Consider the following 57,671-nt stretch of genomic DNA (forward strand, 5'->3'; position numbering starts at 1 on the left):
AGGCGGGCCTGATCCATTGCCGGCCGACGATCAATATAAAGCTCGGCGATTGCCGTTGGCCGACCATCAGCGGCCAAGATCGGAACATAGCTCGACACCAGATCGATGTCGGTCAAGGTTCCCGTCATGCCGGTGAAGGAAGAACGAAACTCCAGATTGCCCGAAACAATCCCGTCCAAGGCTTGACGGAACGCGGCATTATCCTTGTAGATCTTGCCCATATCGGCTGGGTCCGAGGAATAAGCCACGGCCCCCGACAGAGCCAGGATTTTCACTTTGACGATATCGCTGCCGGCGGTGAAATCACGGACCCGCCGATCAACGTCGGGTAAATCCGCCGATGGGGCCTGATTCCGCTCAAGCAAGGGGGCAATCCGTGGCCAGACTTCGTTGCCGAACACCCGGGTCAAGGTATGATTGGCGGCCAAGGTGGAGTGAATGATGCTGTCTTGCACCAGCAAACGAACAAACCACAAAGAGCCAACATAAACCAATGCCGCCAAAAAAAGAGCGGCAAGGGTAAAAGTTGCGGTGAAGTTAGGGCGCTTCATGACCTGATGGTCCTTCACGCAATGGCTTGCTCGACATTTTCCCCATGGTCAGGAAAATCATCGATAAAGCGGGCCTTGATGGCCATGGCCTCGTCCCAGGCGTTGATAAAGGCATCGACGCAAGCCGGATCGAAATGGCTGCCCCGCCCCTCGATCAGGAAAGCCCGTGCCCGCTCCACCTCCCACGCCACCTTATAGGGGCGTTCGCTGGTCAGGGCGTCGAAGACATCGGCAACGGCGACAATCCGGCCCGTCAACGGAATATCCTCGCCCGCCAATCCATTGGGATAACCGCTGCCATCGAATTTCTCGTGGTGGGTCAAGGCAATCTCGGCTCCCAGGGCGATCAGCTGCGAGGCGCTGCCGTCCAAGATGGCGTGACCAATGCCGGGATGGCGCTTCATCACCTCGAATTCATTGCTGTCCAGACGCCCCGGCTTCAGCAAGATGCCATCGGGAATCCCCAGCTTGCCGACATCGTGCATGGGCGACGCCCGCAGGATCAAATCGCACAGATCGGGGGCGAGTCCCATGCCGCGGGCAATCAGCGCGGAATAATGAGCCATGCGCTGAATGTGCCCGCCGGTTTCCGGATCACGGAATTCCGCCGCCTTGGACAACCGAACCACCAATTCGTGCTCGCGGGCGCTGATGGCCTGGGTGGCCTTGCGTACTTCCTCGGCCAGCCAGCGATTGCGGTCGTGCAAGCGCAGATGGCTCCGACGCAGGGCCAGCAGATTGGCCAGACGCACCCGAACCTCGGTGGGATCAACCGGCTTGGTCAAAAAATCGGTAGCGCCCAATTCCAGGGCTTTTTGCCGCACGGAACGTTCGCCGGCGGCGGTGATCATCAAGATCGGCACATCGCGGCCGCCCGGCAGCTTGCGGATTTCCACCAAAAACTGATGGCCATCCATCACCGGCATCATGTAATCGACCAGAACCAGATCGGGCAGCGATGCGCGCGCGTCTTCCAGCGCCTTGACCGGATCGGCGAAGCATTCCACCGTCACATCCTCGGCCACCCGCAGGGCGATCTGTTCAAACAACATCAGATTGGTTTCGTTGTCGTCAACAATCTGGATCCGCATGGATCGCCCCTTACGTCTTGGGATTGGCTTGACTTAAATAGTCGATGGCCGCCTTGACGGCGCCGACGACCAGTTCTTCTTGTCGCGAGATAAGATCACCGTCACCGTTTTTGCCGATTTGCTCCAAACGCCCTGCGCTGGCGGCCAAATGCAAGAACCCCAGATTCGACGCCGCCCCTTTCAAGGAATGAGCGGCGGCGGCGGCGGCGACAAGATCGTTGCCATCGACGGCAGCCCGGATTTCCCCCAACCGGACAGGAAGACTGCCGCGAAACGACGACAACAGCGCCAAGAACGAATCCCGCCCCAAAGCCTCTTCCAGATCGGCTTGGACATCGGCATCGACCACCGGGCTTTCAACCATGGCAGGAGGTTGAACGACAGGTTCATCGACGAAATTATCCGGGCCGGCAACGCACGGCGCCCGCCCGCCCCGCAATTCGATGATTTGGGAGATCCAGCGATCCAGTATGGCGGCCAAGCGGTGGCGGTCGATGGGTTTGGCCAGATAATCGTTCATGCCGGCAGCCAGACAAGCGTCGCGGTCGCCCTCCATGGCATTGGCGGTCATGGCGATGATGGTGACCTCGGCCTTGGCCGAATTCAGTCCGCGGATGATCCGGGTGGCGGTCAGACCGTCCATGCGCGGCATCTGCATGTCCATCAAGATCAGATCGTATTCGCCGCGTTCGACCAAAGCCACCGCTTCGGAACCGTCATCGGCCACATCGGCCCGGTGTCCCAATTTGGCCAGCAATCCCACCGCCACCTGCTGGTTAATGGGATTATCTTCGACCACCAGGACGCGCAAGGCCAAAATTGGCTCGGGCATATCGCCCAGACTGGCCAGGCTGGCCTGTTCGGGCAAGGGCTGCCCCCGCCCCAAACGGGTCATCAGACAATCAAGCAAGGCGCTTTGCCGCACCGGCTTGGACAAGACGTCATCCAGGCGCAGGCCGGCGTGCATCTGGCGGAAATCCGATGGGTTGGCCGATGACGCCAGCACCAGTTTCAGCTCTGCCATCAACGGATCGGCGCGCAGGACGGCGGCCAGATCCAGCCCGCTCATGCCCGGCATGTGATGGTCGAGCAAGACCAGCTGATAGGGGCGCCCCCCCTGTTGCGCTTGACGGATGGCCAGCAGGCCGGCGGCGGCGCTGTCAACCTGATCAACCAGAGCCCCCCAATGTTCCAATTGATGCTGGAACACCTCGCGGTTGGTGGCGTTGTCATCGACCACCAGCAGGCGAGCGCCTTCCAATGGGTTGATGATTTCGATTTCGCTGGATTTTTCGTCGCTGCGACGCAGCGAAACTTCGAACCAAAAAACCGATCCCTGGCCTTCGACACTGTCAAAGCCAATCTGTCCGTCCATCAGATCGATGATGCGCTTGGAGATAGCCAAGCCCAGGCCGGTACCGCCAAAGCGGCGGGCGGTCGAGGAATCCGCCTGGGTGAACATGGTGAACAGGCGTGACTTGGCGCTGTCGGAAATCCCGATGCCGGTATCGACCACTTCGACGCGAAGCCGCATCATGTCGCCAAAGCCCGGTTCCGCCTGGATGCCGATATGAACGGAACCGGTCTCGGTGAACTTGATGGCGTTGCCGGCCAGATTAAGCAAGACCTGACGCAAGCGGCCGGCATCGCCATAGAACACGCCACGGGCCGCATTGGGCACGACATAGGTCAGCTCGACATTGCGGCCCTTGACCCGAGGGGCCAGGATATCGACCACCCCTTCGACCAATGGCCGGATCTCGAACGGTCCGTACTCGAATTCCAGCCGTCCGGCCTCCATCTTCGAGAAGTCCAAGATATCATTTATGATGCTCAGCAGCGCCTCGGCCGAAGTGCGCACGGTATTGGCGAAATGCTGCTGTTCCCGCGTCATCTGGGTATCCAGCAACAGCCCGGTCATGCCGATAATGCCGTTCATCGGCGTCCGGATTTCATGGCTCATGGTCGCCAGGAACTCGCTTTTCGCCCGATTGGCGGCCTCGGCCTTTTCCACCGCCTCTTTCAGCATGTCCTCGACCTGCTTGCGGTCGGTGATTTCCTTGTGCACGCCGGCGATGCGGATGGCCCGACCATCGGCGTCACGATCGATGACCCGGCCCGACGCCAGCATCCATCGCCACGATCCGTCCTTGTGATGCAGACGGAACTCGCTTTCATAGACCGGGCTGTGGCCCTCGAGATGCCGGTTCAACGCGGCAAAGGTGGCGTCTTGGTCATCGGGATGCATCAAGGCCTTCCAGGTGTCGCCACAGGCGGCCAATTCCTCGGCGCCGTACCCTAGCATGGCCATCCATTGATCGCTGAAAAACGCCTCGTCGGTGCGGGTGTTCCACGACCACAAACCGATGCGACCGGCATCAAGGGCAATCTGCAAGCGGCGTTCGCTTTCCCGCAAGGCGGCTTCCATGGTCTTGCGGGTGGTAATGTCGGTGCGGATGGCGATGTACTGGCGCGGCCGGTTGGCGGCGTCGAGAATGGGAACGATGGTGGCGTCGACCCAATACAGCGAACCATCCTTCTTGCTATTGCAAATCTCGCCGCGCCAGACCTGGCCATTGCCGATGGTCCGCCACATATCGGTGAAGATTTCGCGCGGATGCAGCCCGGAATTGACGACGCGGTGATTGGCCCCCAGCAATTCCTCGACACTGTAGCCGCTGATTTCGCAGAACTTTTCGTTGGCGTAGATAATCGTGCCGGTGTGATCGGTGATGCTGACGATGGCATGCTGATCAAGGGCGAATTTCTGGCGTTCCAGATTGTGCTGAAACTCGGCGCGTTCGCGCACCAGATCGGACATCAGGGCACTTAGTCCCTCAAGCCCGGTCGCATCCTCGGCCAGCGGCGGCTTGCCGCTGGTTTCCAGAATTTCATTGGCGGTTTGCCGCAACGAGGTGATGGCGCGGGCGTGGGCGGCGGTTTCTTCGCGCAGCTTGGCGTTAGCCTTGGTCAGTTCGCCGGAACTGAGTTCCAGCGACCGATTGCGCAAGGTCAAATCACGGTCATGCTGGTCATAGGTCTCGCCCACGCGGCGCAGTAAATCGGGCAGCCCGCCGAGCAGCCGGGCCACCGGCGCCGGCAAGACCGAGGCATCACCCTCGGCCAAGGCGCCCAGCAGCGCCTCGGCCTCGGCATCATCGGCCGCCCCCAGGGCGCGGCGCAACTGACGAACCAACAAACGGTGCACCTCAAGCCTCCGACAAGAAGGTCACGGTCATCGTCTGATTATGCAGTTTACACTCGGTGGTCGAGGAAAACGGCGCGATCTCTCCATAGGAATAAAAGCCGGCAAGCGGCAAGTGCCGCCCCAGGATATGGGAAACCGCCTCAACCTCCTCGTCGACGGCGTCACCCATCACCAGTTTGCGCCCGACACAACTGACTAGCAGGCCAAGCCCCTGGGAACACTCTCCGGCGGCATCGCGAACCCGGCGGGCGGCGATCTCGGCGCCATCGACCAGCCCTTCATTATTGGCGTGCATCAGTCGCAAATAGCCGCTGCTATCGATATCGCCGGCCAGGATCAAGGCCCCGGCTTCTTCATCGACACCCAAGATGGTTCGGATCAAACCGATGGAACGGTGATCGGCATCCAACATCTCGAACGGAAACAGTAACCCGGAAGCCGGCAGATCCTTGGAATATTCGCCCAGGTAATCCTTATACAAAGCCAAGGCCGACCGGCCATCAAGTTCATAAAGGATGTTGCCCGCCGCTCGGGTCACCTTGCGTGGCGGACCAAAAGGTTGCCAGCCGCCAAAGCTGCCATGGCTGATACGCAGGGCATCGCCGTAAAGCCCCAGCGCGATGACCCCATCGGCATCAAGGCCATCAGGGGTCAGGGTCAGGGTTTCGGCGAAAGCGCCGCCGTCACCAGCCAGGCCGCCGGAAACCGGGACATCGCCCCCGATTGCCGCCGTCATCCCGGAAATCAGGGCGCTGCCATTGATCCCCACCCCCTTGCCGAACAGCAAAACCGCCCGCAGATCAGGGGCTTTCAAGGCCAGGCCCAAGCTGGCGCCGCTCTCTTCGGATTCCTCCATGGTGGTGACGCGGCCGGTGGCGGCCTGAACCCGCACCTGGTTAAACTTCATCGCCGTGACCACGCAGCTATGGTCAGACATGCCGCGCGCGGTGATTTCACCGGCGGTGGAGCACCCGGCCAAGACGGCGTTGGGAAACGCGTCGCGCAAGACGGCATGGGCATCGGGCTGGCGCAATTGGGCGATGGCGGCGAAGACCAGCACCAGATCGGGACGCAAAGACGACAGATCCGACAAAGCCGAAGCGTCAAGTTGTGAAAGCTGAACTTGCCGGACGTCCATTTTCGTCATCACCCCAATAGCCCAATGGCTGGAGCATATAGGTTCCAGTCCATGCGGACCATACTTTAGCGATGCAAAGACAATGGGATACAAGGGAGATGTAAACGCCTTTCAAACAAGGCGATTTTAACCTGCGGGCAAAAACCGCATGACCAGCGTCCGGCCGCCGCGCCCGCCCTCGATATGGGTGCTGACCTTGCGGATCAAAGCAAGGCCACGGCCGCTTTTCGCGCCCACCTCCAACGGCTTTCCCAGCTCGTGTTCCACGTCGAAACCATCGCCATCATCACTGACCTGGATTTCCACCCCGTTATCGCCATAAGGCAGGGCGGTCATCTGCACCCGGCGCGCCGCCAGGGTCGGATCACGCAATTGCTCGGCAATGCGGCCGTTGAATTCGACCAATCCGGCCAAACTGTGACGCAAATCACTTTTAAGCCCCAAATTACCGTGGATGACGGCATTGCCGACGGCTTCGGCCAGCGCCAATTCGACCATCATGGCGTCAATGGACGGGGCCAAACGCAACACCGTCGCACAAAACACCTGAACCGGATCACAGGCCAGCAAGCTGGCGGTGCAGGCTGACAGACACAAACCGCCAGCGGCCACGGCATCGACCATGACTTGGGTCAGGGGACAGCCCTGATCCGTCGCGCGATATTCGATGAAACCGTGAAAGTCCGGGGCAAATCCGGCCCCCAGACAACTGATGGGCGCCATCAATATGCGCGGCCCGGCAACGTCAAGGAACTCGACATTGGGATAGGCCTCGGCTCCCAATTTTCCCGCCCGATAGGCCAGTGAATCGGGGACGTCGCCGCCTTCGAACAAGATCACCGGGAAAGACGCCATGATTATCCCCTCATGCCTCCAGCATGAATTCCAGGGCCGACAGGGACAGCAATTGGGCAACCGCTCCCTTGGGATTGCGCAACACCAACGCGATCTGTTTGGCCTCGGCCTCTTCGTGGGCAATCATGATCATGGACAGACCGGCGGAATCCATGAATTCCAATTCCGACAGATCCAAAACCACCCGGGGGCCGCCATTGGCGATCAGGTTCTCGACGATTTCCTGAAAATGACCGTGCTCGGCGAACACCAGCCGCCCGGAAAAACCAACACAGGGCGACCCATCCTCGGCCTTGCCGAGATGGCGGTAATCAATGCCGATCCGACGCGGCGGAGCCGAATTGCGCGCCGTCGCCCCAGTTGCCGGCATCGTCTGTTTCAGACTAAGGATGGCATCAAGGTTGGCCAGATCGAAGATGCGGGAAACGTCACCCTGCGGATTGAGCAAATGCAGGCTGGAGCCGACACCAACCGCTTGTTCATTGGCCAGCAAAAACAGACCGATGCCAAACGAATCCACGTGCTCCAACGCAGTTAGATCGACCGTGACCTTGGCCCCGGCACGCTGGTTAACCGCATCCAGAATGACGGAAAACGCATCCCTGTCACGAAAGGACATCACCCCCTTCAGGGTGAAGCGAGTACCGTCACTGTGTGAATCGGTAAAAATATCCATCCTCAAGCTCCGGCAGATCAGGACCAGGCCAAATGGATAACGGTCAGGTCATCCTCGATTGGCGGCCGGGCCCAGGAATAGAATTCATCAAGCATCGGCTCGATCGCCAAATGGCCCTGACGGTCCATGCATTGCCCGATGATATCGAGCAACCCCTCGCTGCCCAGCATTTTATCGTCAAAGCCCTGCGCCTCGACCAAGGCGTCGCTATAGACCAACAAGCTGGAACCAGGGGGAAAGGTGGTGCGGCGGTTTTCATGCGACGGTTTGGCCGATAACCCCAGCGGCACACCACGGGTATCCAGGAATTCAGCCCGCCCGCCCCGAAACAGCACCGGCGGCGGCGTCCCCGCCCCTGACCAGATGATTTCCTCCGCCGTGCAATCGATCACGGCGGCGAACATGGTGGCGAACTGCCCCCGCCCCAGCAATTGCCGCAGCGACAGCCCCAAGACATTGAGCAACATGGCCGGATCGCCAAGATAGCCGCGATGTTCATCAATCAGCGTATGCAAGCGAAAGACATTCAGGGCCGCACCGATGCCATGGCCCGAAAAATCAAAGGCGATCAGCGAAATACGGCCATCGCCCAGGTCCTGGCACCCCCACAAATCGCCGCCAATGCCCGAGCAAGGCTCGAAATAGGAATGCAGGGAAAAGCCCAAACGCTCGAGGGCCGGATTCAAGCGGTCCGGCCGCGGCAGCAAATCGAATTGCATGGTGCGGGCCACCACCATCTCTTCTTGCACCCGCTGCTGCTCCTTGGCCAATTGATCGGCCAATTGCTCGCGTTCGATCTGTGAATTCATCCGGGTGACGGCGTACAAGATGGCCCGCTCGACGGCGCGACCGGGATCATCGCTCTTGACCAGATAATCTTGGGCGCCGACCTCCAGCGCCCGCGAGGCCAGCGACGGATCATCAAGGCCGGTCATCACCACCACCGGCATGCGCGGCGCCACGTCCAGCACCTTGGTCACGGTGTCCAGACCACTGGAATCCGGCAAGGAAAGGTCCAGCAGCACCACATCCATGGCTTCTTGTTCCAGGCAGCGGCGCGCATCCGCCAAGGTTCCCACATGGGTGACCTGAAACCGGGTGGCGACGCATTCGCGCAAGGCGATCATCACCAGCATGGCGTCGCCAGGCTGGTCCTCGACCAACAAGACCCGCAACGTCTTGCCCGGAGAGGTGGCGTTGCCCGCCTCGGACTTGGCCGGGGCGGCCACCTCCGCCGCCTTCCCCCAAGACGGTCGCGGCGTCAATTTCACTAAACCGAAAATGTTCTCAGCCCCCTCAGGCATTCGCGTGACAACCTCAGCCATGGCGATCTCACCAAACAGCACCCATATACTTTAGCATATGGCCGTGAACAAACTATAGGGTAACAATAAACCAATTGTAAACAATCTGGGGCAGATGTAGCCCCAGTATCCACGCGGTGCAAACCCTTATTGCGGCAAGCGGACGATGCTGAACCAATAATCACCCAGCGCCTTGATGGAATCGATGAATTGGTCGATATCCACCGGCTTGGTGATGAAGCTGTTGGCCCCCAGTTCATACGAGGTTTCGATATCGGCCTCGATATCCGAGGTGGTCAGCACCACCACCGGAATCTTGTGCAAGTTTTCATCGGCGCGCATGGCCGCCAACACGTCGCGGCCGCCCATGCGCGGCATGTTCAGATCCAGCAAGACCAGATGCGGCGTCGGCACGGCCCCGTACCCGCCCTGTTTCCGCAAAAAAGCCAAGGCTTCGACGCCATCGGTGACGTGATGCAACTTGCACAAGATACGTGCCTGCGCCAAAGCGGCCCGCGTCAATCCGGCGTCGCCGGGGTCATCCTCGACCAGCAAAATATCAAATGTCTGATCGTGTGACACAGTCTCACTCCGTCGCTTCAGGCAAGGTGAAGAGGATGGTGGTTCCGCTGTTTCCATCGGATTGGGCCTGGATGGAACCGCCCAGAGTTTCCACCAATTTGCGGGCAATAGCTAGCCCGACACCGTTGCCGGGATATTGTTCGCGACCATTCAGACGTTCGAACACCCCGAACACCTTATCGAGAAATTCCGGCGGAATCCCCATGCCGTTATCGGCGAACCGGAAGCGATAAAAGCCATTATGCGGGGGTTCGGCCGTAATGCTGACCCGCAGTGGCCGGCCCGGATGACGAAACAAGATGGCGTTATCGATCAAAATGGCGAACAAATCGGCCAGACGCCGGGGCGGCACCTGGACCCGCGGCAAGGCTCCCGACATCAGATCGGCATCGGTGATTGCCTGCGAGCGAGCCACCCATTCCTTGTCCAGCACCGCTTCGGTCTCGGCCCAGCCCCCGGCCATGGCCAAACGGTCCATGGCCAGATAAAGCTGAACGTCACGCAGCAATTCCTTCAACCGTCCGCCGGCCTTGGTCAGATAGCCCAGATTGGTCCGCAGTTCCGTATCCTCGTGCCCTTCGAGGCTACGGCCGATGATCTGCGCATAAAGGGCGATATGCCGCGCCGGCTCTTGCAGATGATGGGCCAAGATAAAGGAAAAGCGTTCAAGCTCGGCGCTATAGCGTTCAATCCGGGCATAGGCTTCGCGCAACGAGACCCGATTGCGTTCCTGCTCGGTGATATCGCGCTGGATGGCGACGAAATGGGTCAGGTGGCCGGAAACAGCATGAACCGCCGATATGGTCATGTCGTTCCAATAAGGCGTGCCGTCGGCCCGGTAATTCTTCAGCACCGCGTCGACGGAATGGCCGGCTTTCAATGCCTTGCGAACCTCGACCAGCCCGATCTGTTCCCGATCATCGCCATGGAGAAAGCGCGGGTTCCGCCCCAAGACCTCGGCGGCGCTGTAGCCCGTCATGCTTTCAAAGGCCGGGTTGACATAAACCAGCGGAAAATCCGGCCGGGTGGCATCGGAAATGGCGACGCCGTTGGAAACGGTTTCCAGCACCCGCTCGCTCAACGTCAGCATGGCCTGAGCCCGCGCATGCGCGATCAGCGCCCGGGTCAGCACCACGGTCAACACCAGCAAGCCCAGCGCCAATCCCCCCACCGGCCACAGCAAAGGGAAAGAGCTTTGATTCCAGCGGGCCAGCACATCGTCTTGAGAAAGGCCAACCGAAATCACCAATGGCCAGTTCAACGTCGCCCGATAGCTGGTGATGCGCTCGACACCATCATCCTCGGTTTGCCGGAAAGTGCCGAATTCGGCGTGCTTGAGCCGATCGGTGAACAAAACATCGTCGGCATGATCCCGCCCGCCATAACCGGCATCGCCATCATCGCCCACCAGCAATGTCCCGTCATAACGCCACAGCCGCAGGCGGGAACTGCCCTGCAACTCCAGACCGCTGAAAATATCTTTGAAATACAAAGGATTGACCGCAGCAACCAGCAGCGCCGACCGCGCCCCGCCGGCTATCTTGATCCGGCGGAAAAACGGAATGAAAGAGTGCAGCGAATCGGGATTGGCCGGCCCCAGAAACCGCCCTTGCTGGCGGCTGCCGATGAGCATGGGCCGTTGGGTCGCCTGCGCTTCGGCGAACAGCGCCGAGGTGTCCCAACGGACGGTCAGCTCGCGGTTGCCGCTATCGCCCAGAACTTCGCCATTATCGGCGATGACCGCCAATTGCCGGATATGGGGCGTGAACGTCAGCAAACGCCGCAATTGTTCGTCGGCATCCTTGGCTTGCGGCAATTCGTCGCCATCCTCCCACTGGGCGGCGGTGGCCATCAGCAAGACGTCCACCGACTGCACCGTGCGGGCGACCGACCCGGTGACCGCCACCGCCAGATTGCGCGATGATTGTTCCGCCGCGTCCAGGGCCAAAAGGCGCGAATGGCGCAACGAGCCGAACACCACCGCCGACAGGCCGGCGATGGCCGCAACCCCCAGCACCGCCACCAGGATAATCAGACGGTTGGAATAAAGCCTGACCACGGCCCCCAGGGGACGACGGAGCAGCCGGCTTGCATCGGAAGCCATATGCGGACTCAAGCCAGCCCCCCAAAAGTGATATAAGCCGAAACCGGATTATCGGTGGGAGGACGCGATGCGTAAAGTGGCCCTGTTGACGTGTGCGCTATTGGCCGCGTTTTTTTCCAGCGGCGCACAAGCGCAATCCCGCATCGACCGGGTGAAAGCCGCCGGATTCGTGCGGATTTGCATCTGGCCCGATTATTACGCCATCACCTATCGCAATACCCGCACCGGCACGCTGGAAGGCATCGATATTGATCTGGCGCGGGAATTCGCCGCCGATCTGGGGGTCGCGCCGCAATTTATCGATTCTTCATTCAAGACGTTGATCGCCGACCTGACCCAAGACAAATGCGACGTCAGCATGCATGGTATCGGCATCACCCCCGCCCGCCAGGAAAAACTGGATTTCACCCGCCCCCACCTGCACAGCGGAATTTACGCCATCACCACCAAGACCAACCCGGCGGTAGGTGATTGGGCCGATATCGACAAGCCCGGCGTCATCGTCGCCGCCCAGGCCGGGACCTATATGGTTGATGTGATGAAGGCCCATTTGAAACAGGCAACCCTGACGGTGGTCGCCACGCCGGAAGCACGCGAACAGGAAGTGATGAGCGGTCGGGCCGACCTGTTCATGACCGATTATCCCTATAGCCGCAAGATGTTGGCCCGCCATGATTGGGCCAAATTGCTGGCGCCGCCGGTTCCCCTGGCCCCCACCCCCTATGCCTATGCGGTGGCCAAGGGTGATCCGCAATGGCTGGCCGTGGTTGATGGATTCGTCGAACGGGCGAAAAAAGACGGCCGCGTGCTGAAAGCGGCCGTTAAAAATGGCCTTGAGCCCATCGTCAACGACGATTAACCGAACCAGCCATAGCTATCCATGGCAATCACTCCATGTTCCACCGACCGGTGCAACACGGTACCCGCCCCTTCTCCGGCGCCGGCGGCGACGAATAACGGCAACAAATGTTCGTCGGTCGGGTGATTGTCGATGGCATGGGGGGCTTGGGCGCGGTAATCAACCAGATCGGCAACCCGCCCGGTGCCGATGACCTGCCCCAACCAATCGGTGAAGGCCGTCACCCACGGCAAGGCCGGGCTTTGCCGGGGCAGGCCAGTATAGGCGGCCAGATTGTGGGTCGCCGCCCCGGTGGCCAGGATCAACACTCCATCGGCCGTCAACGGCCGCAAGCGGCGACCAAAATCCAGATGCGCCGCCGGATTGTCCCGACGCGATACCGACACCGGAACCACCGGCACCTCGGCGTCGGGCCACAACAGCGAGGCCACGCTCCATACGCCGTGGTCCAGACCGCGGCGGGGATGCAGCTGCGCCCCGGTCAATTCCGCCACCCGCGCCGCCAAGGCCGGATCACCGGGGGCCGGATAGGTCATGGCGTAAAGCGCGGGGGGAAAGCCGAAAAAGTCATGAATGGTTTCCGGCTGGCTGGCGCCGCCGACGGCAAAGCCGTCAGCCAGCCAATGGGCGGAAACCGCGACGATTGCCTGCGGCCGGGGCATGGAGCGCCCCAAATCGGCCAGAAACATACTGGCCGAAGACGCCTCAAGCGCGATCATGGGCGAACCATGGGAAACGAACAGCGTCTTCGGCCCGGTCATGATCAGATTTCCTTGCCAATCAAGGCGTCGATGGAATAACGGCCGCCGCCACGGATCGCATAGGCCAAGGTGACGATGCCCCACAGCAACGGGTATTCGAAGCCGCCAGAGGTCCAAAAGAAGCCGGCGCCCAGATGGACCTGGATCGCCGCCACCAGCAACAGTCCGGTGGCCAGGGCCGCCGCCGGACGGGTGAACAGGCCAAGCGCCAGGGCCAGACCGCCGAAAAACTCGATCAGACCCGCCGCCAAAGCGACACCGGCCGGCAGGCCAAGCTTGGTCTGGAAGAACTGATCGGTGGCGCCCAGGCCATAACCGCCGAACCAGCCGAACAGCTTTTGCGCCCCATGCGGCACCAGGAACAGACCGGCGGCGACGCGCAGCAGCGGATCGGTCAAGGGCGACAAGGCGGCATAGACCGGGGCCAAAAACGGCAAAACGGGGGAAGCGGCACGCGAGGACAAAGTGTTCATGAGGGGATCTCCGAGGGAAGCAATGAAGCTGTCACGAAGATGCCGCTTTGCCGCTGGATCAACAATCATCTATATTCATGACATACTGTTGCAAAAAATAGGACAATCATGGACCAGTTCGCCGCCTTGACCGCCTTTGTCCACACGGTCGAAAGTGGCGGTTTCACCCAGGCGGCCCGCCGTCTCGGCCAATCAAAATCCTTGATCAGCCGCCAGGTTGCTCAGCTCGAAGCCCAATTGGGGGCGCGCTTGCTGCAACGGACCACCCGTAAATTGGCCCCGACCGAGGCCGGTCAGGCTTATTTCCTGCGGGCACAGCGGATTTTGGCCGATTTGGCCGAGGCTTCGGCCGAGATCGGCCATTTGCAGATCGCCCCCCGAGGAAAATTGCGCATCAGCGCCCCGATGTCGTTCGGGGTGCTGCACCTGACCCCGGCCCTGCCCCGCTTTCTTGAAGCGTGCCCGGAACTGGAAGTGGATCTGGCGTTGACCGACCGCTTCGTCGATCTGGTGGAAGAAGGCTTCGATGTCGCCGTCCGCATCGGCCGGCTGGCCGATTCCAGCCTGATCGTCCGCCGCATCACCCCCATTCGCCGGGTGCTCTGCGCCAGCCCGGCCTATCTGGCCCGCTGCGGCATTCCGGCCCGACCGGCCGACCTGCCCCGTCATGCCTGCCTCAGCCATCTGGACATGGGACCGGCGGAATGGCGGTTCCTGAGCGGCGGCGTCTTGGAAACCATCAAGGTGGCCAGCCGCTTTCGCGCCGGCAATGGCGAAGCCCTGCGCTGCATGGCCCTGGCCGGACTGGGACTGGTCTATCTGCCCACCTTTTTCGTCGGCGCCGATCTGCGGGCCGGCACCCTGACATCGGTTCTGGAAGATTTCGTCCCGCAAGACAGCGCCCTGTACGGCGCCTATCCCAACAGCCGCCACCTGTCGGCCAAGGTCCGCGCCTTCATGGATTTCCTGCAAGATGCCTTTGGCCCGGTGCCGCCATGGGACCAAGCCGGCAGCTAAAGCGCTGAAAAATCAGCGAAAAACGTGTTTTTCCAAACGTTCGTTGACGCGGGGCAGCCATAAATTCTGCAACAGAGTGACCACCTCGGCCCGCGCCGCGTCGTTGGATTTACTGGCCCCCATGTCGATGCCCGATTGTTCCATGTCCAGCACCGTCAGCCCCCACAGGAACAAATAGCGATAGATCACCCGCTCGCCAAAGCCATCGGACAGGCGAAACCCCAAAACCTTGCTCATGCGCGGCAGGATTTCCGCCATTTTCTGCTTATTGCGGTCGGTCAGCGCCGACAGCCGCGACCGCGTCACCACCCAATCAATGCCGGAACGATGGGATTTGCGCCGTTCACGCCGTAAATCCCAGACCAGATTGGCGTAAACGCCGCCGGCCACCAATTCCCACGATACCGGGTCCAGCCGTCCCAGCAGGTCCAAATCCAGCAGGCTATCGTTGATCGGGGTAATCAGGGTATCGGCGTGGATATGGGCATGACGGGCCAAGGCCACGTCCGAGCCCGGACAATCGATGACGACGAAATCGCATTGCTGCGACAAATGCCCCAACAACGCATCCAGGCCGGCCCGTTCCTGCGCCACCGCCTGCGCCTTCAATTCGGCGGCCGAGGGCTGCATCACCACCATCACCGGCGTCGGCAAGTCGATCTTGCTGCGATCCATCCAGGCCCGACGATTGGCGAAATAGCGACCCAGCGATTGTTGGCGGTGATCCAGGTCGATGCAACCGACCTTGAAGCCCAAACGCAGCAATCCCACCGCCAGATGCATGGAAACCGTGGTCTTGCCGCACCCGCCTTTTTCATTGCCGACCACGATCACATGGGCCGCGCGCCCTGACATGGCTTGATCCCGTTGTTGTTGCCGGGGCATGCTACACGAACAAGCCGTACACTCCACCGCTCATTCACCAAAGGTCAGTCTCATGAGTTTGCAACCGGCGCCCGCCACCTTCCCGGCGCCTTTGGTCGATCTGATGGCGGATCTGGCCTGCGTATTGTTCCGTCGCCACATGTGCGCCGACGGCAGCCTTAGCTATGTCTGGTTTTCGCCCAACGTGGAAACGGTGTTCGGCTTCGCCCCGGCCGAGATGAGCGTCGCCCATACCGGGGCGCTCAACGCCCTGCATTGGGCCGACCGCGACGACCATGTGCGCGAAATCCGCCGTTCCGCCGCGACGTTGCAGCCCTGCCACGAATTGTTCCGCATCATCTCCGACGATGGCCAAACCCATTGGCTGCGCGGTTCGGCCCGCCCACAGCGTCACGATGACGGCAGCATCATCTGGGATGGCGCCTGGCTGGACATCACCCAGTGGATGCGGGCCGAACATCACTTCCAGACGGTGATGGACCATGCCGAGGATTGCATCTTGACGGTGGATTGCAACAGCGGCATCGAATGGGCCAACGCCGCCACCGAACGGCTGTTCGACTGCCACGAGGGCGGATTGCGCGGCCAATGCCTGATGGAACGGATCCAAAAATCCTGCCCGCCGGGACGGCCGTCCTGCCACGGCGACGACATGCTGTCATGCTTCCAACGCGGCACCAGCGAGGTGACGGCGATCCACAGCGATGGCTCGTTGTTTCCGTTTGAAATGACCGTATCCGAGGTCCGCACCGATGGCAGATTGTCGTTGATCGTCATCGGCCGCGACATCAGCCGACGCAAGCAGACGGAAAGCGTTCTGGCCGAAACCGAACAGCGGCTGCGCCTGATGTTCGAAGCCGCCCCGGTCGGCATTTTGGTCGCCGATTCGACCGGACGCATCCGCCAAAGCAACCCTGCCTTTCATATCATGTGCGGCCAAGACACCGATGCCATCGACGGCGCCGCATTGTCCGACTTTATTCCCGTCGCCAATCTGCCCGATCTTGAAAACTCGGTGGAAGGCGTGTTCTGTCGCGAAATCAGCATTGCCAATGCGCAAAACACACTCAAGCGCTGGCGCATGAGCGGCAGTCACTTCCATGCCGCCAAGGACGATCCCCATCCATCGATCCTGCTGCTGATCGAAGACATCACCGATTACTATCGTTCCGCCGAGGAACGCCGCCAACTGGAACGCGTGCTGACCGAAGGGCAAAAGCTTGAGGCCTTGGGCCGATTGGCCGGCGGCGTCGCCCATGAACTCAATAATATGCTCGGCCCGATCCTGATGGGGGCCGAAATGCTGATCCGGTCGGCGGCGCTTGACGACAAGAACCGCGGCCGCTGCGACCGCATCATCGAAGCCGCCAAGCATGGCCGCGACATCGTCCGCGGCGTGCTGGCCTATTGCCGGCAGGAACGCCAGGACCTCAGCGCCATCGATCTGGTCCCGGTGGTCGGCCAATTCAGCGAATTGGTCCGGTCCGTACTGCCGCCAACCACCCGGCTGGATCTGTCGATCACGTGCGGTCAGGCCATGGTCATGGGCAATGCCGGCCAAATCACCCAAATCCTGCTTAATCTCGCCAATAACGGCCGCGACGCCATGGACGGCAAGGGCACGCTTCAGGTTCACCTTGGCTGTTCCGACACCGCCACGCCGCAAGCCATCATCACCATCAGCGACACCGGGTGCGGCATGAGCGAGGAAGTCGCCGCCCGCATCTTCGATCCGTTCTTCACCACCAAACCCGTCGGCCAAGGCACCGGCCTGGGCCTGTCGGTGGTGCACGGGCTGGTCACCGCCATGGGCGGCGCCATCGCCGTCACCAGCGCCATCGGCCACGGCTCGACCTTCACCATCACCTTGCCCGTGGCCGACATGGCTTGCCCGACACCCTGATTCCGACTATCAAACAGTAACAACGCCAAAGCCCCCGGAGAACACCATGAGCCGCATCCTGATCGTCGAAGATACCCGATTGATGCGTGATTCCCTGGTCGATGTCCTGACCGAACTTGGCCATCAGGCCATCACCGCCGAAAATGGGGCCGAGGGGGTCAACATGATCGCCAGCGGCGAAACCTTCGACCTGATCATCACCGACATCATCATGCCGGAAATGGACGGGATCGAGGCCATTTTGGAAATCCAGACCATGTGCCCGCAAACCCCGATCATCGCCATTTCGGGCGGCAGCGCCCGGCTGGAGAAAACCGCCGGCCTGGACACCGCCAAGCGTCTGGGCGCCGTCGCCGTCTTGGAAAAACCGTTCGAAATCGATGCTCTGCTGGCCGCCATCGCGGTGGCGACCAAGGCTTAATCCAGCTTCATCCCCCGGCGGCGGCGTTGGTCGGCCAAGGCGCGGGCCAAGGCCTCGCCAGCGGCGATGGTTTCCGTCACATAGCGCCAATAGCCCTGGGCCAGTTCCAACGACTGGCGTAATCCGTCATCGCTGACCGCCGCATCCGACTGGGTGAAATGCATGGCGGTGGCGGCGTTGTTGCCGCCGAAAGCCTGCCACGGGGCGCCGCCTTCGTAATCCGAGGGCGCCACCAGACGCACCGCCACCCCCTCGCCCGTGGGTTCAGCCGCCACCTCTGCCGGGCGCAAGATCTCGCTCAGGCCCAAATCCTCCCACGAGCACCAGCGCGAATAAATCCATTCGCACATGGTTCGGCTCCAGGCGATAAAGTCGTCGCGCTCGGCCGAATTGGGGAATTCAACCACGTGCTGGGCGAATTTATAGGTTATCTGGGCAAAGGCGCGACCATCGGCCGCCAAATTGCGTTCGGCCAACCGCCGCAAGGTCCGGGCCTTATCGAAATGGCGATTGGCTTCCAGCACGCTGCGCGTCACTTGGCGGGCCAGCAAATCGCGTTGCTCCGCCGACGCGTCCAGGGCGTAAGACCGCGCCGCCATGCGTCCCATTTGATCACGGAAAACCCCGACCAAGGGACGATTGAGATGAGCGGCCAAGGCGTCGAGGAAATGATCGATCTCCGCCGCGCTGCGTGGCTCACGCAGCAGGATATACAGATAGATCGGCGGAAGATCGGTGTGATCTTCGGCGACCAGGGCGTCAATCACCGTTTCGGGAATATCTTCGGCCACCGAATACAACGCGCCATCGGCGAAGCCGATATAAACGCCGTCGATGCCCTCAAGGGTCGGATCGACATAGGTGTATTCCACCAGTCGAAAGGGCGCCAGTTCGCGATAAATCGCCCGGTTGGCGGGATTGGCCGGGGCCATGGTCTCGCCTTTTGCCGCCTGCTCGGCCAGCAACGTCATGAACTCAGCCACCGCGCCGGTCGTATCGACCCTGATACGGATCACGTCATCCGAGAATTTCGCCACCACCGCGATTACCCCTTCCCGCTCGCCCCATGCGCCGCATTTTAGCAGAGCAACCCCCTTGCGGTATCGTGAATTCCCCGTCACACGGCCATTGGCCGTTGACAGAAGCGTTCCAACGAGTAGTTTTTATCGTCCCGACATACAAAGCGGGCCATTCAAGGTGGGCGGATGGAATATTTTATACAGCAGCTTATCAATGGGCTGACATTGGGGGCCATCTATGGCCTGATCGCCATCGGTTACACCATGGTATATGGCATCATCCGCATGATCAATTTCGCCCATGGCGAGATTTACATGCTGGGGGCCTTTATATCCCTGATAGCTTTTCTGGTTGCGACGACTCTTGGCGGCGCCTCTGTCGCCTTCGGTCTGCTGATCGCCCTGGTCTCCACCATGATCCTGACGGCGCTATGGGGGTGGGCGGTGGAGCGGCTGGCCTATCGGCCGCTGCGCAACGCCCCCAAACTGGCGCCGTTGATTTCGGCCATCGGCATGTCGATCGTGCTGCAAAACTTCTCTCAGCTCAGCCAAGGGGCGCGGGTCAAGCCGCTGCCGCCGCTGTTCAAGGGCGGCATCGAGCTGATGCATGGCAATGGCTTTTCCGTCAACCTGTCCTATCTGCAAATGGTCATCATGGCGCTGACCGTGGTGTTGATGGCGGTGTTCACCTGGGTCATCACCCGCACGTCTTTGGGCCGGGCGCAGCGCGCCACCGAGCAGGACATGAAGATGGCGGCGCTGTTGGGGGTCAACACCGACCGGATCATTTCCGCCACCTTCATCATGGGCGCCACCCTGGCCGCCGTCGCCGGGCTGATGGTGACCCTGTATTACGGCGTCATTGATTTCTATATCGGCTTCCTGGCCGGCATCAAAGCCTTCACCGCCGCCGTTTTGGGCGGGATCGGCTCGCTGCCCGGGGCCATGCTGGGGGGATTGCTGATCGGCCTGATCGAAGCCTTCTGGTCGGGCTATTTCTCGATCGAATACAAGGATGTGGCCGTTTTCGCCATCCTGGTCCTGGTGCTGCTGTTCCGCCCCACCGGGTTATTGGGACGGCCCGAAGTGGAGAAGATCTGAATGGCCGGCGTGAATATGACCGCCGCCTTGCGCGATGGCGTCATTGGCGCCGTGGTCGCCGCCGCCCTGGCCTTGCCCATGCTCGGTTTTCGCCTGGTCGATTCGTCCCAGGCGCTGACCCTGAGCACGCGGTTCGATTGGGTGGCCTGGGCGGCGCTGGCGGTCGGCCTTGGTCGTTTCGCCCTGGCGCTGCTGCGCGACACCCTCCCCGGCCGTCTGCCGGCGCTGCCCGATTGGGGCGCCCGCTTCCCCAAGATGCGCTTGTATGTGGGCTGGGGCATGGCCGGCTTCGCTTTTGTCCTGCCCTTTTTGCCCATCGCCGACCGCGCGCTGGTCGATAAGGCGACCATGGTGCTGATCTACGTCATGCTGGGCTGGGGGCTGAACATCGTTGTCGGTCTGGCCGGATTGCTGGATTTGGGCTTTGTCGCCTTTTACGCCGTCGGCGCCTATTCCTATGCCTTGCTGGCGACCAAGCTGGATTTGTCGTTCTGGGTCAGCCTGCCGCTCGCCGGCGTTTTTGCCGCCGGTTTCGGCATCATGCTGGGCTTTCCGGTCCTGCGGCTGCGCGGCGATTATCTGGCCATCGTCACCTTGGGTTTTGGCGAAATCATCCGCGTCATCTTGCAGAACTGGCAGGATTTCACCAACGGCCCCGCCGGCATCGGCGCCATTCCGCGCCCCAGCCTGTTCGGTCTGGTGTTCACCGCCAACGCCCCCGAAGGCAAAACCACCTTCGCCGATTATTTCGGCCTGGATTTTTCCGGTAACCACCGGGTGATCTTTTTATATTTCATCATCCTGGTCCTGGCGCTGCTGACCAACCTGTTCACCTTGCGCATCCGCCGCCTGCCCATCGGCCGGGCCTGGGAAGCCCTGCGCGAGGACGAGATCGCCTGCCGCTCCCTTGGGCTTAACCCGACCACCATCAAGCTGTCAGCCTTTGCCACCGGCGCCATGTTCGCCGGTTTCGCCGGCTCGTTCTTTGCCACCCGTCAAGGCTTCATCAGCCCGGAAAGCTTCACCTTCATCGAATCGGCGGTGATTTTGGCCATTGTCGTTCTGGGCGGCATGGGCAGTCAGATCGGCGTGGTCCTGGCCGCGCTGCTGCTGGTCGGCCTGCCCGAATGGTTCCGCGAATTGCAGCAATACCGCATGCTGGCCTTTGGCGGCGCCATGGTGCTGATCATGCTGTGGAAGCCGTCTGGTTTGCTGGCGCACCGCTCGCCCACCATCCGTCTGAACCAGGAGGCCGGATGATGCGGAGCAAATTGCTGGAGGTCGAACACGTCACCATGCGCTTTGGCGGTCTGTTCGCCGTCAACGACCTGTCGTTTTCCGCCGCCAACCGGTCAATCACCGCCATCATCGGCCCCAACGGCGCCGGCAAGACGACATTATTCAACTGCATCACCGGCTTTTACAAACCCCAGATCGGCCGCTTGACCCTGCATCACGATGACGGACCGGTGCTGCTGGAACGACTGGACGATTACGACATCGCCAAAAAGGCCCGCGTCGGCCGCACCTTCCAAAATATCCGCCTGTTCGCCCGCATGAGCGTGCTGGAAAACCTGATCGTCGCCCAGCACAACACGCTGATGCGGGCCAGCGCCCTTTCCCTGGCCGGCCTGTTGGGGCTGGCGCGCTATGGCAAGGCGGAAAAGCTGGCGGTGGACAAGGCCCGCTATTGGCTCAACAAGGTGGATTTGCTTGATCACGCCGACGCCGACGCCGGTTCCCTGCCCTATGGCTCGCAACGCCGGCTGGAAATCGCGCGGGCCATGTGCACCGATCCGCTGTTGTTGTGCCTGGACGAGCCGGCGGCGGGTCTGAACCCACGCGAATCGCTGGAACTCAATACCCTGCTGACCGGAATACGCGACGAGCATGGCATCGGCCTGCTGCTGATCGAGCATGACATGAGCGTGGTCATGGGCATTTCCGATTGGGTGGTGGTGCTGGATTACGGCCGAAAGATCGCCGAGGGCACCCCGGTTGAAATCCGCAACGACCCGGCAGTGATCCGCGCCTATCTGGGCGAAGCCGACGACGAAGACGAGGATCGCTGACATGCTGGCGGTGGAAAACCTGCATTCCGGCTATGGCCGCATCCAAGCCCTGCACGGCATCGACCTTGAGGTCAAACAAGGCGAGATCGTCACCCTGATCGGCGCCAACGGCGCCGGCAAGACGACGCTGCTGATGACCATTTGCGGCGCCCCGCGCGCCAGCAAGGGCCGGGTCTTGCTGGATGGCCAAGACATCACCCAGATGCCCATGCACAAAATCGCCCATCTGGGGCTGGCCCACAGCCCCGAGGGCCGCCGCATCTTCGCCCGCATGAGCGTGCTGGAAAATCTGCAAATGGGCGGGGTCGCCGGCGACCCCGCCCATTACGCCGAGGATCTGGCCAAGGTTCTGGCCCTGTTCCCGCGCTTGCAGGAACGCCTGAACCAGCGCGGCGGCACCCTTTCGGGGGGCGAACAGCAAATGCTGGCCATCGGCCGCGCCCTGATGAGCCGGCCGCGGGTGTTGCTGCTGGACGAGCCGTCATTGGGACTGGCGCCGCTGGTGGTCCGCCACATCTTCGACCTGATCCGCCAGATCAACCGCGACCAGGGCATGACCGTGTTCCTGGTCGAACAAAACGCCCATCACGCGTTGAAGCTGGCCCATCGCGGCTATGTGCTGGTCAACGGCCGCGTCACCCTGGCCGGAACCGGGGCCGAATTGCTGGCCAACCCGGAAATCCGCGCCCATTATCTTGAAGGCGGCGCCCACGGAGAGACGGCATGATCCATTCCATCCCCGTCTTCATCGGCGTCACCGTGCTGTTCATGGGCGGCTGCGCCTTCATGACCGGGCATTCGGTCGCCAATACCTGGCGGCCGCTGGCGCAGGTTCTGGCCTATTGCCTGCTGCTGGGCGCGGTCGATCGCTTCTTGGTCTTCGCCCTGTTCGGCGGCCCTTTGCTCAGTCTTTCCGCCTATGTGCTTGACACCGCCTTGCTGGCGCTGATCGCCAGCGCCGCCTGGCGGGCGACGCGGGCGCGGCGGATGACCCTGCAATATCCTTGGCTTTATGAACGTGTCGGCCTGTTCGGCTGGCGGGAACACCGACCGCATCAAGCATAGGTGGTGCAAACCCGCGCCCCGGTGTTAGTGTTTTTTCATAACGGTTCGATCAACCAGACGGAGGGTTACGGGAGATGAGAACTTTGAAGACTTTGGGCGTGGCCACCATTGCCATGACCGCCCTTGCCGCTGCCGCCCATGCTGAAATTCTGGTCGGCTTGGCCGGCCCGATGACCGGCCCCGAGGCTCAGTTCGGCGAACAGTTCAAGCAAGGCGCCGACAAGGCCGCCGCCGACATCAACGCCAAGGGCGGCGTGCTGGGGCAGCAGATCAAGATCGTCGTCGGCGACGATGCGTGCGACCCCAAGCAGGCCCGTTCGGTGGCCGAGGAATTGTCGTCGAAGAAAGTGGCGGCGGTGGTCGGCCATTTCTGCTCTGGCTCGTCGATCCCGGCTTCGGAAGTCTATCAGGAAAACGGCATTCCGCAGATTTCCCCCGGCTCAACCAACCCGACCTATACCGAGCGCGGCATGAACAACGTGTTCCGCGTTTGCGGCCGCGATGATCAGCAAGGCCCCACCGCCGCCAATTACATCGCCAAGAAGTTCCCCGGTAAGAAGGTCGCCATCATTCAAGACAAGTCGGCCTATGGCAAAGGCTTGGCCGATGAATTCAAGAAGGCGCTGAACGCCGCCGGCGTGCAGGAAGTGTTCTATGAAGCCATCACCGCCGGCGAAAAGGACTATTCCGCCCTGGTGACCAAACTCAAGGCGGCCGGCGCCGATTTCGTCTTCCTGGGCGGCTACAAGACCGAAGGCGGCCTGATCGTGCGGCAGATGCGCGACCAGGGCCTCAAGACCACCCTGGTGGGTGGCGACGCCCTGCTGGTGGAAGAATTCTGGGCCATCACCGGCGCCGCCGGCGAAGGCACCTTGGTGACCTTCAGCCCCGACCCGCGCTTGCTGCCGCAAAACGCCGCCCTGGTGAAGTACTATCGCGACAAGAAGTACGAGCCGGAAACCTATACGCTGTATTCCTTCGGCGCGCTCCAGGCCTGGGCCATGGCCGCCGAAAAGGCCGGCAGCATCGATGGCAAGAAGGTCATTGCCCAGCTCAAGGCCGATAAGTTCGATACCGTCATCGGCAATATCGGCTTTGACGCCAAGGGTGACGTCGTCGGCCCCAATTACGTCATGTATGTGTGGAAGAACGGCAAGTACGTTTACGCCGATTAACAAGCCTTTTCCTGCTGTTACCGACTGGCCCGGCGCGCAATCGCCGGGCCTTTCGCATTGACGGCCCCACAGTTTGGGCTCACCCTTTCAACCCAGAGGAATAACCACGGAAGGGTTGAAGCCATGCCGATGATGAAAGATTGCATCAACGCTTGTGACCTCGCCCATCGCGCCGCCACCGAAGCCGCCATCCACGCCATGCAACAAGGTGGCAAACTGGCCGATTGGGAATTGGTGCAACTTCTGCTTGATACCGCTGACATCTGCGAAACCGCCGCCGATTTCCTGTTGCGCTCGTCGCGCCAGTACACCCCGGTGCTGCGGGTCGCCTCGGAAATCGCCGACAAATGCGCCGATGCCTGCGAAAAACTGGCGCCCAGCGATCTGCGGATGAAGGAATGCGCTCAATCCTGTCGCCGCGCCGCCACCCAATGCCGCAAGCTTTTATGAGGTTTCACCGCATGGGATGATGCGCGAACCCGGGAGTGACAGGGGCTTTTTCATGGAACCATCATGGCGGTTCGTGGCACCTTGCCCGCATCAGGCCATAACGGGAGCGCCCCATGGAACAGACCACGATCACCGGCAACCTGCCCAACATGACCATCGAGATCAATCACCGCAGCGATCCCGATGGCGGGGCCGAGCTGATGACCATTCATCTGCGCGCCACCCCTGATTTCCAATCGGCCCTGCCGCTGCTTGGCGGCTTGGGGCAGATGACGCCGCTGCTTGGCGGCTTGGGGCAGATGACGCCGCTGTTCGCGCCAATGACGTTGTGGACACAAATGCTGGAAGCCTGGGCTGCGCCATGGCGGCAAATGGCCACGGCCAATCCGCTGTTGCAGCTTATGAGAGAAAACGACACGGGCAAATAATGCCGCCATGCGAACGACGCATGCCCAAGGTTCCGCACAATTCATTGCATAACGTGGCGTCATTGATTATCTCAATGGGATTGATCATGCCGAAAGTGTCGTCGCATCATGGCCTTCATTCAGTGGGACAAATCCTTTAGCGTCGGAACCACCGCCTTGGACGCCGACCATCGTCGATTGCTCGAGATTCTCAATCGTATCTACGATGCCTGGAAAAATGATCCGTCCAAGGTGGAACTGGACCGATTGTTCGACGAGTTGCTGGATTACACCGACGGCCACTTCAACCGCGAGGAAAGCAAGCTGGCCGCCCGTGACTATGCCGGTCTCGCCGGTCATCAGGCCCAGCACGAACGCCTGCGCGAAACCGTGCTGGCCTTCCGCACCCGTCACCTTGCCGGCAACACCCCCGACGCCCTGACCGAGGATATGGCCAAATTCCTGAAGTCGTGGCTGATGGATCATATCCTGGTCGAGGACATGAAATATAAGCCGCTATTCGCCCCCCAGCCGTAGCTGAGCGCACTTCCGCCGCTAACGCCGCCGCATGGAATCGGCCAGTTGCGAGGCCAGCCACGTACATTCCAGCCGATCGCTGCATCGCACCAACTTGTCGCAGGCCAGAACGTCGTCAATGACCTGCCGCATAGCCCCGGAATCTTGGTTTGCGGTCAGCCCCCCCAAACCCAGAAGGGCGGTAAAGCAGCTGTTCTTCCCATGCGTCACCATGATCTGCCACCATTTTTAGCTGCGATGGCTCATTGTTGATCAGAACAGCGTTAAGGGGAAGTGACAGCTTGTCGCGTCAAAAAACGATCATACCCGCATTAACCGGAAATTGACGAAGAGCCGGGGCGAAAAGCCTTGGTAGCGCGGGCACGCCAAAGACGGGACGGGGTGGTCCCGCAAGGCTTTTCGCGACGCCCATCATATGCATGAAAACTAAAGCACACCACTGCCCCACGGGGCAGGATGCCGCCCTACCTGTTGCGCCAGGACCGCCCCACCAGCGGCCCCATCCAGACCATGGCGGCAGCGGTCAACACCACCGGCACCCACAGGGCGATTTCATAGGCTTGCGCCGGCCAGCCGCCGCCCGCCTGCGCCGGCCACAGATTGATGATCGCCCCCAACCCCCATTGCATGGTGAAGGCGACGGCAAAAATAATCAGGTTCAAGGTGGTGGTGGCCCGCCCCGACATATGGGGGGGAACCAACTGCGCCACCACCACATAGCACAAAGACACCGACGCCCCGGCAAAGCCGAAACAGGCCGATAACAGCAGCGGCGCCCCACCCCACCCCAAGGCCATGGACAGCACGCAAAGCCAGTACCACAGCATGCCGAACCCGGCCACGGCCACAATGGGAACCCGCCAGCGTCCCAACGCATCGCTGAGCGATCCCCAGGCCAGATAACCGGCCGCCATGCCGGAAGCCATCACCAGCAATGCCTGGGCGCTGTCCGCCCCATTCAAACCGGCGACATCGCGCAGCCAAGGTCCGGCCCACAAGCCTTGAATGGCCATGAACGACCCCAAGGCAATGGCGGCAAGCGGCATCACCCGCAAAAAGGCGGGATCACGGCAAATGGTCGCCACGTCGCCCATCTGTTGCAGAAAAGAACTGCTTCCCGCTCGACCCGGCTTGTCCGGTACGGTGACAAAAAGGACCAGGGCCATGGCTAAGGTCAGCGCCGCCAATATCCAGAAAATACCGCGCCAATCGGTGATTGCCAAAGCCGCCTGGACCGGTTGCGTCGCCGCCACCGCCCCCAAGCCACCGGCAAACAAAATGATGCCGTTAACCAAAGCCAATTTGCCCGGTGGGAAGAATTGCACATTGGCCTTGATCGCCGCCATCAGGCAGGCAGCCACCCCCAGCCCGACCAAGGCGCGGCCAAGGATCAATGTCACCGGCTGTTCGGCCACGGCGAACAAGCCAGCCCCGGCAGCGGCAAACACCAACAACCCCGCCTCCACCCGGCGCGGTCCATAGCGGTCAAGCAAGATGCCCAGCGGGATTTGCACCGAGCCAAAGGCCAGCAGATACATACCGGTCATCAACCCCAGCGCCCCGGCATCCAAAACGATGTCGGCGGCGATCGACGGGGCCAGCACGGCATTGACCGTGCGGTACAGGTAAGACAGGAAATAACCGCCGGCAAACGGCAGCAGAACCCGCAGAGCCAGCGTTCTGGCGGAAGGCGTTACACTCTTCATAACCATGACCTTGCCCCGCCGGCCCGGCGCGGTCAACCTGACGATTGAACCGGTTTAAATCACACCCGGACCAGATGCACGGTGGTGATCGGACGGTGATTGAGCATGGCCTTGAGTTCCCGCCGCACCGCTCGGCGCACCGCTTCGGCGGCGGTCGCGTCATCTTGACGCGCTTTTTGCGGCAATTCCTCAAACGCTTCGCGGGCGGCTTCGACCACGTTGTCGTGTTCTTCGGCGAAATGCTCGGCATCAAGCAATCCCAGCGCCGTCACCTGGGGCTCGCCCAACAGCTTGCCCTTGCGGTCGACGACGATGGTGCACACGCACGAGCCGTTGAACACCATGCGGCGGCGGTCCCGCAAAACCGCCGAGTCAAGACGGACCAGACGTGGCCCCCCCTCCAGCGCCTCGCCATCCACCGCCAGCCGTCCAACCGAAACATGATCGACCACTTCCGGCTTGCCGGGCGCCAGACGCAGCATGGCGCCATTTTCAATGGCCATGGTTTCGGCCACACCGCAGGCCTTGGCCAGGGCGCAATGCTCCTTGATGTGACGGGCCTCGCCATGCACCGGCACGGCGATGCGCGGGCGGACATACTGATAGATCGCTTCCATCTCGTCACGGGCCGGATGACCGGAAACATGGATCGGCTCGTCCCGGTCGGTCACCACATCGACCCCCATGCGCACCAGATCGTTTTGCAGCCGGAAAATGGACTTTTCGTTGCCTGGAATAATACGCGAGGAAAAGATCACCACATCGCCCTTGCTGAGACGAACATTGGGATGATCATTGGCGGCGATGCGGGCCAGGGCCGCGCGCGGCTCGCCCTGGCTGCCGGTGCACAGATATACCACCTTGTCGGCCGGCAAATGCACGGCGTCGCGGTCATTGAGGAACGGGGCGATATCGCGCAGATAGCCAAGGTCACGGGCCGCTTTCTCGATCCGCCACAATGACCGCCCAACCAGGGCGACGGAACGGCCATTGGCCTCGGCCGCCAAGGCGACACTTTCCAGCCGCGCCACGTTGGTGGCAAAGCAGGAAATGGCAATGCGGCGGTCATAGCGCGACAACAGGCCGATCAGATTGGCCCGGACCTCGGCTTCCGAACCGGAATGGCCGCGGGTGAAGATATTGGTCGAATCGCCGACCATGGCCAGCACCCCTTCGTTACCGATGCGGCGCAGCGCCTCGGTATCGGCCGGGTTGCCGATCAGCGGATCGGGGTCGAACTTCCAGTCGCCGGTATGCAACACGGTCCCGGCCTTGGTGCGAATGGCCAGGGAATTGGGCTCGGGGATGGAATGGGTCATCGACACCATTTCCACATTGAACGGACCAACATCGAAACGCGAGCCCAGGGCGACCACATGCATCGGCACCTGCCGTTGCAACCCCACTTCGTTCAGCTTGCCAGCCAAGATGGCGGCGGCGAACGGGCTGGCATAGACCGGGCATTTCAGCCGCGACCACAGGTAATGCACGGCGCCGACATGATCTTCATGGCCATGGGTGATAACGATGCCGACCAATTGATCGCGACGTTCCTCGATCCAGGCCGGATCAGCCATGACCACATCGGTCATCGGCATGGAATCGTCGCCGAAGGTCACCCCGAGATCAACAATCAACCACTTGCCGTCATGGCCATAGAGGTTGAAATTCATCCCGATTTCGCCAGTCCCACCCAGCGGCAGAAAAAACAGCTCGTCCGAACCCGGCTTCATGCCTTCACCGTCTTGGCATTGCGACGGTGGATTTCCAACAGACCGCGCAAGGTCAGGTCCGAGGCCAATTCATTGATCACCGGCGTCGATTCGGCGAATAACGGGGCCAACCCGCCCGTGGCGACCACCAACATCTTGGCGCCGAATTCTTCTTCCATTCGCTTTACCAATCCTTCGATCAGGCCGACATAGCCCCAGAAAATTCCCGACCGCATGGCCGGCACCGTCGCCTTGCCGATCACCTGCTTGGGCCGGCCGATGGCGACGCGCGGCAGCTTGGCGGCGGCCATGTGCAAGGCTTCAAGCGACAGATTGATCCCCGGCGCAATGGCCCCGCCGCAATAATTGCCATCGCCATCGACGACGTCGAAGGTGGTGGCGGTGCCGAAATCAATGACGATCAACGGCGCCTTATAGAATTTGTGTGCCGCCACGGCGTTGACAAGACGGTCGGCGCCAACTTCCTCGGGCCGGTCCAGCAACACCTCGATGCCCAGTTGCACCCCCTCGTCGCCAACCACCACCGGTTCGCAGCCGAAATAGCGGCGGCACAGGGTTTTCAGGTTAAAGACGATGGCCGGCACCACACTGGCGATAATCACCGCCGAGATGTCCTCGCGGTTCAAATTCTCGGTGGTCAGCAATTGCATCAGCCACACCCCCAATTCGTCGGCGGTGCGGTCGGTCTGGGTCGATGCGCGCCATTCGCCGCGCACCTGTTCCCCATCGAACACGGCAAAGACAATGTTGGTATTGCCGGCATCAATGGCCAGAAGCATGGAGGGCCTCCAGGTTAATGGGCATCGGGGAAAAAAACATCCCCAGCGAGAATACGGCGGGAACCCGACGCGCCCTGATCCAAAAGCAGCGCGCCCTCTTCGTCAAGTCCGGCGAAAATACCGGTTTGCGTGTCAGTTTCCAGTCGGACGATTGTCGGCTGGCCCAAACCACGGGCGCAAGACAGCCAAGCCTGGCGAATCGGAGAAAACCCCTGCTGCCGCCACGCCACCAATAACGGGGCGAAAGCAGCGCAAAAGGCTTCTAAAACCTGGGCGGCGTCGCCGGCATAATCAAGATCGGCCAAAGCACAGGCCGGGTGATTAAGCCCTTGCGGCGGCGGCGCCGCCACCACGTTAACGCCGATGCCCAGCACCAACCAGTCGGACCCGGCTGATTCCAGCAGCATGCCGGCGCATTTGCGCCCCTCGACCAACACGTCGTTGGGCCATTTTGCCTGGAATGTGTGCGGCGGCAGCAAGGTCGACAACGCCTGCACCAAAGCGGCGGCGGCGGCAAAGCCCAATTGCGCCGCGTGATGCAGCGACTGAATGCGGATGAGCATGGAAAAATGCAGATTACCGGCTGGGCTGACCCATGCGCGGCCACGACGCCCCCGCCCGGCGCTTTGGCTTTGAGCCGAGACCACAAGCAAATCGGCGGCGGCACCTGATTGAGCCAACCGCCGTGCTTCATCATTGGTGCTGCCGACGCTGTCCAGACTGATAAGCTGGAACGGCGTCGGCAGACTTGCTGGCATCATCAGCCGGCGGCCGGGAACAGCACCGCAGCGGCAGCCTTGGCACTGGTCAACAACGGACCGGGAACGGCGATGAAAGCAATATTGACCAAGGTCGCCACCGCCATGACCAGCCCCAGCGCCTTGCTGCCGCTCCGTTCAAAGCTTTCCAGCGCTTCGTCGAAATACATCACCTTAATGATCCGCAGATAGTAATAAGCGCTGACCACGCTGGTCACCACGCCGATGATCGCCAGGGTATACAGCCCGGCATCAACCGCAGCCTTGAACACATAGAATTTGCCGATAAATCCGGCCAGCGGCGGAATGCCGGCCATGGAGAACATCAGCACCGCCATGGCGGCGGCCATGGCCGGGTTGGATTTCCCCAGACCGGCCAGATCATTGATGCCTTCGACCAGACGGCCCTTCTGACGCATGGACAAGATGACGGCGAAGACGCCGACATTCATGGACAGATAAATGGCCAGATAGATCAACACGCCCTGGACGCCATCGGCCGAGCCGGCGGCGACGCCAACCAGCATGAAGCCGACATGACCGATGGAGGAATAAGCCATCAGACGCTTGATGTTGTTCTGGGCGATGGCGGCGAAGGCGCCGATGAACATCGAGGCCAAGGCGATGAACGCCACCACCTGACGCCATTGGTCGGACAATTCGCCGAACGGTCCGGTCATCACCCGGACCAACAGGGCCATGGCGGCGATCTTCGGCGCCACGGCGAAGAACGAGGTCACCGGAGTCGGCGCCCCTTCATAGACGTCGGGAGCCCACATGTGGAACGGCGCCGCCGAGATCTTGAAGGCCAGACCGGCAAGCACGAACACCAGACCGGCGATGAACCCAAGATGCGGGTGAACCGGATGTTCGCCGCCAAACAGCTTGGCCAGGCCATCGAACGAGGTCGTGCCAGAGAAGCCGTAAACCAGCGAAATGCCGTACAGCAACATGCCCGAGGCCAGCGAGCCCAGAACATAGTACTTAAGGCCCGATTCGGTCGCCTTGGCGCTTTCGCGATGATAGGCGGCCAGCACGTACAGCGACAAAGACTGCATTTCCAGGCCCATATACAAGGCCAGGAAGTCGTTCGCCGACACCATGATCATCATGCCGGTGGTGGCCAGCATGATCAGGACCGGATATTCGAAGCGGCCCAGCTTTTCCTTATCCAGGAAGTTCAGCGACATGGAAGCGGTGATCGCCGAAGCCGCCAGGATCAACACCTTGACGAACACGGCGAAAGGATCAAGCACCAACAGGCCGCCGAAAGAAACCAGCCGGTCGGAACCGCCCACGGCCCAGGTCAGCAGCATGGCGCCGATCATCGCCGCCACCGCCAAGGTGGTGGCGGCGGCCGTGTTGTCGCCCTTGCGGAACACACCCATCATCAGCAGAGCCATCGCCGCCAGGACGACGAGAAGCTCCGGCAGGACCGGAATGAGGTCGAGAGATTCGGTCATGTCCAGTTCCCCTTAACGAGCCGCGACGGAAAGAGATTCGGCGGCGGCGCGCGCCAGTTCGTAATTGTCGATCAACTTGGCCACCGAAGCATGCATCGGATCGAGGAAGGTGATCGGATAAACCCCCATCCAGATGACGATGACGATCAGCGGCGCGAACATCAGCACTTCCCGCGGACTCAGATCCAAGATGGACTTGAGGTCATCGCGCGTCATGCGGCCGAACACCATCCGGCGATAGAGGTACAGCATATAGCAGGCCCCCAGCACCAGACCGCTGGCGGCGAAGAATGCCACCCAGGTGTTGACTTGGAACACGCCCAACAGCACCAGGAACTCGCCGACGAAGCCACCGGTGCCCGGCAGACCGACCGACGCCATGGTCATGAACATGAACACCAGCGCGTATTTCGGCATGCGTTCCGACAAGCCGCCGTAACGCGAGATTTCGCGGGTGTGCATGCGGTCGTAAACCACGCCGACACACAAGAACAAGGCGCCCGAGACAATGCCGTGCGACAGCATCTGATAAAGCGCGCCCTCAACCCCTTGGGTGGTCATCGAAAAGACGCCGATGGTCACGTACCCCATGTGGGCGATGGATGAATAGGCGATCAGCTTCTTCATGTCTTCCTGCACCAGGGCCACCAGCGAGGTGTAGATCACCGCGACGATGGACAGGGTGTAGACCAGGGGCGTGAAGTATTCGCTGGCCAACGGGAACATCGGCACCGAGAAGCGGATGAAACCATAAGCGCCCATCTTCAACAGCACGCCGGCCAGGATCACCGAACCGGCGGTCGGCGCCTCGACGTGGGCGTCAGGCAACCAGGTATGCACCGGCCACATGGGGACCTTGACCGCGAACGAGGCGAAGAAGGCCAACCACAGCCACAATTGCATGCCCTGCGGGAAGCCATGCGCCATCAGCGTCGGGATGTCGGTGGTGTGGGCGTCGAAATACATGGCCAGCATGGCCACCAGCATCAACACCGACCCCAACAAGGTGTAGAGAAACAATTTATAGGCGGCATAGACCCGCCGCGCCCCGCCCCACACGCCGATGATGATGAACATGGGCAGCAACACGCCTTCAAAGAAGACGTAGAACAAAACCATGTCGAGCGCGCAGAACATACCGACCATCATGGTTTCGAGAACCAGGAAGGCGACCATGTATTCCTTCACCCGCTTCTCCACCGCGCCGATGGACGACAAGATGCAGATGGGGGTCAAGAAGGTGGACAGCAGGACGAACCACACCGAGATGCCGTCAACACCCATGGAATAGGTAATGGCGGTCCCAGGCAGCCAGACGGCGGTTTCCTTCAGCTGAAACTCAGCCGAGGCGGCGTCGAAATACCCCAAGATGAACAGCGAGACGACGAACGTCGCCACCGAGGTGAGCAGCGCCACGTTGCGGGCATTGCGCGCCACCACCTGGGCTTCGCCGCGGATCGCCAGGATGAACAACGCCCCCAACAGCGGCAGGAACGTCGTCAACGAGAGCAGAGGCCAGTCGGTCATTGTCTTCCCCAGACTTAGCGCGCGTTGAACATGTACCAGGTGACGAATACCGCCACACCGATCAGCATCGCGAAGGCGTAGTGGTACAGGTACCCGGATTGCAACTTGCCCACCTTTTGGGCGATCACCTTGGTGGCGGCGGCGACGCCGTCGGGACCGACACCGTCGATCAGAGCGCCGTCACCCCCTTGCCAGAAGCCCCGTCCCAGCTTGAAAGCGGGCTTGACGAACAAGAAGTCGTACAATTCGTCGAAGTACCACTTGTTCAGCAAGAACAGGTAGATGCCACGGAAGCTGTTGGCCAGCATCGCCGGCACCGCCGGCACGAACATATAAAGCAGATAGGCCAGGGCAATGCCCGAAGCGGCGACGATGGTCGGCGTCAGCGCCACCCACTGTTCCACATGGTGCAGGTTTTCCATGGCCCCGTGGCTTTCCACCACCTTGACCGCGCCGCGCCAGAAATCGTGCTGAACGTGACCCACGAACATTTCGTAGCCCAGCCAGCCCGAGAACACGGCGCCAACGGCCAAAACCACCAACGGCAAGATCATCACCGCCGGGCTTTCATGCACATGCGCCATCACGTGTTCGTCGGCGCGCGGCTTGCCATGGAAGGTCAGGATCAACAGACGCCAGGAGTAAAAGGCGGTCAGGAAGGCCGCGGCCACGCCCATGACATAGGCGATCTGACCGGACCAGGAATGCGAAGCCCAGGCCGCTTCCAAGATGGTGTCCTTGGAATAATAGCCGGCGAAGAACGGCACGCCCGCCAGGGCAAGCGACCCAATCCACATCAACGCCCAGGTGATCTTCACGTTCTTCCAGATTCCGCCCATCCGGCGGATGTCTTGCTCGTCGCTCATGGCGTGGATCACCGAACCGGCGCCCAAGAACAGCAAGGCCTTGAAGAAAGCGTGGGTCATCAGGTGGAAAATAGCCGCCTGATAAGCCGACACGCCGATGGCGAAGAACATGTAGCCCAATTGCGAGCAGGTGGAATAGGCGATCACCCGCTTGATGTCGTTTTGGACACAGCCGACAGTGGCGGCGAAGAAGGCGGTGGCGGCGCCAACCAAGGTCACCACGGTCAGCGCGGTGTTCGAATATTCGAACAGCGGGCTCATGCGGGCGACCATGAAGACGCCGGCGGTGACCATGGTGGCGGCGTGAATCAGCGCCGAAACCGGAGTCGGGCCTTCCATGGCGTCAGGCAGCCAGGTGTGCAGGCCGAGCTGAGCCGACTTGCCCATGGCGCCGACGAACAGCAGCAGGCAGCAGATGGTGACGGCGTTCATGTCCATGCCGAAGAAGTGCACCACCGTGCCCGCCTTGTCCGGCGCCGCGGCGAAGATGGCGTCGAACGTCACCGAATCGAACAGGAAGTAGATGCCGAAGATCCCCAGGGCAAAGCCGAAATCACCAACGCGATTGACGACAAAGGCCTTGATGGCGGCGGCACAGGCCGAAGGCTTCTGATACCAAAAACCAATCAACAGATAGGACGCGACACCCACGCCTTCCCAGCCGAAGAACAGCTGAACCAGATTATCGGCGGTCACCAGCATCAGCATGGCGAAGGTGAACAGCGACAGATAGGACATGAAGCGCGGGATCGACGGGTCGTGGCTCATATAGCCAACCGAGTAGACGTGCACCATGAACGACACCCAGGTGACGACGATCATCATGACCGCGGTCAGGGTATCGAATTTCAGCGCCCACGACACATCCATGGTGCCGGACTGAATCCAGTGCAGCAATTGGATGGTGACGAAATTACCGTCAATCGCCACTTCCTTGAAGATCAAGGCCGAGGAAAAGGCCGACACGCCCAACAGCGTGCAGGTGACGATTTGCGCACCACGGTCACCGATGAAGCGGCCAAACAGGCCAGCGACGATCGAGCCCAGCAGCGGCAGGAAGATTGCGGCGACGTACATCATCGCTGGATTACCCCTTCAGCTGGCTGATTTCCTCGACCGCGATCGTGCCGCGGTTGCGGAAGAAGACGACAAGGATGGCCAGACCGATGGCCGCCTCGGCGGCGGCGACGGTCAGGATGAACATGGCGAAAACCTGTCCGACCAGATCATTGAGGAAGGACGAGAACGCCACGAAATTCAAATTCACCGCCAACAGCATCAATTCGACGCTCATCATGATGATGATGACGTTCTTGCGGTTGAGGAAAATACCGAAGACGCCAAGCGTGAACAAAATGCCCGCGACGATCAGGTAATGAGAGAGACCGATCTCGAACATCAGATGCCTCCCCCGGTGCTGACTTTGCGGATTTCAACGGAATTGGCGGCGGTCCGTCCGACCTGATCATAGATCTTCTGCTTGCGCACGCCGGTCCGGGTCCGGTGGGTCAGCAAGATGGCGCCGATCATGGCGACCAGCAGGATCACACCCGAGGCCTGGAACAAGAACACATAATTGGTATAGATCAGCCGGCCCAAAGCCTCGGTATTGGTCATCTGATCGGTCGGCGGGATCGGCGCGGCCAGCAAGGCTTCGACGTCGGGGGCGAAAGCCCAGCCGCCAAACACCACCGCCAGTTCGACCAGCAACACCAGACCGATGACCGCACCGGTCGGCAGATACTGGGCGACGCCTTCGCGCAGCTTGAGGAAGTTGATGTCCAGCATCATGACGACGAACAAGAACATCACCGCCACGGCGCCGACATAGACGACCACCAGGACCATGGCCAGGAATTCCGCGCCCAGCAGCAGGAACAGACCGGCCGCGTTGAAGAAGCACAGAATGAGGAACAGCACCGAATGGACCGGGTTGCGGGCCGAGATCACCATGACCCCGCTCGCTACCGCCAAACCGGCGAACATGTAGAAGATCAATGCCGCGATCATGCCATCCCCCTCAATCAACGGTACGGCGCGTCGGCGGCGATACGCATGGCCAGTTCGGCCTCCCAGCGATCACCGTTCGCGAGCAGTTTTTGCTTGTTGTACATCAGCTCGGCCCGGGTTTCCGTGGCGAACTCGAAATTCGGCCCCTCGACGATGGCATCCACCGGGCAGGCTTCCTGGCACAGACCGCAATAGATGCACTTGGTCATGTCCAGGTCATAGCGGCGGGCGCGACGCGAACCGTCGGCGCGGACCTCACCCTCGATGGTGATGGCCTGAGCCGGGCAGATCGCCTCGCACAATTTGCACGAGATGCAGCGCTCTTCACCGTTGGGATAACGGCGCAGGGCGTGCTCGCCGCGAAAACGCGGCGACATCGGGATTTTTTCGTACGGGTAATTGGTGGTCACCGAGGGTTTGAACATATAGCGGAAGGTCAGCGCCAAGCCTTGAACCAGCTCGGTCAGCAAGAACGCCCGCGCGGTGCGGTCGAGAAAAGCCATCACACTCTCTCCTTAACCCTGACCCGGAAGCCAACCGAAGGCGACGAGAACGCCCGAGGTCAACACCACCCAGAACAGCGAGAACGGCAAGAAAATCTTCCATCCCAAACGCATCAGCTGGTCATAGCGATAACGGGGGAAGGTGGCGCGCACCCACAGGAAGATAAACAAAACAGCGCAGATCTTAAGCACGAACCAAATGATGCCGGGGATCCAGTTGAACGGCGCGATATCCATCGGCGGCAACCAGCCGCCCAGGAACAACACCGTGGCCATGGCGCTCATCAAGATCATGTTGGCGTATTCACCCAGGAAGAACAGGGCGAAGGTCATGGCCGAATATTCGACGTTATAGCCGGCGACCAGTTCGGATTCCGATTCCGCCATATCGAACGGCGCACGGTTGGTTTCCGCCAGGATCGACACCACGAAGATGATGAACATCGGGAAATGCGGCAGGATGAACCACACCGTTTCCTTCTGCTTCAAGACGATGTCCGACAGGTTGAGCGATCCCACGGTAACCAGCACCGAAATGATCACCAGCCCCATGGAGACTTCGTAGGACACCATCTGCGCCGCCGAGCGAAGACCGCCGAGGAAGGCGTATTTGGAGTTCGACGCCCAACCCGACATGATGATGCCGTAGACGCCCAAGCTGGAAATGGCGAACAGATACAGCACGCCGACATTGATATCGGCGACCACCCATCCTTCATCGAAGGGAATGACCGCCCAGGCGATCAAGGCCAGGATAAAGGTCAGCATCGGCGCGATGACGAAAACCACCTTGTTGGCCCCGGACGGGAAGATGGTTTCCTTCAAGAACAGCTTGGCGCCATCGGCCAAGGGTTGCAGCAGGCCAAAGGGGCCGACCACGTTGGGACCCTTGCGCAACTGGATGGCGCCGATGACCTTGCGCTCGGCATAGGTCAGATAGGCGACCGCCAGCAGCAGCGGCAGGACGATGGCGACGATCTGAAGAACGATGACGATCAGGCGCCACAGTTCCGGGGGCAGCAGCCCAGAGAGCATATCAACCATGGGTCCCCGTCTTCTTCTTGCTGTTGCAGCCACAGCCGCCGCCGAATTCCGCCGTGCATTCCGCCATGGTCTTGGAGGCGCGGCTGATCGGGTCGACCATATAGAAGTTGTCGATGGCCGAGGCCAACGGCTTGTCGCTCAAAGCGCCTTCAGCGCCGGCGCCGGCCCAGGTGGCGGCGGCAACCACGCCTTCAGTGGCGAACACCGCATTGCTGGCGACCATGCGCTGGCGCAGCTGCTTGACGGTGTCAAAGGCCAGCGGCTTGCCCAAGGCGTCGGACAATGCACGCACCACCTTCCAGTCTTCCTTGGCCTCGCCCGGCGGGAAGATGGCCAGACGAGTCCGCTGGACCCGGCCTTCGGTATTGACGAAGGTCGCGCTTTTTTCCGTATAGGCGGCGGTGGGCAGGACGACATCGGCGCGATGCGCCCCGGCATCGCCATGACTGCCCAGATAGACGACAAAGGCATTGCCCAGCGACTTCATGTCGATTTCGTCGGCGCCAGCCAGGAACACCACCGAGATTTCCCCCGATTGTGCCCCGGCGATGATGCCGGCGGTATCCTTGCCACCGGCCTGCGGCACAAAGCCGACATCCAGGCCGCCGACACGGGCGGCGGCGGTGTGCAAGACGTTGAAGCCGTTCCAGCCATCGGCGATCACCCCGGTATCCTGGGCCAGCTTGGCGGCCAGGGCCAGGATGGCGGCGCCGTCTTCGCCGGTCAAAGCGCCCTGGCCGATGATGATCGCCGGCTTGGCGGCATTCTTCAGCACATCGGCGAACGGATGGTTCCCCGCGGCGATGGCCGCCAGCACCTGGGCGCTGTCGCCCAGCCAATCATGCTGGAAGGTCAGATCGGTCTTCGGACCGATGATCGCCGCCTTGAACCCACCCTTGAGCCAGCGCTTGCGGATGCGAGCGTTGAGCACCGGGGCTTCGATGCGCGGGTTGGAGCCGATGATCAGCAGCGCGTCGGCCTGTTCGATGCCGGCGATGGTGCTGTTGAACAGATAGGCGGCGCGGTTGCCGGCCGCCAGCTTGGCGCCGTCTTGGCGGCAATCCATGTTGCCCGAGCCCAAGGCCGCCAGCAGATCCTTGAACGCCTGCATGGTTTCGACATCGGTCTGGTCGCCGGCGATGGCGGCGATCTTGGATCCGGCCAGACCGTTCACCTTGGCGGTGATGGCGGCGAAGGCGTCGCTCCACGACGTGGCGGCCAGCGTGCCGTCCTTGCGCACATAGCAGCGGTCAAGGCGCTGACGCTTAAGGCCGTCGCAGGCAAAGCGCGAACGATCCGACAGCCATTCCTCGTTGATGTCGTCATTGACGCGGGGAAGGATGCGGATGACCTCGTTGCCACGGGTATCGAGGCGGATGGCCGAGCCCAGCGCGTCCATGGCGTCGACGCTTTCGGTCTTCTTCAATTCCCAGGCGCGATAGGTATAGCTGGCCGGCTTGTTGGTCAGCGCGCCGACCGGGCACAAATCGATCAGATTGCCCGACAGTTCCGACGACACGGCGGCGCCGACATAGCGGCCGACTTCCAGGTGTTCCGACCGGCCCAGGCCGCCCAGCACCGGGGTCCCGGCGATTTCGGAAATGAAGCGGATGCAACGGGTGCACTGAATACACCGGGTCATCCAGGTCTGGATCAGCGGGCCGTAGGACTTGTCCTCAACCGCCCGCTTTTCTTCCTGATAGCGGCTGCGATCGCCGCCATAGGCCACGGCCTGATCCTGCAAATCGCATTCGCCGCCCTGATCGCAGATCGGGCAATCCAGCGGATGGTTGATCAGCAGGAATTCCATCACCCCTTGGCGGGCCTTGCGCACATTGGCGTTGTTGGTGTGCACCACCATCCCCTCGCCCACCGGCATGGCGCAGGAGGCAACGGGCTTGGGCATCTTTTCCACTTCGACCAGGCACATGCGGCAATTGCCGGCCACGGCCAGACGTTCGTGATAGCAAAAACGCGGGATCTCGATGCCGATGGTTTCGGCCGCCTGGAGGATGGTCACCCCGGCTTCGACTTCGATCTCGGTTCCGTCGATCGTCAGTTTGGGCATGTTGTCTCTAACCTCCTCAGGCCGCGCTGGAATTGCGGGCCCGGATCTTCTTTTCGATCTCGGGGCGGAAATTGCGGATCAGACCCTGGATCGGCCAAGCGGCGGCGTCGCCCAGAGCGCAGATGGTGTGACCTTCGACCTGCTTGGTCACTTGCTGCAACAGATCGATTTCCTCGATGGTGGCGTCGCCCTTGTCCATGCGTTCCATCATCCGCCACATCCAGCCGGTGCCTTCGCGGCACGGCGTGCACTGGCCGCAGCTTTCATGCTTGTAAAAGCGCGACAGCCGGGTGATGGCGCGGACGATGTCGGTGGATTTGTCCATGACGATGACGGCGGCGGTGCCCAGACCGGAGCCGGCCTCGCGCAGACCGTCGAAATCCATCGGGCAATTCTCGATCACCTCGCGGGTCAGCACCGGAGTGGACGAACCGCCGGGGATCACCCCCATCAGATTGTCCCAACCGCCACGAATGCCGCCGCAATGCTTGTCGATCAGCTCGCGGAAGCTGATGCCCATTTCCTCTTCCACATTGCACGGCTTGTTCACATGGCCGGAAATGCAGAACAGCTTGGTGCCGGAATTCTTCGCCCGGCCCAGGCCGGCGAACCACGCGCCGGAACGGCGCAGGATGGCCGGAACCACGGCGATGGATTCGACGTTGTTGACGGTGGTCGGGCAACCGTACAGACCGACGCCGGCGGGGAACGGCGGCTTCAGGCGGGGCTGGCCCTTCTTGCCTTCCAGGCTTTCGATCAGCGCCGATTCCTCGCCGCAGATGTAAGCGCCGGCGCCGCGATGGACGTAGAGATCGAAATCCCAACCAGAGCCGCAGGCGTTCTTGCCGATCAGACCGGCGGCATAAGCCTCGTCGATGGCCACTTGCAGATGTTCGGCCTCGCGGATGAATTCACCGCGAATGTAAATATACGAGGCGTGGGCGCCGATGGCGAACGCGGCCAGCAACGCGCCTTCGACCAGCTTGTGCGGGTCAAAGCGCATGATCTCGCGGTCCTTGCAGGTCCCCGGCTCGCCTTCATCGGCGTTGATGACCAGGTAATGCGGACGCGCCCCTTCGGTTTTCGGCATGAACGACCATTTCATGCCGGTGCCGAAACCGGCGCCGCCACGGCCGCGCAGGCCCGAGGTCTTGACTTCCTCGATGATGGCGTCGCGGCCCTTGGCCAACAGCGCCTTGGTGTTATCCCAATCGCCGCGCGACTGCGCGCCCTTGAGGCGCCAGTCGTGGATGCCGTAGAGATTGGTGAAGATTCTGTCCTGATCGCGCAGCATCACGCCTTCTCCGATCCGAAGGTAAGGTCGCCAAGGGTGGTCGGGCCACCCTCGGGGGCCGAGAACTGACGACCGCCCTGGGGACCAGGATTCGGCGTCTCGCCCCGCTTCAACGCTTCCAACACCGCCTTGGTGCTTTCCGGCGTCAGGTCTTCGTAATAATCGTCGTTGATCTGCATCATCGGCGCGTTGACACAAGCGCCCAGGCATTCCACTTCGACCAAGGTAAACTTGCCGTCTTCGGTGGTATCGCCCCAGTTGACGCCCAGAACCTCGCGCGCGGTCTCGCCGACACCGTCGGAGCCGCGCAGCAGGCAACAGATGTTGGTACACACCTGGACGTGGAACTGACCAACCGGTTTTTGGTTGTACATGGTGTAGAAGGTCACCACTTCCTGCACCCGGATCGGGGCCATTTCCAGCATCTCGGCGATATATTCAATCACCGGAATGCCGGTCCAGCCGACCTGGCGCTGGGCCAGGTCCAGCAACGGCATCACCGCCGATTGCTGACGGCCGGCCGGATACTTGGCGATGATTTTCTTCGCCTGTTCCAGGTTTTCCGCGGTAAAGGCGAAGCTGGTCATGTCTTGCTCTGTGCTCATCGGTCGATCTCGCCGAAAACGATGTCGATGGAGCCGATATTGGCCACCACGTCGGCCAGCATGTGTCCCTTGGACATCATGTCCAGCGCCTGAAGGTGGACGTATCCCGGCGGGCGGATCTTGCAGCGATAGGGCTTGTTGGTGCCATCGGCGATCAGATAGACGGCGAATTCGCCCTTGGGCGCCTCGACCGCCGCATAGACCTCGCCTTCCGGCACATGGAAACCTTCGGTGAACAGCTTGAAGTGATGGATCAACGCTTCCATCGACTTCTTCATTTCGGCCCGGGGCGGCGGCGATATCTTGCGGTCGTCGGTCTTGACCGGACCTGCCGGCATTTCGCGGATGCATTGCTTCATGATCTTGATCGATTCGCGCATTTCGATCATGCGGATCAGATAGCGGTCATAGCAATCGCCGACCTTGCCGACCGGCACGTCGAATTCCATGCGGTCATAGACTTCGTAGGGCTGGCTTTTGCGCAGATCCCAAGCGATGCCCGAGGCGCGCAAATTGGGACCGGTGAAGCCCCAATCCAGCGCCTGTTCGGCTGTCACCGTGCCGATATCGACGGTGCGTTGCTTGAAGATGCGATTTTCGGTCACCAGGGTTTCGATATCATCGACCACCTGGGGGAACTGATCGCACCAGACGTCAATATCTTCCAGCAGACCGGCCGGCAAATCCTGGGCGACACCGCCGACGCGGAAGTAATTGGCGTGCAAACGGGCGCCACAAGCGCGCTCGTAGAACTCCATCAGCTTCTCGCGTTCCTCGAATCCCCACAGCATCGGCGTCATGCCGCCGACGTCGAAGACGAAGGCGCAGATGTTGAGCAAGTGGTTGAGGATGCGACCCATCTCGCAATACAGCACACGAATGTACTGGCCGCGCAGCGGCACGGTGACGCCCAGCAGCTTTTCCGCCGCCAGCACGAAAGCGTGCTCCTGGTTCATGGTGCCGACATAGTCCAGACGGTCGAAATATGGCGTCGCCTGGGTGTAAATCTTGTGTTCGATCAGCTTTTCGGTGCCGCGATGCAGCAGGCCGATATGCGGATCGGCGCGGTCAACCACTTCACCCGACATTTCCAGGATCAGACGCAGCACGCCATGGGCGGCCGGATGCTGGGGACCGAAATTGATGTTGTAGCTCTTGATCTGGGATTCGGCCATGTCAGCGGCTCCCCTCCGCCTTTTCGTCACCGGGCAAGGTCTGGCCTTCCCACGGCGACAGGAAATCGAAGCTGCGGAAATCTTGGACCAGCTTGACCGGCTCGTAGACGCAGCGCTTTTGCTCGTCGTCATAGCGCAGTTCGACGTGACCGGTCAGCGGGAAATCCTTGCGCAGCGGGTGCCCCTCGAAACCGTAATCGGTGAGAAGACGGCGCAGATCGGGGTTATCGGAGAAGATAATCCCGAACATATCCCAAGCTTCGCGTTCGAACCAGCCGGCAGCGCTGAACACGCCGACCACGGACGGCACCGGGGTTTCTTCGTCGGTGGCGACCTTGACCCGCACGCGCTGATTATGCTTGAGCGACAGCAGGTGATAGACGACGTCGAAGCGATCTTCGCGGCTCGGCCAATCGACGCCGCACAGATCGACCAATTGCTTGAACAAGCACCCCGAATCGTCGCGCAGGAAGGTCAGCATCTTGACGATCGAAGGCGTGCGCACCACCAGCGTCAACTCGCCGACGCGATTGACTTCGCTACTGAGCACGTCGTTAGGCAGGGCGGCGGCGATATAGTCGCCCAGGTCTTTGAGCACTTGCGTCATGGTGTCTGACCGTCCCTGTCGTTTCTAGCGGAGGATGGTGCCGGTACGGCGGATTTTCTTCTGTAGCTGCAAGATGCCGTACAGAAGCGCTTCTGCCGTCGGCGGGCAACCGGGGACATAGATGTCCACCGGAACCACGCGATCGCAACCGCGCACCACCGAATAGGAATAGTGATAATAGCCGCCGCCATTGGCGCACGACCCCATGGAGATAACCCAGCGCGGCTCGGCCATCTGGTCATAGACGCGGCGCAGCGCCGGGGCCATCTTGTTGGTCAGCGTGCCGGCGACGATCATCACGTCGGACTGACGCGGGCTGGGACGAAAGACGACGCCGAAGCGGTCCATGTCATAGCGCGAACAGCCGGCGTGCATCATTTCCACGGCGCAGCAAGCCAGACCAAAGGTCATCGGCCACATGGACCCGGTCCGGGCCCAATTGACCAACTTATCGACATTGGCGAGAACGAAGCCCTTGTCTTGAATTTCGTCGGTAACCAGCTTCAGGATGCTGTCCTGAGCCGCGCCTTGAGGCAGCGGCGCGGCGTGCGCAGGCGTCACCAGACCGGAATTGGTCACTCCCATTCCAAGGCTCCCTTTCGCCATTCATAGATGAAGCCGATGGTCAGCACCCCCAAGAACACCATCATCGACCAAAAGCCGAACATGCCGATCTTGCCGAGCGTCACCGCCCACGGGAACAAGAAGGCCACTTCCAGATCGAAAATGATAAAGAGGATGGCGACAAGATAGAACCGCACGTCGAACTTGGAGCGCGCGTCGCCGAAGGCGTCGAAGCCGCATTCATAGGCGGCGTTCTTGTCGGGATCAGGCTTTTGATGACCGACCAGCCACGAAGCGCCAATCGCAATGACGGATATGGCGACGGCAATTCCGATGAAGATCAGGATCGGCAGATATTCGAGCAGCCAAGCTTCCATCATCCAGCCCTTATAGATTGGGTCCGCTTAAGACGCCCCCTCCTCTTCCGGCCTTGGGCGAACCTGTCCACCACAAGCAACCAACCCAAGGCGCGAACTGCACTTGGGCGAAGAAACTGGCGATGGAGCAACATTCCCAATCAGGCAACGGTGGAAGAGAGGCCCTCCCTGCAAGACACTAGCCTCAAGCACGAGTGCCGGCCAGGAAAGATCGTCCTTTCGCGAAGAAAAAACAATCAAACCCTGGCTGATGGCGGGAGTGACGGGACTCGAACCCGCGACCTCCGGCGTGACAGGCCGGCGCTCTAACCAACTGAGCTACACCCCCAACGCAGCCACCCGCGCGGGTAGGGGTTGTGTAAAGCAGGGCCAGGGGACTGTCAAGCAAACATAGCCATTGCCAACAGCAAATTTGCCACAATCTGTTGTGTGTTGCGGTGCAACATGCCCCTCCCCCTCTGCCAACGGGTAGAGCCGGATGGGCCAAGCGGGTAGGTTCGATGTGGAAAACTTCCGTCGGTGGCCGCCCCCCTCAGATAAAGCGCAGACCGGTGATCAGGACCACGCAGACAAGCCCGCCGCCGGGTCCGCGACCAAATCTCATCGGCCGGGACCTTTTCATCTCCAGCCACCGGGAGCTCAGATCGTTCATCGCCACGGTCTCCTTATTATAGGGCCAGGCCGTTGGCCTGGCCCCCAAGCTTCATTCGGTCACGCCGATAACGATCTTGCCATGCGCATGACCGCCTTCGATGGCGGCATGGGCCTCCGCCGCCTGCCCCAGGGAAAAGCGCCGCTGATCAAGGATGGGCATCAGCTTGCCGGCTTCGACCAGGAGCGCAAGGCAAGCTCCGAATGAAATTGCCCACTCCACGGCCTGGAAAACGGCCCTGGCGGGCACGACCCAGGGACAGCAGGGCTGTGCCCGTCCTGGGGAAGGGTTGATTTCGGTCGGGGTGCGGATTATCAAGTGTGACGTGAAGGTGTGCTAACGGAGTACACCTTCACACTCTGGATCACAGTGAAATCAACGCCTTAGAGGCGTGGTGGGCGGTGACGGGTTCGAACCGCCGACATCCTGCGTGTAAAGCAGGCGCTCTACCGGCTGAGCTAACCGCCCTCAGTCCAGACACGCTATGTACGGGGGATTGGCGAAAAAGGCAATCCCCCCTGGGCAGACAAAAAAGGGCCAGCGTCAACCCAAGCTGACGGCCGGCCCTTGTCGCAGCGGGCGGAGATTACTGCACCGAATCCTTCAGACCCTTTCCGGCCTTGAACTTCGGCTGCTTGGAAGCCGCAATGCTGATGGTCTCGCCCGTACGCGGGTTGCGCCCTTCCGAGGCGGCGCGGTCGGAAACCGAGAAAGTGCCAAAGCCAACCAAGCGCACTTCGTCGCCACCGGTCAGCGCAGCGGAAATGGCATCGAACACACCATCGACAGCCTTGGCGGCGTCGGCCTTGGACAGGCCGGCGCTGGTGGCGACCGCAGTCACGAGATCATTTTTATTCACCTGATGCCCCCTTTGCATATTGCCTCGACAAAAGCCGCTTGGGTCGCTGCTTTCCGAAAATAGCGAGGAAAAGTGTAATTCTCGATTTTTATCAGCGTCAATCGTCAATGCGCCGAAACACTTCGTTTTCCGCCATTTTGTCTATTTTCCGCGGGCAATATCGGGTCCTTACCCGATTCTGCAAACGACAACGGCGACCGGATAATTCCGATCGCCGCCACCGCATTTTGTAATTTTTCAAGATCAGTGCGTCAGCACCGCCCCAGCATCGCCATCCTTGGCCGCGGAAGCCGCGGTGTCGGCCGGCTCTTCCCATTCAATTGGTGCCGGCATCCGAACCAAGGCGCGTTGCAGAACCTCATCGGCGGTGGCGACCGGAATGATCTCCAGCCCTTTCTTGACGTTATCGGGGATTTCCGCCAAGTCCTTTTCATTGTCCTTGGGGATCAGCACCGTTTTCAAGCCGCCGCGCAACGCCGCCAACAGCTTTTCCTTGAGACCGCCAATGGGCAGCACCCGGCCGCGCAAGGTAATTTCGCCGGTCATCGCCACTTCGCGCCGCACCGGGATCCCGGTGATGGCGGAAACGATGGCGGTGCACATGGCGATGCCAGCCGACGGACCATCCTTGGGGGTGGCGCCTTCGGGAACGTGAACGTGAATGTCCTTTTTCTCGAACACCGTCGGCTTGATGCCCAGGGAAACCGAGCGCGAGCGCACGTAAGACCGCGCCGCCTGCACCGATTCCTGCATGACGTCGCCCAGCTTGCCGGTATGGCTAAAGCTGCCCTTACCCGGCATGGTCACCGCCTCGATGGTCAGCAATTCGCCGCCCACTTCGGTCCAGGCCAACCCAGTGACGCCACCGACCATGTCTTCAAGCTCGGCTTCGCCATAGCGGTACTTGCGCACACCGGCATACTTTTCCAGATTGCGCGGCGTCACCGCCACCTTAAGCCGGCCCTTGGACACGATCTCGGTGGTGGCCTTGCGGGCCAGATTGGCCAGTTCGCGTTCCAGGTTACGCACGCCGGCTTCGCGGGTGTAATAGCGGCACAGATCGCGGATGGCGTCATCGGACACCGTCCACTCGCCCTTTTTCAGCCCGGCGGCAAGCATCACCTTGTCAAACAGGTGACGCTTGGCGATTTCCACCTTCTCGTCCTCGGTATAACCGGACAGGCGGATCAGTTCCATGCGGTCCAGCAAAGGCTGAGGCATGCGCAGCGTGTTGGCGGTGGTGACGAACATCACGTCGGACAGGTCGTAATCGACCTCGAGGTAATGATCGTTAAAGGTCGAATTCTGTTCCGGGTCCAGCACTTCCAGCAGCGCCGAAGACGGATCGCCGCGCCAATCGGCGCCCAGCTTGTCGATTTCGTCAAGCAGGAACAGCGGATTGGACGATTTCGCCTTTTTCATACCCTGGATGATCTTGCCGGGCATGGAACCGATATAGGTGCGGCGATGGCCGCGCACCTCGGCTTCGTCGCGCACGCCGCCCAGCGAAATGCGGACGAAATTGCGGCCGGTCGCCTGCGCCATCGACTTGCCAAGCGAGGTCTTGCCGACGCCGGGCGGACCAACCAGGCACAAAATCGGTCCCTTGACCTTTTCCGTGCGGGTCTGAACCGCCAGATATTCGACAATGCGTTCCTTGACCTTCTCAAGCCCGTAATGTTCGGAATTGAGGATCTTTTCCGCCAGCTTGACGTCTTTCTTGACCTTGGTCCGCTTCTTCCACGGAATGGTCAAAATCCAGTCCAGGTAGTTGCGCACCACGGTGGCTTCCGCCGACATCGGGCTCATGGACTTAAGCTTCTTCAGCTCGGCCAAAGCCTTTTCGCGGGCTTCCTTGGACAAACGGGTCTTGGCGATACGCTCTTCCAGCTCGGCGGCTTCATCCTTACCGTCCTCGCCCTCGCCCAGCTCCTTTTGGATAGCCTTAAGCTGCTCGTTCAGATAGTACTCGCGCTGGGTCTTTTCCATCTGGCGCTTGACCCGGCTGCGGATCTTCTTTTCCACCTGAAGGACGCCGATCTCGCCCTCCATATAGGAATAGACGCGTTCCAGCCGCTCGGCCGTGCTGCCCAGCTCCAGCAATTCCTGCTTTTCAGAAATCTTCAACGACAGGTGCGAGGCAACCGTGTCGGCCAGCTTGGCGGGGTCTTCGATCTGATTGACCGAAACCAACACTTCCGGCGGAATCTTCTTGTTGAGCTTGATGTATTGTTCGAACTGACCGACCACCGAACGGGCCAAGGCTTCCAGTTCCTGGCCTTCGACAAGACCGTCGTCGATCATCTCGGCGGTGGCCTGGAAGAACGATTCGTTATCGGTGAAGCCGGTGATACGGGCGCGGCGGCCACCTTCGACCAGCACCTTGACGGTGCCGTCGGGTAATTTCAGCAATTGCAGAACGGTTGAAACGGTCCCAACCGCATAAATGTCGGCGGTGGTGGGATCGTCCTGCGCGGCGTTCTTTTGCGCCACCAGCAAGATCTGCTTGTCTTCCCGCATCACGTCTTCCAACGCGCGAACAGACTTGTCGCGGCCGACGAACAGCGGAACGATCATGTGGGGGAAAACGACAATGTCGCGGAGCGGAAGAACGGGGAAGACGTCGCCACGAGCGATTTCGGACATGCTACCTCTTCGGGCCTGCGGCCGGGGCCAGAAAGCCCCTGGCCGGCTTTAGACTATTTCTATTTAGATGGTCGGTTTCCCCGCCCCGTCAAGGGGAACGCCCGATCATAGCTCGGATGACCGGCGCTTTAGGCGCCGGTGCCGACGTCTTCACGCCGTTCCGAGTAAATGAGCAGAGGCTGGGCCCGGTTCTCAACCACTTCCTTGTTGACCACCACTTCCTCGACATCATCCATGCCCGGCAATTCGAACATGGTGTCGAGCAGAATGCTTTCCATGATCGAACGCAGGCCACGAGCGCCGGTCTTGCGACCGATGGCCTTTTCGGCAATGGCGACCAAGGCGTCTTCCTTGAAGGCCAGCTTGGTGTCTTCCATCTCGAACAGGCGCTGGTACTGCTTGACCAGGGCGTTCTTGGGCTTGGACAGGATTTCCACCAGGGCATCCACGTCCAAATCGTCAAGCGTGGCCAAAACCGGCAAGCGGCCGACAAATTCGGGGATCAGGCCAAATTTCAGCAGATCCTCGGGTTCGACCTCACGCAGGATCTGACCGGTGCGCCGCTCGTCCGGGCCACGGACTTCGGCGCCGAAGCCGATGGAATTGTTCTTGCCGCGGGTGCCGATGACCTTTTCCAGGCCGGCGAAAGCGCCACCACAGATGAACAAGATGTTGGTGGTGTCCACTTGCAGGAATTCCTGCTGCGGATGCTTGCGCCCACCTTGCGGCGGCACCGAGGCGACGGTGCCTTCCATGATCTTCAACAATGCCTGCTGCACCCCCTCGCCCGACACGTCGCGGGTGATCGACGGGTTGTCGGACTTGCGGCTGATCTTGTCGACCTCGTCGATATAGACGATGCCGCGCTGGGCCCGTTCGACGTTGTATTCCGCCGCCTGCAACAGCTTGAGGATGATGTTTTCCACGTCCTCGCCCACGTAACCGGCTTCGGTCAGCGTGGTGGCGTCAGCCATGGTGAAGGGCACATCCAAAATGCGGGCCAAGGTCTGCGCCAACAAGGTCTTGCCGCAGCCGGTGGGGCCGATCAGCAAAATGTTGGACTTGGCGATTTCCACTTCGCCAGCCTTGCCGCCATGCTGCAACCGCTTGTAGTGGTTGTGGACAGCAACGGACAGAACCTTCTTGGCGTGGTCCTGGCCGATCACATAATCGTCCAGAACGGCCCGAATGTCCTTGGGGGTGGGGACGCCGTCGCGTGAGCGGACCAATTGGGTCTTGTGCTCTTCGCGGATGATGTCCATGCACAGCTCGACGCATTCATCACAGATGAAGACAGTCGGCCCGGCGATCAGTTTGCGCACCTCATGCTGGCTCTTACCGCAGAAAGAGCAGTACAGGGTGTTCTTGGAATCGCCGCTTGTGGACTTGGTCATCGGTACTCCATTGAATATAAGCGGCCGGAAGCTTGGGAATCATGTTAGCCACAGCACTCGGCGGCACACAATCAAAATCCCGCCCTCCAGCCTTGGCCTTTTGCCGCTTTTAGCCCTTGGCCTGGATCTCTTCCAGGCTGGGGCGGTTGGACACCACCTCGTCGATCAGACCAAATTCCTTGGCTTCCAGGGCGGTCATGTACTTGTCGCGCTCCATCGCCCGCTCGATCACCTCAAGGGTCTGACCGGTGTGATCGACATACATATTGTTGAGACGGGCCCGCAAAGCCAAAATCTCGCGCGCCTGGATTTCGATGTCGGTGGCTTGGCCCTGGGCGCCGCCGGAGGGCTGATGGATCATCACCCGAGCGTTGGGCAGGGAGAAGCGCTTGCCCTTGGCGCCGGCGGTCAACAGCAGCGAGCCCATGGAGGCGGCTTGCCCCAGGCACACCGTGGACACGGACGGACGGATGTATTGCATGGTGTCATACATGGCCAGACCAGAGGTCACCACGCCACCGGGCGAATTGATATAAAAGGCGATGTCCTTGTTCGGGTTTTCCGATTCCAGGAACAACATCTGAGCACAGATCAGCGTCGACACTTCATCGAAAACCTGACCGGTCAGGAAGATGATGCGCTCCTTCAACAGGCGCGAATAGATGTCGTACGAGCGCTCCCCCCGGTTGGTCTGCTCGACCACCATCGGCACCAGGGTGTTCATATAGAGGTCGATGGGGTCTCTCTCGCGCATGGTCCGTCCTTCTTCGTAGCAATCCGGCGCTGACGATTGCGCCGCAATAAACAATGGGGGAGAAAACCCGGAAGCACAAGTGGGACGCCGGCATTTCCCGTGTGGAAATGCCGGCGATTGATCCCTTTACTCGGCGCTGTCGGCCGCCTTCTTCTTGGCGGCCTTCTTCTTCGGCGCAGCCTCGTCCTCGGCCGCGGCCTCATCCGGATCCTTGCGCAGATCGGCGGCAGCCACCGGCTTGTCGGTCACCTTGGCCAGTTCCAAGATGAAATCCACCACCTTTTCTTCGAAGATGGGAGCGCGCAGCGAATTCATCGCATCCGGGTTGCCCTGGTAATACTGGAACACCATGTGTTCCTGCCCAGGGTAGCGGCGGGCTTCTTCGATCAACGCCTTGTTCAGGTCGTCCTGGGTGACGGTGACGGCGTTCTTCTGACCGACTTCGGCCAGCAGCAGCCCCAAACGCACGCGACGTTCGGACAGGGCGCGGTATTCGGACTTCAGGGTGTCGTCGTCCTTGCCTTCATCCGACGGGTCCAGACGGCCCGCTTCGCGGTCGGCTTCCAACTGCTTCCAGATGGCGTCGAATTCCTGATCGACCATCATCGACGGAACTTCGAAATCGTGACCGGCGGCCAGGGCGTCGAGCAAAGCCCGCTTGACCTTGCTACGGGCCAGGGCGTTCAGCTCGCGACCGATTTCCTCGGAAATGGCGCCCTTGAGGGCGTCGAGGGAATCCAGCCCGACCTTCTTGGCCAATTCGTCATCGATCTCGGCCGGCTTGACCGCCTTGACTTCCTTGATCGTAACATCGAACTCAGCCGGCTTGCCGGCCAGTTCGGCATTGCCATAGCCTTCGGGGAAAGTGACGCTGACGACGCTGACATCGCCGGCCGACTTGCCGATCAGCTGGTCTTCGAAACCGGGGATGAAGGTGTTCGAACCCAATTTCAGCGAATAGCCCTCGGCGGTGCCGCCGGGGAACGCCACGCCGTCTTGCTTGCCGACGAAGTCGATGATGACCAGATCGCCCGAGGCGGCGGCACGCTCGACCACGTCCGAGCTTTCGTTGCGCTCGGCGATGTTCTTCAGGGTCTCGTCGATTTCCGCGGCCGGGATCTCAGCCTTTTCGCGTTCCAGCGAAATGGTGGCGAAATCCATCGGGGTGATTTCCGGCAGGATTTCCAGCGCGACGGTGAATTCCAGATCGGCGCCTTCGGCATAGGACGAAATCTCGACCTTGGGCTGAGCGGCGGGGCGCAGTTCGCGCTCGGTGATCGCGGTGTTGGTGCCGTCGTTCACAGCCTGCTCAAGAACTTCGCCCATGATGGCGGCGGCATATTTTTGCCGCACGATCTTCATCGGCACCTTGCCTGGGCGGAAGCCGGGCAGCTTCACGGTGCGGGCGATTTCCGCCAGCCGATCCTGGGTCCGCGTCTCGAGCTGACCCGCGGGGACGACGACCTTGAACTCGCGCTTCAGGCCATCAGCATTGGTCTCGGTTACCTGCATCAGTCTTTCGCCAATCGAATCAATACGTTGAAGAATACCGGCGGCCACCCCTGCCCCATGCCTGAGATCAAGAGCGAAACTGGTGCGGGCGAAGGGACTTGAACCCCCACGGCTTTCACCGCCAGAACCTAAATCTGGTGCGTCTACCAATTCCGCCACGCCCGCATAGGCAGGTGCGCGGCCCCGAAAATCGGACGATTTCCAGGTCCGGCCCGCCGGAACCGGTGTCTATAGCACGGATAATCGCATTGAAACAGACCCTGTTATCGGGATTTTTTCACCACCGCCTTCCCCCCTGCCAATTTTAAAATCCATATAGACTTTGTGATAATTTTCTTATACTTCCGTCTAATGAAAAAGGCGGAAACCATACCCACCTAATCTGGGGTAAGCTGCACCTTACGTATGAGTTATCTGCACCTTTCGGGGGTATTGAGTAATGGATCTTGATCGTTCCGGGCGCATCTCCTTCTTGCAGATCGACGAAGACACCTGCCGTACCTTGCGGGAATTCCGAGAGGTTTTGGCCGGCCACGTCGATGCCTTGCTGGCCTCGTTTTACGATCACATCAAAACAACCCCCGAAGTGGCCCGCATTTTCAATTCGCCCGAACGAATGAGCCACGCCAGCGCCATGCAAAAGAAGCACTGGATGGATTCAGTGTTTGCCGGCAATTTCGATGACCGCTATTTCGCCAACGTCACCGAGATCGGCAAGATTCACCAACGTGTCGGCCTGGAGCCGCGCTGGTACACCGCCGGCTATTGCTTCGTGCTCAATCAGGTTTTCGCCCTGGCGGTAAAGACCTATCGCAAAAAGCCGGAAATGGCCGCCCGCGTCATCGCCGCCATCAACAAGGCGGCCTATCTGGACATGGATCTGGCCACCTCGGTCTATATCGAGACCAACACCGCCGCCATCATCGCCCGCGAGCTGGGGGCCAAGGCCGATGGCTTCGAGCGCGACGTCAAGGGCGTCGTCTCGGAAGTCGCAGGCGCCGCCACCCAGGTGGAAGCAGCAGCCCGCGCCATGGCCGCCAATGCCGAGGAAACCTCGGTGCAGTCGACCACCGTCGCCGCCGCCGCCGAGGAAGCCACCTCCAACATCCAGACCGTCGCCGCCGCCGCCGAGGAATTGTCGTCCTCCATCGAGGAAATCAGCCGTCAGGTGTCTCATTCCGCCTCGATCGCGTCGTCAGCCATGGAAGAGGCCGATCGCACCAACGAGATGGTTGAAAGCCTGTCGGAAGCGGCGGGCAAGATCGGTCAGGTGGTCAGCCTGATCAACGCCATCGCCAGCCAGACCAATCTGTTGGCCTTGAACGCCACCATCGAAGCGGCCCGCGCCGGCGAGGCCGGCAAGGGCTTTGCCGTCGTCGCCAACGAAGTCAAGTCACTGGCCAATCAGACCGCCAAGGCGACCCAGGAAATCGGTCAGCAGATCAATGCCGTGCAAACCGCCACCCGTGACGCGGTCGGCGCCATCACCGACATCGCCCGCACCATTGGCCAGATCAACGACATCGCCGGTTCCATTGCCGCCGCGGTCGAGGAACAAGGCGCCGCCACCGCTGAAATCGCCCGCAACGTCCAGCAGGCGGCCATGGGCACCCAGGAAGTCACCGGCACCATCGCCCGCGTCTCGGCCGCCGCTTACGAAACCGGCAACACCGCCCGCGAGGTGTTGAGTGCCGCCGCGTCGTTAGCGCAAAATTCCCACACATTGGAAACCCAGGTGAACCATTTCGTCAGCGATATCCGCGCCGATTGACCCACCCGCCCCCCTTCCCCAGCGACACAGGCCGCACCCATCCAGGGTTGCGGCCTTTTTCTTGCACACATCCGCCTTTTGACGGACGGACGCTAGACCTAAATGCAGTATAATTCGTATGCACTCATGTTTTATAAGGACTTCCCATGATTAAACGTGAAGTAATGATGGGTGGAAAAAATGTGTGGCATCGAAATTCGGAGAAAATTCCTTCAAATGGAAGAAGAGGATTTGGTTTTTTTGCGTAAGTTCAAACCAACGCTTGAACCAAAGATCGATCAAATTCTTTCTGATTTTTATAGCCACATCTCATCATTCGATCAAATTAGCAGAATATTTCAATCGCCGGAACGCATCAAACATGCGGCCTCCATGCAGAAAAAACATTGGCTTGACTTCGTTTTTGCCGGGATCTTCGACCAAAGATATATGCAAAAGGTCACGGAAATTGGTAAGATCCATCAGCGCATCGGCCTGGAACCGCGCTGGTATATGGCCGGATATTGCATCGCCCTCAATCAAATCACCGCCCTGGCCATTCGCACCTATCGTCGTCGGCCAGAGATTGCGACCCGGTTGGTGAACACCATCCACAAGGTTGTTTTTTTGGATATGGATCTGGCCACCTCGGTCTACATCGAACAAAACCTCGAAGCCACCGCCCACGCCGTCACCCAGGCCTTGGAGCAAAAGGCCGACCTGTTCGAGCGCGACGTCAAAGGTATCGTCGCCGAAGTGTCCAACGCCGCCGATACCATGAAGAACTCCGCCCAACATCTGGCCAACAACACCCGCGATACCTCGATGAAATCAGTGGCGGTGGCGGCGGCGGCGGAACAGGCGGCGATGAACATCCACGCTGTCACGGCGGCAGCCGAGGAACTGACCTTGTCCATCACCGAAATCAGCTGTCAGATCCAACGTTCCAACATGGTGACCGATGCCATGCACGTGGATATGGGCGAGACCAATAAGCGGGTGTCCAGCCTGTCGGAATCCACCACCAAGATCGGCCAGATCGTCAACCTGATCCAGGCCATCGCCCGCCAAACCAACATGCTGGCACTGAATGCCACCATCGAGGCGGCCCGCGCCGGTGAATCCGGCAAGGGCTTCGTCGTCGTCGCCAACGAGGTCAAGAGCCTGGCCACTAAAACGGCCCGGGCGACCGAGGAAATCAGCCGCCACGTCATGGAGGTGCAAGCAGCCACCGACGAGACGGTCAATTCCATCACCGGTATTTCGCGCACCATCGACCAGATCAAGGATATCAGTGAATCCATCGCCGCCGCCGTCGAGGAACAAGGGGCGGCGACCCAGGAAATTGCCCGCAACATCCAGCAAGCTTCGACCGGAACCCAGGAAGTCAGCCAGACCATTTCCCAGGTCTCCACCGCCGCCAATGAAAATGGCGAGGTCGCCGACGGCGTTTCCGGTTCGGCCAGCACCTTGTCTCATGCGGCGGGACGCCTGGAAGTGCAATTAGATCGCTTCGTCAAGGAAATCCGGACCGGCTGAGATCCCGCCTTGGCACAACAGGCCCTGATCGAGATGGAAAACGGTCAGCATCATGTTGCCCCCTGGTACGCCGTGGGCACCCAGGAAGTCACCGGCACCATCGCCCGCGTCTCGGCCGCCGCTTACGAAACCGGCAACACCGCCCGCGAGGTGTTGAGCGCCGCCGCGTCATTGGCGCAAAACTCCAACACCTTGGAAACGCAAGTGGACCATTTCGTCAGCGATATCCGCGCTGGCCGCTGATCAACCCGGCCGGCGCTACAGCCACTTGCGGCGTCGGAAGTACCAAAGCGGCACGATGGCGGCCAACAGCATCAGGCCCAACGCCCACAGATAGCCGAACTGCCAGTCCAGTTCCGGCATGACCCGAAAATTCATGCCGTAAATGCTGGCGATCAGGGTTGGCGGCAAAAAGGCCACCGCCGCCACCGAAAAAATCTTGATGATATTGTTCTGCTCGATATTGATCAGCCCCAAGGTGGCGTCGAGCAGAAAACTGACCTTGCCGGACAGGAAATTGGCGTGTTCGGCAATGGAATTGGCATCGCGCATCAACATTTTGATCCGCCCCCGCGCTTCCTTTTTAAAGCTGCTTTGCACCGATAAGAACAGCAACAGGCGGTTCAGCCCCAACAGGCTGTCCTTGGCCCGCGTGGCCAGATCGCCGGCCCGTCCGATCTTTTGCAAGATGCGGCGCAGGTCGCGACTGCCGTGCGGCCGGTCGTCGGCGGTCAGGAAAACTTGACGCGACAAGGCTTCCAGATCGGCGGTGGCCCCTTCCAAAATATCGGCCAACCGGTCGGCGATCTGTTCCAGCAATCCCATCAGCGCCTGTTCGCCACTGGCGGCCATGGCCGGATTACGGTTGATACGGCGAACGAACATGGAAAACGGCACCGGATCGACATAGCGCACGGTGATCATCAGCCCCTTGACCAAGATAAAGGTGATCGCGGCCGATTCGGGGGCTTCGCTGCTGGCCTTGTTGATAACCGGCATGGTCATCACCGTCGCCCGTCCTTCGACGTACAGACGACTGGACAGCTCGATCTCTTGCATTTCCTCGCGCGTGGGGACCTCGATCTCGGTCCAGTTTTCCACCTGCCGTTCTTCCTCACGCGTGGGCGACATCAGGTCGATCCACACGGTCTCGGCCGGGATCTCGTGCCAGTCGGCCGAGGCCACGTCCTGGCACAATAGGCCTTGGTCGAGGTGGAAAACGGTCAGCATCATGTTTCTCCGTTGTACGCCGTCAACCTTTCAGCAAGGTCTTCACCGCCGAGGAAATCACCACCTTGCCCTTGCCGGCATAGGTTTCGTGATTGGCCTCGATATCGTCGAGTTTGTACAGATAATTGACCATCATGGCGCAAGATTGGCTTAGCCCCTTGGCGCTGGTGTCGGCCCGCCAGTTGATGCGCTCGATGCGGGCGCCATTGGACAGGTGAAAATGAGCCACCGGATCAAGGGCGCGGACGCCGGATTTGCGTTCTTCCGCCAAATAGCGCGCGGCCAGACGCATCAGCGGCCCGCGCAAGGTTTCCGCCAAGTGATCATCGGCGACCCAGGCCGGATCGGCCAACAGCGCCTTCAGGCTGCCCTTGGCCGTCAAACCATTGGAAATCTGCGCCAAGGCCCGGTGTTCAATGCCGCTCAGCAATCCCGCCTCGCCTTCGGCCAACCGGCTTTCCAGCCATGGGCAAAAGCCGGGAATGGGCGACAAGGTGGCGAAGTTCTTGAGATTCTTGAACTCGCGGGTCAGTTCCTCGACCACCCGCTTGATCAGGAAGTTGCCGAAACTGATGCCGTTCAAGCCGCGCTGGGCATTGTTG

Annotated in this window: 55 protein-coding genes and 3 tRNA genes (2 of these 58 only partly in view); 16 read left to right on the forward strand and 42 right to left on the reverse strand. The window is 60.8% G+C overall.

The genetic code is table 11. The features are described 5' to 3' along the window. From KEC16_RS03180 to KEC16_RS03220, 9 genes are all read right to left on the reverse strand, one after another. Window positions 1-551 carry the beginning of a hybrid sensor histidine kinase/response regulator gene (locus KEC16_RS03180; RefSeq protein ID WP_211546181.1) on the reverse strand. The gene continues 1,735 nt to the left of window position 1, outside the view, so 551 of the gene's 2,286 nt are visible here — the first part of the coding sequence; the start codon lies at window positions 549-551; its stop codon lies beyond the left edge, outside the window. 14 nt (window positions 552-565) lie between these two features. After that, a complete protein-coding gene (locus tag KEC16_RS03185; protein ID WP_211546182.1) occupies window positions 566-1,642 on the reverse strand; it encodes an HD domain-containing phosphohydrolase in 1,077 nt (358 codons plus the stop codon). 10 nt (window positions 1,643-1,652) lie between these two features. Further along, a complete protein-coding gene (locus KEC16_RS03190) occupies window positions 1,653-4,850 on the reverse strand; it encodes a response regulator (RefSeq protein WP_211546183.1) in 3,198 nt (1,065 codons plus the stop codon). A 1-nt stretch (window position 4,851) separates the two neighbouring features. After that, the gene (locus KEC16_RS03195; protein ID WP_249208667.1) at window positions 4,852-5,988 is read right to left on the reverse strand and encodes an FIST signal transduction protein; all 1,137 of its coding nucleotides are present in this window, start codon (window positions 5,986-5,988) and stop codon (window positions 4,852-4,854) included. Window positions 5,989-6,114: 126 nt separating this feature from the next. After that, complete coding sequence (locus KEC16_RS03200; protein ID WP_211546185.1) at window positions 6,115-6,843, reverse strand: ATP-binding protein; 729 nt, start codon at window positions 6,841-6,843, stop codon at window positions 6,115-6,117. A 10-nt stretch (window positions 6,844-6,853) separates the two neighbouring features. Further along, window positions 6,854-7,519 (reverse strand): STAS domain-containing protein, encoded by a 666-nt coding sequence (locus KEC16_RS03205; protein WP_211546186.1) that lies wholly within the window; start codon window positions 7,517-7,519, stop codon window positions 6,854-6,856. A gap of 17 nt (window positions 7,520-7,536) precedes the next feature. After that, on the reverse strand, window positions 7,537-8,748 hold the full coding sequence (locus KEC16_RS03210) for a PP2C family protein-serine/threonine phosphatase (RefSeq protein ID WP_211546187.1): 1,212 nt from the start codon (window positions 8,746-8,748) through the stop codon (window positions 7,537-7,539). A gap of 222 nt (window positions 8,749-8,970) precedes the next feature. Beyond that, a complete protein-coding gene (locus KEC16_RS03215) occupies window positions 8,971-9,405 on the reverse strand; it encodes a response regulator (RefSeq protein ID WP_346344018.1) in 435 nt (144 codons plus the stop codon). Window positions 9,406-9,409: 4 nt separating this feature from the next. After that, window positions 9,410-11,509, reverse strand: coding sequence for a sensor histidine kinase (locus KEC16_RS03220; protein WP_211546189.1), 2,100 nt, complete (start codon window positions 11,507-11,509; stop codon window positions 9,410-9,412). A gap of 67 nt (window positions 11,510-11,576) precedes the next feature. Here KEC16_RS03220 and KEC16_RS03225 point away from each other — a divergent pair, with 67 nt between their 5' ends. Then, on the forward strand, window positions 11,577-12,368 hold the full coding sequence (locus tag KEC16_RS03225) for an ABC transporter substrate-binding protein (RefSeq protein ID WP_211546190.1): 792 nt from the start codon (window positions 11,577-11,579) through the stop codon (window positions 12,366-12,368). Here KEC16_RS03225 and KEC16_RS03230 read toward each other — a convergent pair. Further along, window positions 12,365-13,129: a DODA-type extradiol aromatic ring-opening family dioxygenase gene (locus KEC16_RS03230; protein WP_211546191.1), complete on the reverse strand. Its 765-nt coding sequence runs from the start codon at window positions 13,127-13,129 to the stop codon at window positions 12,365-12,367. The genes KEC16_RS03225 and KEC16_RS03230 overlap by 4 nt on opposite strands. Window positions 13,130-13,131: 2 nt before the next feature. Further along, window positions 13,132-13,602, reverse strand: a complete 471-nt coding sequence (locus tag KEC16_RS03235) for a DoxX family protein (RefSeq protein WP_211546192.1) — start codon at window positions 13,600-13,602, stop codon at window positions 13,132-13,134. Window positions 13,603-13,710: 108 nt separating this feature from the next. On the opposite strand from KEC16_RS03235, the gene KEC16_RS03240 reads away from it, so the two are divergent. Continuing rightward, complete coding sequence (locus KEC16_RS03240) at window positions 13,711-14,619, forward strand: LysR family transcriptional regulator (RefSeq protein ID WP_211546193.1); 909 nt, start codon at window positions 13,711-13,713, stop codon at window positions 14,617-14,619. Window positions 14,620-14,631: 12 nt separating this feature from the next. Here KEC16_RS03240 and KEC16_RS03245 read toward each other — a convergent pair whose 3' ends face one another. Then, window positions 14,632-15,474 (reverse strand): division plane positioning ATPase MipZ, encoded by an 843-nt coding sequence (locus tag KEC16_RS03245; protein ID WP_211546194.1) that lies wholly within the window; start codon window positions 15,472-15,474, stop codon window positions 14,632-14,634. 82 nt (window positions 15,475-15,556) lie between these two features. On the opposite strand from KEC16_RS03245, the gene KEC16_RS03250 reads away from it, so the two are divergent. Then, window positions 15,557-17,407 (forward strand): PAS domain-containing sensor histidine kinase, encoded by a 1,851-nt coding sequence (locus tag KEC16_RS03250; protein ID WP_211546195.1) that lies wholly within the window; start codon window positions 15,557-15,559, stop codon window positions 17,405-17,407. A 46-nt stretch (window positions 17,408-17,453) separates the two neighbouring features. Next, entirely contained in the window at window positions 17,454-17,828 is a 375-nt protein-coding gene (locus KEC16_RS03255; protein ID WP_211546196.1) for a response regulator transcription factor, read from the forward strand. On the opposite strand, the gene KEC16_RS03260 is transcribed toward KEC16_RS03255, so the two are convergent. Then, a complete protein-coding gene (locus tag KEC16_RS03260) occupies window positions 17,825-18,865 on the reverse strand; it encodes a hypothetical protein (protein ID WP_211546197.1) in 1,041 nt (346 codons plus the stop codon). The genes KEC16_RS03255 and KEC16_RS03260 overlap by 4 nt on opposite strands. Window positions 18,866-19,033: 168 nt before the next feature. Between KEC16_RS03260 and KEC16_RS03265 the strand changes: the two genes are divergently transcribed. The 9 genes from KEC16_RS03265 (at window position 19,034) to KEC16_RS03305 (ending at window position 25,654) form a co-directional block, all read left to right on the forward strand. Then, window positions 19,034-19,948 (forward strand): ABC transporter permease subunit, encoded by a 915-nt coding sequence (locus KEC16_RS03265; RefSeq protein WP_211546198.1) that lies wholly within the window; start codon window positions 19,034-19,036, stop codon window positions 19,946-19,948. Continuing rightward, window positions 19,949-21,208, forward strand: a complete 1,260-nt coding sequence (gene livM / locus KEC16_RS03270) for a high-affinity branched-chain amino acid ABC transporter permease LivM (protein ID WP_211546199.1) — start codon at window positions 19,949-19,951, stop codon at window positions 21,206-21,208. Then, complete coding sequence (locus tag KEC16_RS03275) at window positions 21,208-22,020, forward strand: ABC transporter ATP-binding protein (protein WP_211546355.1); 813 nt, start codon at window positions 21,208-21,210, stop codon at window positions 22,018-22,020. Before livM ends, KEC16_RS03275 begins: the two co-directional genes overlap by 1 nt. Before the next feature lies 1 nt (window position 22,021). Further along, entirely contained in the window at window positions 22,022-22,747 is a 726-nt protein-coding gene (locus tag KEC16_RS03280; protein WP_211546200.1) for an ABC transporter ATP-binding protein, read from the forward strand. Beyond that, window positions 22,744-23,085, forward strand: a complete 342-nt coding sequence (locus KEC16_RS03285; protein WP_211546201.1) for a DUF6867 family protein — start codon at window positions 22,744-22,746, stop codon at window positions 23,083-23,085. Before KEC16_RS03280 ends, KEC16_RS03285 begins: the two co-directional genes overlap by 4 nt. Window positions 23,086-23,159: 74 nt before the next feature. Then, entirely contained in the window at window positions 23,160-24,260 is a 1,101-nt protein-coding gene (locus KEC16_RS03290; protein WP_211546202.1) for a branched-chain amino acid ABC transporter substrate-binding protein, read from the forward strand. 123 nt (window positions 24,261-24,383) lie between these two features. After that, the gene (locus KEC16_RS03295; RefSeq protein WP_211546203.1) at window positions 24,384-24,710 is read left to right on the forward strand and encodes a four-helix bundle copper-binding protein; all 327 of its coding nucleotides are present in this window, start codon (window positions 24,384-24,386) and stop codon (window positions 24,708-24,710) included. Window positions 24,711-24,823: 113 nt separating this feature from the next. After that, window positions 24,824-25,138, forward strand: a complete 315-nt coding sequence (locus tag KEC16_RS03300) for a hypothetical protein (protein WP_211546204.1) — start codon at window positions 24,824-24,826, stop codon at window positions 25,136-25,138. A gap of 108 nt (window positions 25,139-25,246) precedes the next feature. Continuing rightward, window positions 25,247-25,654 (forward strand): bacteriohemerythrin, encoded by a 408-nt coding sequence (locus KEC16_RS03305; RefSeq protein ID WP_211546205.1) that lies wholly within the window; start codon window positions 25,247-25,249, stop codon window positions 25,652-25,654. A gap of 464 nt (window positions 25,655-26,118) precedes the next feature. Here the strand turns inward: KEC16_RS03305 and KEC16_RS03310 are convergent, their stop codons facing one another. The 27 genes from KEC16_RS03310 to KEC16_RS03440 form a co-directional block, all read right to left on the reverse strand. Next, complete coding sequence (locus KEC16_RS03310; protein ID WP_249208669.1) at window positions 26,119-27,366, reverse strand: MFS transporter; 1,248 nt, start codon at window positions 27,364-27,366, stop codon at window positions 26,119-26,121. 53 nt (window positions 27,367-27,419) lie between these two features. After that, window positions 27,420-29,093: a ribonuclease J gene (locus KEC16_RS03315; protein ID WP_211546206.1), complete on the reverse strand. Its 1,674-nt coding sequence runs from the start codon at window positions 29,091-29,093 to the stop codon at window positions 27,420-27,422. Further along, window positions 29,090-29,872 (reverse strand): type III pantothenate kinase, encoded by a 783-nt coding sequence (locus tag KEC16_RS03320; RefSeq protein ID WP_211546207.1) that lies wholly within the window; start codon window positions 29,870-29,872, stop codon window positions 29,090-29,092. The genes KEC16_RS03315 and KEC16_RS03320 overlap by 4 nt, the downstream gene beginning before the upstream one ends. Window positions 29,873-29,886: 14 nt before the next feature. Further along, on the reverse strand, window positions 29,887-30,633 hold the full coding sequence (locus KEC16_RS03325; protein WP_211546208.1) for a biotin--[acetyl-CoA-carboxylase] ligase: 747 nt from the start codon (window positions 30,631-30,633) through the stop codon (window positions 29,887-29,889). Continuing rightward, the gene (gene nuoN / locus KEC16_RS03330) at window positions 30,633-32,093 is read right to left on the reverse strand and encodes an NADH-quinone oxidoreductase subunit NuoN (RefSeq protein ID WP_211546209.1); all 1,461 of its coding nucleotides are present in this window, start codon (window positions 32,091-32,093) and stop codon (window positions 30,633-30,635) included. The genes KEC16_RS03325 and nuoN overlap by 1 nt, the downstream gene beginning before the upstream one ends. A 12-nt stretch (window positions 32,094-32,105) precedes the next feature. Continuing rightward, window positions 32,106-33,620 carry an NADH-quinone oxidoreductase subunit M gene (locus KEC16_RS03335; RefSeq protein ID WP_211546210.1) on the reverse strand — a complete coding sequence of 505 codons (1,515 nt, stop codon included), beginning with the start codon at window positions 33,618-33,620 and terminating at the stop codon, window positions 32,106-32,108. A gap of 14 nt (window positions 33,621-33,634) precedes the next feature. Continuing rightward, entirely contained in the window at window positions 33,635-35,563 is a 1,929-nt protein-coding gene (gene nuoL / locus KEC16_RS03340; RefSeq protein WP_211546357.1) for an NADH-quinone oxidoreductase subunit L, read from the reverse strand. Between the two features lie 10 nt (window positions 35,564-35,573). Continuing rightward, window positions 35,574-35,885 carry an NADH-quinone oxidoreductase subunit NuoK gene (gene nuoK, locus KEC16_RS03345; RefSeq protein WP_211546211.1) on the reverse strand — a complete coding sequence of 104 codons (312 nt, stop codon included), beginning with the start codon at window positions 35,883-35,885 and terminating at the stop codon, window positions 35,574-35,576. Beyond that, window positions 35,885-36,496 carry an NADH-quinone oxidoreductase subunit J gene (locus tag KEC16_RS03350; protein WP_211546212.1) on the reverse strand — a complete coding sequence of 204 codons (612 nt, stop codon included), beginning with the start codon at window positions 36,494-36,496 and terminating at the stop codon, window positions 35,885-35,887. Before KEC16_RS03350 ends, nuoK begins: the two co-directional genes overlap by 1 nt. A gap of 14 nt (window positions 36,497-36,510) precedes the next feature. Beyond that, on the reverse strand, window positions 36,511-36,999 hold the full coding sequence (gene nuoI / locus KEC16_RS03355; protein WP_211546213.1) for an NADH-quinone oxidoreductase subunit NuoI: 489 nt from the start codon (window positions 36,997-36,999) through the stop codon (window positions 36,511-36,513). Window positions 37,000-37,011: 12 nt separating this feature from the next. Then, window positions 37,012-38,043 (reverse strand): NADH-quinone oxidoreductase subunit NuoH, encoded by a 1,032-nt coding sequence (gene nuoH / locus KEC16_RS03360; protein WP_211546214.1) that lies wholly within the window; start codon window positions 38,041-38,043, stop codon window positions 37,012-37,014. After that, the gene (gene nuoG, locus KEC16_RS03365) at window positions 38,036-40,111 is read right to left on the reverse strand and encodes an NADH-quinone oxidoreductase subunit NuoG (RefSeq protein ID WP_211546215.1); all 2,076 of its coding nucleotides are present in this window, start codon (window positions 40,109-40,111) and stop codon (window positions 38,036-38,038) included. Before nuoG ends, nuoH begins: the two co-directional genes overlap by 8 nt. 16 nt (window positions 40,112-40,127) lie before the next feature. Then, window positions 40,128-41,405 (reverse strand): NADH-quinone oxidoreductase subunit NuoF, encoded by a 1,278-nt coding sequence (gene nuoF / locus KEC16_RS03370; protein WP_211546216.1) that lies wholly within the window; start codon window positions 41,403-41,405, stop codon window positions 40,128-40,130. Beyond that, window positions 41,405-42,010, reverse strand: a complete 606-nt coding sequence (gene nuoE, locus KEC16_RS03375) for an NADH-quinone oxidoreductase subunit NuoE (RefSeq protein WP_211546217.1) — start codon at window positions 42,008-42,010, stop codon at window positions 41,405-41,407. The genes nuoF and nuoE overlap by 1 nt, the downstream gene beginning before the upstream one ends. Then, window positions 42,007-43,185, reverse strand: coding sequence for an NADH-quinone oxidoreductase subunit D (locus tag KEC16_RS03380; RefSeq protein WP_211546218.1), 1,179 nt, complete (start codon window positions 43,183-43,185; stop codon window positions 42,007-42,009). Before KEC16_RS03380 ends, nuoE begins: the two co-directional genes overlap by 4 nt. Before the next feature lies 1 nt (window position 43,186). Continuing rightward, window positions 43,187-43,792 (reverse strand): NADH-quinone oxidoreductase subunit C, encoded by a 606-nt coding sequence (locus KEC16_RS03385; protein ID WP_211546219.1) that lies wholly within the window; start codon window positions 43,790-43,792, stop codon window positions 43,187-43,189. A 24-nt stretch (window positions 43,793-43,816) separates the two neighbouring features. Further along, window positions 43,817-44,377 (reverse strand): NuoB/complex I 20 kDa subunit family protein, encoded by a 561-nt coding sequence (locus tag KEC16_RS03390; RefSeq protein ID WP_211546220.1) that lies wholly within the window; start codon window positions 44,375-44,377, stop codon window positions 43,817-43,819. After that, a complete protein-coding gene (locus KEC16_RS03395) occupies window positions 44,368-44,733 on the reverse strand; it encodes an NADH-quinone oxidoreductase subunit A (protein WP_211546358.1) in 366 nt (121 codons plus the stop codon). The genes KEC16_RS03390 and KEC16_RS03395 overlap by 10 nt, the downstream gene beginning before the upstream one ends. Before the next feature lie 251 nt (window positions 44,734-44,984). Next, window positions 44,985-45,061 (reverse strand) — tRNA-Asp (locus KEC16_RS03400). A 375-nt stretch (window positions 45,062-45,436) separates the two neighbouring features. Continuing rightward, entirely contained in the window at window positions 45,437-45,634 is a 198-nt protein-coding gene (locus KEC16_RS19950) for a zinc-binding dehydrogenase (RefSeq protein ID WP_346344019.1), read from the reverse strand. Between the two features lie 143 nt (window positions 45,635-45,777). Next, window positions 45,778-45,853, reverse strand: a tRNA-Val gene (locus KEC16_RS03410). 118 nt (window positions 45,854-45,971) lie between these two features. Next, complete coding sequence (locus KEC16_RS03415; protein WP_211546359.1) at window positions 45,972-46,262, reverse strand: HU family DNA-binding protein; 291 nt, start codon at window positions 46,260-46,262, stop codon at window positions 45,972-45,974. Window positions 46,263-46,487: 225 nt separating this feature from the next. Then, a complete protein-coding gene (gene lon / locus KEC16_RS03420) occupies window positions 46,488-48,890 on the reverse strand; it encodes an endopeptidase La (RefSeq protein ID WP_211546222.1) in 2,403 nt (800 codons plus the stop codon). 128 nt (window positions 48,891-49,018) lie between these two features. Next, window positions 49,019-50,284, reverse strand: coding sequence for an ATP-dependent Clp protease ATP-binding subunit ClpX (gene clpX, locus KEC16_RS03425; RefSeq protein WP_211546223.1), 1,266 nt, complete (start codon window positions 50,282-50,284; stop codon window positions 49,019-49,021). Window positions 50,285-50,393: 109 nt separating this feature from the next. Further along, the gene (gene clpP / locus KEC16_RS03430) at window positions 50,394-51,038 is read right to left on the reverse strand and encodes an ATP-dependent Clp endopeptidase proteolytic subunit ClpP (RefSeq protein ID WP_249208670.1); all 645 of its coding nucleotides are present in this window, start codon (window positions 51,036-51,038) and stop codon (window positions 50,394-50,396) included. 126 nt (window positions 51,039-51,164) lie between these two features. Continuing rightward, window positions 51,165-52,550: a trigger factor gene (tig, locus tag KEC16_RS03435; protein ID WP_211546224.1), complete on the reverse strand. Its 1,386-nt coding sequence runs from the start codon at window positions 52,548-52,550 to the stop codon at window positions 51,165-51,167. Between the two features lie 80 nt (window positions 52,551-52,630). Next, a tRNA-Leu gene (locus tag KEC16_RS03440) sits at window positions 52,631-52,715 on the reverse strand. Window positions 52,716-52,989: 274 nt separating this feature from the next. Here KEC16_RS03440 and KEC16_RS03445 point away from each other — a divergent pair. The 3 genes from KEC16_RS03445 (at window position 52,990) to KEC16_RS03455 (ending at window position 56,082) form a co-directional block, all read left to right on the forward strand. Next, window positions 52,990-54,321 (forward strand): globin-coupled sensor protein, encoded by a 1,332-nt coding sequence (locus KEC16_RS03445; RefSeq protein WP_211546225.1) that lies wholly within the window; start codon window positions 52,990-52,992, stop codon window positions 54,319-54,321. Window positions 54,322-54,501: 180 nt separating this feature from the next. After that, window positions 54,502-55,839: a globin-coupled sensor protein gene (locus KEC16_RS03450; RefSeq protein WP_211546226.1), complete on the forward strand. Its 1,338-nt coding sequence runs from the start codon at window positions 54,502-54,504 to the stop codon at window positions 55,837-55,839. A 9-nt stretch (window positions 55,840-55,848) separates the two neighbouring features. After that, window positions 55,849-56,082, forward strand: coding sequence for a hypothetical protein (locus KEC16_RS03455; protein ID WP_211546227.1), 234 nt, complete (start codon window positions 55,849-55,851; stop codon window positions 56,080-56,082). 15 nt (window positions 56,083-56,097) lie between these two features. Here the strand turns inward: KEC16_RS03455 and KEC16_RS03460 are convergent, their stop codons facing one another. Together KEC16_RS03460 and KEC16_RS03465 are read right to left on the reverse strand one after the other, a co-directional pair. Continuing rightward, window positions 56,098-57,072, reverse strand: coding sequence for a magnesium transporter CorA family protein (locus KEC16_RS03460; protein WP_211546228.1), 975 nt, complete (start codon window positions 57,070-57,072; stop codon window positions 56,098-56,100). A 19-nt stretch (window positions 57,073-57,091) separates the two neighbouring features. After that, on the reverse strand, window positions 57,092-57,671 hold the final stretch of the coding sequence (locus KEC16_RS03465; RefSeq protein WP_211546229.1) for a malonyl-CoA decarboxylase. The gene runs 836 nt beyond the window's last position; 580 of the gene's 1,416 nt are visible here — the last part of the coding sequence; the start codon falls outside the window, past its right edge — the gene reads right to left on this strand; it ends in the stop codon at window positions 57,092-57,094.

It is taken from the genome of Magnetospirillum sulfuroxidans (assembly GCF_018224925.1).
GTDB classification, from domain to species: Bacteria; Pseudomonadota; Alphaproteobacteria; order Rhodospirillales; family Magnetospirillaceae; genus Magnetospirillum; species Magnetospirillum sulfuroxidans.

Bases quoted from the DNA above. Each gene is read 5' to 3' on its own strand.
- KEC16_RS03185 (WP_211546182.1), bottom strand. From the start codon at position 1,642: ATGCGGATCCAGATTGTTGACGACAACGAAACCAATCTGATGTTGTTT.
- KEC16_RS03195 (WP_249208667.1), bottom strand. From the start codon at position 5,988: ATGGACGTCCGGCAAGTTCAGCTTTCACAACTTGACGCTTCGGCTTTG.
- KEC16_RS03200 (WP_211546185.1), bottom strand. From the start codon at position 6,843: ATGGCGTCTTTCCCGGTGATCTTGTTCGAAGGCGGCGACGTCCCCGAT.
- KEC16_RS03205 (WP_211546186.1), bottom strand. From the start codon at position 7,519: ATGGATATTTTTACCGATTCACACAGTGACGGTACTCGCTTCACCCTG.
- KEC16_RS03220 (WP_211546189.1), bottom strand. From the start codon at position 11,509: ATGGCTTCCGATGCAAGCCGGCTGCTCCGTCGTCCCCTGGGGGCCGTG.
- KEC16_RS03225 (WP_211546190.1), top strand. From the start codon at position 11,577: ATGCGTAAAGTGGCCCTGTTGACGTGTGCGCTATTGGCCGCGTTTTTT.
- KEC16_RS03230 (WP_211546191.1), bottom strand. From the start codon at position 13,129: ATGACCGGGCCGAAGACGCTGTTCGTTTCCCATGGTTCGCCCATGATC.
- KEC16_RS03235 (WP_211546192.1), bottom strand. From the start codon at position 13,602: ATGAACACTTTGTCCTCGCGTGCCGCTTCCCCCGTTTTGCCGTTTTTG.
- KEC16_RS03240 (WP_211546193.1), top strand. From the start codon at position 13,711: ATGGACCAGTTCGCCGCCTTGACCGCCTTTGTCCACACGGTCGAAAGT.
- KEC16_RS03245 (WP_211546194.1), bottom strand. From the start codon at position 15,474: ATGTCAGGGCGCGCGGCCCATGTGATCGTGGTCGGCAATGAAAAAGGC.
- KEC16_RS03250 (WP_211546195.1), top strand. From the start codon at position 15,557: ATGAGTTTGCAACCGGCGCCCGCCACCTTCCCGGCGCCTTTGGTCGAT.
- KEC16_RS03255 (WP_211546196.1), top strand. From the start codon at position 17,454: ATGAGCCGCATCCTGATCGTCGAAGATACCCGATTGATGCGTGATTCC.
- KEC16_RS03265 (WP_211546198.1), top strand. From the start codon at position 19,034: ATGGAATATTTTATACAGCAGCTTATCAATGGGCTGACATTGGGGGCC.
- livM (WP_211546199.1), top strand. From the start codon at position 19,949: ATGGCCGGCGTGAATATGACCGCCGCCTTGCGCGATGGCGTCATTGGC.
- KEC16_RS03275 (WP_211546355.1), top strand. From the start codon at position 21,208: ATGCGGAGCAAATTGCTGGAGGTCGAACACGTCACCATGCGCTTTGGC.
- KEC16_RS03280 (WP_211546200.1), top strand. From the start codon at position 22,022: ATGCTGGCGGTGGAAAACCTGCATTCCGGCTATGGCCGCATCCAAGCC.
- KEC16_RS03285 (WP_211546201.1), top strand. From the start codon at position 22,744: ATGATCCATTCCATCCCCGTCTTCATCGGCGTCACCGTGCTGTTCATG.
- KEC16_RS03290 (WP_211546202.1), top strand. From the start codon at position 23,160: ATGAGAACTTTGAAGACTTTGGGCGTGGCCACCATTGCCATGACCGCC.
- KEC16_RS03295 (WP_211546203.1), top strand. From the start codon at position 24,384: ATGCCGATGATGAAAGATTGCATCAACGCTTGTGACCTCGCCCATCGC.
- KEC16_RS03300 (WP_211546204.1), top strand. From the start codon at position 24,824: ATGGAACAGACCACGATCACCGGCAACCTGCCCAACATGACCATCGAG.
- KEC16_RS03305 (WP_211546205.1), top strand. From the start codon at position 25,247: ATGGCCTTCATTCAGTGGGACAAATCCTTTAGCGTCGGAACCACCGCC.
- KEC16_RS03310 (WP_249208669.1), bottom strand. From the start codon at position 27,366: ATGGTTATGAAGAGTGTAACGCCTTCCGCCAGAACGCTGGCTCTGCGG.
- KEC16_RS03315 (WP_211546206.1), bottom strand. From the start codon at position 29,093: ATGAAGCCGGGTTCGGACGAGCTGTTTTTTCTGCCGCTGGGTGGGACT.
- KEC16_RS03320 (WP_211546207.1), bottom strand. From the start codon at position 29,872: ATGCTTCTGGCCATTGATGCCGGCAATACCAACATTGTCTTTGCCGTG.
- KEC16_RS03325 (WP_211546208.1), bottom strand. From the start codon at position 30,633: ATGATGCCAGCAAGTCTGCCGACGCCGTTCCAGCTTATCAGTCTGGAC.
- nuoN (WP_211546209.1), bottom strand. From the start codon at position 32,093: ATGACCGAATCTCTCGACCTCATTCCGGTCCTGCCGGAGCTTCTCGTC.
- KEC16_RS03335 (WP_211546210.1), bottom strand. From the start codon at position 33,620: ATGACCGACTGGCCTCTGCTCTCGTTGACGACGTTCCTGCCGCTGTTG.
- nuoL (WP_211546357.1), bottom strand. From the start codon at position 35,563: ATGTACGTCGCCGCAATCTTCCTGCCGCTGCTGGGCTCGATCGTCGCT.
- nuoK (WP_211546211.1), bottom strand. From the start codon at position 35,885: ATGTTCGAGATCGGTCTCTCTCATTACCTGATCGTCGCGGGCATTTTG.
- KEC16_RS03350 (WP_211546212.1), bottom strand. From the start codon at position 36,496: ATGATCGCGGCATTGATCTTCTACATGTTCGCCGGTTTGGCGGTAGCG.
- nuoI (WP_211546213.1), bottom strand. From the start codon at position 36,999: ATGGCTTTTCTCGACCGCACCGCGCGGGCGTTCTTGCTGACCGAGCTG.
- nuoH (WP_211546214.1), bottom strand. From the start codon at position 38,043: ATGGTTGATATGCTCTCTGGGCTGCTGCCCCCGGAACTGTGGCGCCTG.
- nuoG (WP_211546215.1), bottom strand. From the start codon at position 40,111: ATGCCCAAACTGACGATCGACGGAACCGAGATCGAAGTCGAAGCCGGG.
- nuoF (WP_211546216.1), bottom strand. From the start codon at position 41,405: ATGCTGCGCGATCAGGACAGAATCTTCACCAATCTCTACGGCATCCAC.
- nuoE (WP_211546217.1), bottom strand. From the start codon at position 42,010: ATGAGCACAGAGCAAGACATGACCAGCTTCGCCTTTACCGCGGAAAAC.
- KEC16_RS03380 (WP_211546218.1), bottom strand. From the start codon at position 43,185: ATGGCCGAATCCCAGATCAAGAGCTACAACATCAATTTCGGTCCCCAG.
- KEC16_RS03385 (WP_211546219.1), bottom strand. From the start codon at position 43,792: ATGACGCAAGTGCTCAAAGACCTGGGCGACTATATCGCCGCCGCCCTG.
- KEC16_RS03390 (WP_211546220.1), bottom strand. From the start codon at position 44,377: ATGGGAGTGACCAATTCCGGTCTGGTGACGCCTGCGCACGCCGCGCCG.
- KEC16_RS03395 (WP_211546358.1), bottom strand. From the start codon at position 44,733: ATGGAAGCTTGGCTGCTCGAATATCTGCCGATCCTGATCTTCATCGGA.
- KEC16_RS03415 (WP_211546359.1), bottom strand. From the start codon at position 46,262: ATGCAAAGGGGGCATCAGGTGAATAAAAATGATCTCGTGACTGCGGTC.
- lon (WP_211546222.1), bottom strand. From the start codon at position 48,890: ATGTCCGAAATCGCTCGTGGCGACGTCTTCCCCGTTCTTCCGCTCCGC.
- clpX (WP_211546223.1), bottom strand. From the start codon at position 50,284: ATGACCAAGTCCACAAGCGGCGATTCCAAGAACACCCTGTACTGCTCT.
- clpP (WP_249208670.1), bottom strand. From the start codon at position 51,038: ATGCGCGAGAGAGACCCCATCGACCTCTATATGAACACCCTGGTGCCG.
- tig (WP_211546224.1), bottom strand. From the start codon at position 52,550: ATGCAGGTAACCGAGACCAATGCTGATGGCCTGAAGCGCGAGTTCAAG.
- KEC16_RS03445 (WP_211546225.1), top strand. From the start codon at position 52,990: ATGGATCTTGATCGTTCCGGGCGCATCTCCTTCTTGCAGATCGACGAA.
- KEC16_RS03450 (WP_211546226.1), top strand. From the start codon at position 54,502: ATGTGTGGCATCGAAATTCGGAGAAAATTCCTTCAAATGGAAGAAGAG.
- KEC16_RS03460 (WP_211546228.1), bottom strand. From the start codon at position 57,072: ATGATGCTGACCGTTTTCCACCTCGACCAAGGCCTATTGTGCCAGGAC.